At 55.2% G+C, this 57,671-nt stretch carries 49 protein-coding genes and 1 riboswitch (2 of these 50 running past the window's edge); of the genes, 19 read left to right on the forward strand and 30 right to left on the reverse strand.

Annotated features, from left to right (window positions below):
• From LH22_RS00770 to LH22_RS00785, 4 genes are all read left to right on the forward strand, one after another.
• Positions 1-113, forward strand: partial view of an ABC transporter permease gene (locus LH22_RS00770; protein ID WP_038643654.1) — the end only. The gene continues 736 nt to the left of window position 1, outside the view; 113 of the gene's 849 nt are visible here — the last part of the coding sequence; its start codon lies beyond the left edge, outside the window; its stop codon occupies positions 111-113.
• A 3-nt stretch (positions 114-116) separates the two neighbouring features.
• Positions 117-902, forward strand: coding sequence for an ABC transporter permease (locus tag LH22_RS00775; RefSeq protein WP_038643656.1), 786 nt, complete (start codon positions 117-119; stop codon positions 900-902).
• 2 nt (positions 903-904) lie between these two features.
• A complete protein-coding gene (locus tag LH22_RS00780) occupies positions 905-1,897 on the forward strand; it encodes an ABC transporter ATP-binding protein (RefSeq protein ID WP_038643658.1) in 993 nt (330 codons plus the stop codon).
• A 180-nt stretch (positions 1,898-2,077) separates the two neighbouring features.
• On the forward strand, positions 2,078-3,703 hold the full coding sequence (locus LH22_RS00785; RefSeq protein ID WP_038643660.1) for a Na/Pi cotransporter family protein: 1,626 nt from the start codon (positions 2,078-2,080) through the stop codon (positions 3,701-3,703).
• 168 nt (positions 3,704-3,871) lie between these two features.
• On the opposite strand, the gene gntU is transcribed toward LH22_RS00785, so the two are convergent.
• From gntU to LH22_RS00805, 4 genes are all read right to left on the reverse strand, one after another.
• Positions 3,872-5,212, reverse strand: coding sequence for a gluconate transporter (gene gntU / locus LH22_RS00790; RefSeq protein ID WP_038643662.1), 1,341 nt, complete (start codon positions 5,210-5,212; stop codon positions 3,872-3,874).
• Positions 5,213-5,214: 2 nt separating this feature from the next.
• Complete coding sequence (gntK, locus tag LH22_RS00795; protein ID WP_038649722.1) at positions 5,215-5,751, reverse strand: gluconokinase; 537 nt, start codon at positions 5,749-5,751, stop codon at positions 5,215-5,217.
• Positions 5,752-5,891: 140 nt separating this feature from the next.
• The gene (gene gntR / locus LH22_RS00800; protein ID WP_038643664.1) at positions 5,892-6,887 is read right to left on the reverse strand and encodes a gluconate operon transcriptional repressor GntR; all 996 of its coding nucleotides are present in this window, start codon (positions 6,885-6,887) and stop codon (positions 5,892-5,894) included.
• Positions 6,888-7,067: 180 nt separating this feature from the next.
• Positions 7,068-7,763, reverse strand: a complete 696-nt coding sequence (locus tag LH22_RS00805) for a pirin family protein (RefSeq protein ID WP_038643666.1) — start codon at positions 7,761-7,763, stop codon at positions 7,068-7,070.
• A gap of 364 nt (positions 7,764-8,127) precedes the next feature.
• Here LH22_RS00805 and LH22_RS00810 point away from each other — a divergent pair, with 364 nt between their 5' ends.
• Positions 8,128-8,619 (forward strand): GNAT family N-acetyltransferase, encoded by a 492-nt coding sequence (locus LH22_RS00810; RefSeq protein ID WP_038643668.1) that lies wholly within the window; start codon positions 8,128-8,130, stop codon positions 8,617-8,619.
• Between the two features lie 84 nt (positions 8,620-8,703).
• On the opposite strand, the gene ggt is transcribed toward LH22_RS00810, so the two are convergent.
• Positions 8,704-10,455 carry a gamma-glutamyltransferase gene (gene ggt, locus LH22_RS00815; protein WP_038643670.1) on the reverse strand — a complete coding sequence of 584 codons (1,752 nt, stop codon included), beginning with the start codon at positions 10,453-10,455 and terminating at the stop codon, positions 8,704-8,706.
• A 202-nt stretch (positions 10,456-10,657) separates the two neighbouring features.
• On the opposite strand from ggt, the gene LH22_RS00820 reads away from it, so the two are divergent.
• Positions 10,658-10,936 (forward strand): DUF2756 domain-containing protein, encoded by a 279-nt coding sequence (locus LH22_RS00820; RefSeq protein ID WP_038643672.1) that lies wholly within the window; start codon positions 10,658-10,660, stop codon positions 10,934-10,936.
• Here LH22_RS00820 and ugpQ read toward each other — a convergent pair.
• From ugpQ to LH22_RS00870, 10 genes are all read right to left on the reverse strand, one after another.
• Positions 10,933-11,676, reverse strand: coding sequence for a glycerophosphodiester phosphodiesterase (gene ugpQ, locus LH22_RS00825; RefSeq protein WP_038643674.1), 744 nt, complete (start codon positions 11,674-11,676; stop codon positions 10,933-10,935). The two genes, LH22_RS00820 and ugpQ, sit on opposite strands and share 4 nt — an antisense overlap.
• On the reverse strand, positions 11,673-12,746 hold the full coding sequence (locus tag LH22_RS00830) for a sn-glycerol-3-phosphate import ATP-binding protein UgpC (RefSeq protein ID WP_038643676.1): 1,074 nt from the start codon (positions 12,744-12,746) through the stop codon (positions 11,673-11,675). The genes ugpQ and LH22_RS00830 overlap by 4 nt, the downstream gene beginning before the upstream one ends.
• Positions 12,747-13,592, reverse strand: coding sequence for a sn-glycerol-3-phosphate ABC transporter permease UgpE (gene ugpE / locus LH22_RS00835; protein ID WP_038643678.1), 846 nt, complete (start codon positions 13,590-13,592; stop codon positions 12,747-12,749).
• Positions 13,589-14,476, reverse strand: a complete 888-nt coding sequence (gene ugpA, locus LH22_RS00840; protein ID WP_038643680.1) for a sn-glycerol-3-phosphate ABC transporter permease UgpA — start codon at positions 14,474-14,476, stop codon at positions 13,589-13,591. The genes ugpE and ugpA overlap by 4 nt, the downstream gene beginning before the upstream one ends.
• A 61-nt stretch (positions 14,477-14,537) precedes the next feature.
• Complete coding sequence (gene ugpB, locus LH22_RS00845; RefSeq protein WP_038643682.1) at positions 14,538-15,854, reverse strand: sn-glycerol-3-phosphate ABC transporter substrate-binding protein UgpB; 1,317 nt, start codon at positions 15,852-15,854, stop codon at positions 14,538-14,540.
• Positions 15,855-16,371: 517 nt separating this feature from the next.
• Entirely contained in the window at positions 16,372-17,085 is a 714-nt protein-coding gene (livF, locus tag LH22_RS00850; RefSeq protein ID WP_038643683.1) for a high-affinity branched-chain amino acid ABC transporter ATP-binding protein LivF, read from the reverse strand.
• A gap of 1 nt (position 17,086) precedes the next feature.
• On the reverse strand, positions 17,087-17,854 hold the full coding sequence (gene livG / locus LH22_RS00855; RefSeq protein WP_038643684.1) for a high-affinity branched-chain amino acid ABC transporter ATP-binding protein LivG: 768 nt from the start codon (positions 17,852-17,854) through the stop codon (positions 17,087-17,089).
• Complete coding sequence (locus tag LH22_RS00860) at positions 17,851-19,122, reverse strand: high-affinity branched-chain amino acid ABC transporter permease LivM (protein WP_038643685.1); 1,272 nt, start codon at positions 19,120-19,122, stop codon at positions 17,851-17,853. Before LH22_RS00860 ends, livG begins: the two co-directional genes overlap by 4 nt.
• Complete coding sequence (gene livH / locus LH22_RS00865) at positions 19,119-20,045, reverse strand: high-affinity branched-chain amino acid ABC transporter permease LivH (RefSeq protein ID WP_034827036.1); 927 nt, start codon at positions 20,043-20,045, stop codon at positions 19,119-19,121. Before livH ends, LH22_RS00860 begins: the two co-directional genes overlap by 4 nt.
• Positions 20,046-20,202: 157 nt before the next feature.
• Positions 20,203-21,330: a branched-chain amino acid ABC transporter substrate-binding protein gene (locus LH22_RS00870; protein ID WP_038643687.1), complete on the reverse strand. Its 1,128-nt coding sequence runs from the start codon at positions 21,328-21,330 to the stop codon at positions 20,203-20,205.
• 404 nt (positions 21,331-21,734) lie between these two features.
• Here LH22_RS00870 and panM point away from each other — a divergent pair, with 404 nt between their 5' ends.
• Entirely contained in the window at positions 21,735-22,121 is a 387-nt protein-coding gene (gene panM / locus LH22_RS00875; RefSeq protein ID WP_038643689.1) for an aspartate 1-decarboxylase autocleavage activator PanM, read from the forward strand.
• 146 nt (positions 22,122-22,267) lie between these two features.
• Here the strand turns inward: panM and rpoH are convergent, their stop codons facing one another.
• From rpoH to ftsY, 4 genes are all read right to left on the reverse strand, one after another.
• The gene (gene rpoH / locus LH22_RS00880; RefSeq protein WP_034827057.1) at positions 22,268-23,125 is read right to left on the reverse strand and encodes an RNA polymerase sigma factor RpoH; all 858 of its coding nucleotides are present in this window, start codon (positions 23,123-23,125) and stop codon (positions 22,268-22,270) included.
• Between the two features lie 238 nt (positions 23,126-23,363).
• On the reverse strand, positions 23,364-24,350 hold the full coding sequence (ftsX, locus tag LH22_RS00885) for a permease-like cell division protein FtsX (RefSeq protein ID WP_038643690.1): 987 nt from the start codon (positions 24,348-24,350) through the stop codon (positions 23,364-23,366).
• Positions 24,340-25,008, reverse strand: a complete 669-nt coding sequence (gene ftsE / locus LH22_RS00890) for a cell division ATP-binding protein FtsE (protein WP_038643692.1) — start codon at positions 25,006-25,008, stop codon at positions 24,340-24,342. Before ftsE ends, ftsX begins: the two co-directional genes overlap by 11 nt.
• A 5-nt stretch (positions 25,009-25,013) precedes the next feature.
• Positions 25,014-26,798 carry a signal recognition particle-docking protein FtsY gene (gene ftsY / locus LH22_RS00895; RefSeq protein ID WP_038643694.1) on the reverse strand — a complete coding sequence of 595 codons (1,785 nt, stop codon included), beginning with the start codon at positions 26,796-26,798 and terminating at the stop codon, positions 25,014-25,016.
• A 230-nt stretch (positions 26,799-27,028) separates the two neighbouring features.
• Between ftsY and rsmD the strand changes: the two genes are divergently transcribed.
• Together rsmD and LH22_RS00905 are read left to right on the forward strand one after the other, a co-directional pair.
• Positions 27,029-27,628: a 16S rRNA (guanine(966)-N(2))-methyltransferase gene (rsmD, locus tag LH22_RS00900; RefSeq protein ID WP_034827065.1), complete on the forward strand. Its 600-nt coding sequence runs from the start codon at positions 27,029-27,031 to the stop codon at positions 27,626-27,628.
• Entirely contained in the window at positions 27,618-27,887 is a 270-nt protein-coding gene (locus tag LH22_RS00905; protein WP_034827067.1) for a DUF1145 family protein, read from the forward strand. The genes rsmD and LH22_RS00905 overlap by 11 nt, the downstream gene beginning before the upstream one ends.
• 27 nt (positions 27,888-27,914) lie before the next feature.
• Here LH22_RS00905 and LH22_RS00910 read toward each other — a convergent pair whose 3' ends face one another.
• A complete protein-coding gene (locus LH22_RS00910) occupies positions 27,915-28,271 on the reverse strand; it encodes a DUF2500 domain-containing protein (protein ID WP_038643696.1) in 357 nt (118 codons plus the stop codon).
• 162 nt (positions 28,272-28,433) lie between these two features.
• Here LH22_RS00910 and LH22_RS00915 point away from each other — a divergent pair, with 162 nt between their 5' ends.
• Both LH22_RS00915 and LH22_RS00920 read left to right on the forward strand, forming a co-directional pair.
• Positions 28,434-29,063 (forward strand): lysoplasmalogenase, encoded by a 630-nt coding sequence (locus LH22_RS00915; protein WP_038643698.1) that lies wholly within the window; start codon positions 28,434-28,436, stop codon positions 29,061-29,063.
• 92 nt (positions 29,064-29,155) lie between these two features.
• Positions 29,156-31,432, forward strand: a complete 2,277-nt coding sequence (locus LH22_RS00920) for a zinc/cadmium/mercury/lead-transporting ATPase (protein WP_038643700.1) — start codon at positions 29,156-29,158, stop codon at positions 31,430-31,432.
• Here LH22_RS00920 and tusA read toward each other — a convergent pair.
• Positions 31,429-31,677, reverse strand: coding sequence for a sulfurtransferase TusA (gene tusA, locus LH22_RS00925; protein WP_034827082.1), 249 nt, complete (start codon positions 31,675-31,677; stop codon positions 31,429-31,431). The two genes, LH22_RS00920 and tusA, sit on opposite strands and share 4 nt — an antisense overlap.
• 308 nt (positions 31,678-31,985) lie before the next feature.
• Between tusA and LH22_RS00930 the strand changes: the two genes are divergently transcribed.
• Together LH22_RS00930 and LH22_RS00935 are read left to right on the forward strand one after the other, a co-directional pair.
• Entirely contained in the window at positions 31,986-32,651 is a 666-nt protein-coding gene (locus tag LH22_RS00930) for a 7-cyano-7-deazaguanine/7-aminomethyl-7-deazaguanine transporter (RefSeq protein ID WP_038643701.1), read from the forward strand.
• Between the two features lie 239 nt (positions 32,652-32,890).
• Positions 32,891-33,448: a DcrB family lipoprotein gene (locus LH22_RS00935; protein ID WP_038643702.1), complete on the forward strand. Its 558-nt coding sequence runs from the start codon at positions 32,891-32,893 to the stop codon at positions 33,446-33,448.
• Positions 33,449-33,767: 319 nt separating this feature from the next.
• On the opposite strand, the gene glgP is transcribed toward LH22_RS00935, so the two are convergent.
• The 6 genes from glgP to asd form a co-directional block, all read right to left on the reverse strand.
• Positions 33,768-36,215 carry a glycogen phosphorylase gene (glgP, locus tag LH22_RS00940; RefSeq protein ID WP_038643703.1) on the reverse strand — a complete coding sequence of 816 codons (2,448 nt, stop codon included), beginning with the start codon at positions 36,213-36,215 and terminating at the stop codon, positions 33,768-33,770.
• A gap of 21 nt (positions 36,216-36,236) precedes the next feature.
• Entirely contained in the window at positions 36,237-37,670 is a 1,434-nt protein-coding gene (gene glgA, locus LH22_RS00945) for a glycogen synthase GlgA (RefSeq protein WP_038643704.1), read from the reverse strand.
• A 72-nt stretch (positions 37,671-37,742) separates the two neighbouring features.
• Complete coding sequence (gene glgC, locus LH22_RS00950) at positions 37,743-39,026, reverse strand: glucose-1-phosphate adenylyltransferase (protein WP_038643705.1); 1,284 nt, start codon at positions 39,024-39,026, stop codon at positions 37,743-37,745.
• Positions 39,027-39,036: 10 nt separating this feature from the next.
• Positions 39,037-41,016, reverse strand: coding sequence for a glycogen debranching protein GlgX (gene glgX, locus LH22_RS00955; protein WP_038643706.1), 1,980 nt, complete (start codon positions 41,014-41,016; stop codon positions 39,037-39,039).
• Positions 41,016-43,202: a 1,4-alpha-glucan branching enzyme gene (gene glgB, locus LH22_RS00960; RefSeq protein WP_038643708.1), complete on the reverse strand. Its 2,187-nt coding sequence runs from the start codon at positions 43,200-43,202 to the stop codon at positions 41,016-41,018. Before glgB ends, glgX begins: the two co-directional genes overlap by 1 nt.
• A gap of 357 nt (positions 43,203-43,559) precedes the next feature.
• On the reverse strand, positions 43,560-44,669 hold the full coding sequence (gene asd / locus LH22_RS00965; protein ID WP_038643710.1) for an aspartate-semialdehyde dehydrogenase: 1,110 nt from the start codon (positions 44,667-44,669) through the stop codon (positions 43,560-43,562).
• Positions 44,670-44,991: 322 nt separating this feature from the next.
• Between asd and LH22_RS00970 the strand changes: the two genes are divergently transcribed.
• Positions 44,992-45,585, forward strand: coding sequence for a YhgN family NAAT transporter (locus LH22_RS00970; RefSeq protein WP_034827091.1), 594 nt, complete (start codon positions 44,992-44,994; stop codon positions 45,583-45,585).
• Positions 45,586-45,627: 42 nt separating this feature from the next.
• Here LH22_RS00970 and panS read toward each other — a convergent pair whose 3' ends face one another.
• Complete coding sequence (panS, locus tag LH22_RS00975) at positions 45,628-46,551, reverse strand: ketopantoate/pantoate/pantothenate transporter PanS (RefSeq protein ID WP_038643713.1); 924 nt, start codon at positions 46,549-46,551, stop codon at positions 45,628-45,630.
• A 290-nt stretch (positions 46,552-46,841) separates the two neighbouring features.
• The gene (gene lysC / locus LH22_RS00980) at positions 46,842-48,197 is read right to left on the reverse strand and encodes a lysine-sensitive aspartokinase 3 (RefSeq protein WP_038643715.1); all 1,356 of its coding nucleotides are present in this window, start codon (positions 48,195-48,197) and stop codon (positions 46,842-46,844) included.
• A gap of 109 nt (positions 48,198-48,306) precedes the next feature.
• A riboswitch (Lysine riboswitch) is annotated at positions 48,307-48,501 on the reverse strand.
• A gap of 394 nt (positions 48,502-48,895) precedes the next feature.
• Between lysC and pgi the strand changes: the two genes are divergently transcribed.
• The 5 genes from pgi to LH22_RS01005 all read left to right on the forward strand — a co-directional run bounded on the left by pgi (position 48,896) and on the right by LH22_RS01005 (position 54,865).
• Complete coding sequence (gene pgi, locus LH22_RS00985) at positions 48,896-50,542, forward strand: glucose-6-phosphate isomerase (protein WP_038649725.1); 1,647 nt, start codon at positions 48,896-48,898, stop codon at positions 50,540-50,542.
• A gap of 524 nt (positions 50,543-51,066) precedes the next feature.
• Positions 51,067-51,315, forward strand: a complete 249-nt coding sequence (gene yjbE, locus LH22_RS00990) for an exopolysaccharide production protein YjbE (RefSeq protein ID WP_034827112.1) — start codon at positions 51,067-51,069, stop codon at positions 51,313-51,315.
• Positions 51,316-51,393: 78 nt separating this feature from the next.
• Positions 51,394-52,041 carry a YjbF family lipoprotein gene (locus LH22_RS00995; RefSeq protein ID WP_038643717.1) on the forward strand — a complete coding sequence of 216 codons (648 nt, stop codon included), beginning with the start codon at positions 51,394-51,396 and terminating at the stop codon, positions 52,039-52,041.
• Positions 52,038-52,775 (forward strand): capsule biosynthesis GfcC family protein, encoded by a 738-nt coding sequence (locus LH22_RS01000; RefSeq protein ID WP_038643719.1) that lies wholly within the window; start codon positions 52,038-52,040, stop codon positions 52,773-52,775. The genes LH22_RS00995 and LH22_RS01000 overlap by 4 nt, the downstream gene beginning before the upstream one ends.
• On the forward strand, positions 52,775-54,865 hold the full coding sequence (locus LH22_RS01005) for a YjbH domain-containing protein (protein ID WP_038643721.1): 2,091 nt from the start codon (positions 52,775-52,777) through the stop codon (positions 54,863-54,865). The genes LH22_RS01000 and LH22_RS01005 overlap by 1 nt, the downstream gene beginning before the upstream one ends.
• Positions 54,866-54,984: 119 nt before the next feature.
• On the opposite strand, the gene metH is transcribed toward LH22_RS01005, so the two are convergent.
• Positions 54,985-57,671 carry the 3' portion of a methionine synthase gene (gene metH / locus LH22_RS01010; protein WP_038649728.1) on the reverse strand. 997 nt of this gene lie beyond the right edge of the window, so only the last 2,687 of its 3,684 coding nucleotides appear in the window; the start codon falls outside the window, past its right edge; it ends in the stop codon at positions 54,985-54,987.

A 57,671-nucleotide genomic window follows, 5' to 3' on the forward strand; every position in this document is an offset into this window, starting at 1 on the left:
CGAATACCGGCGGTGCGCTGGCAATGTTGCTGGTGTTCATTATGGCGCTGATTACCGTGGTGCAGCAGTATCTGGTGCGCCGCAGTTATCTCAACGCGAAATCACAGGAGTAGAACGTGTCTCGCGCGGAAAAAATTTATCATCGCCTGATTATCTGGCTGCTGCTGATCATCCTCGCCGCCCCGCTGCTGGCGACGCTGCTGTACGGCATATCCACCGACTGGAGTGACACTATTCTGCCGCAGGGCTTCACACTTAAGTGGCTTATCGCACTGTGGAGCGATCCGCGTTTCCTGACGGCGCTCGGTCATTCGCTGCTGATTTGCTTTGGTGCGCTGTTGTTCTCGCTGGTGCTGGTGCTGCCTGCGATGTTTGTAATCGCTTACTATTATCCGAAGCTGGATGCGGTGATGAACGTGCTGATTCTGATGCCGTTTGCCGTACCGCCGGTGGTGTCATCCGTTGGCCTGCTGCAGCTTTACTCGTCATCACCGCTGATGATCACCGGCACGCCGTGGATTCTGGTCGGCTGTTATTTCACCATCGCGCTGCCGTTTATCTACCGCGCCATTGCCAACAATATGCAGGCGATCAACCTGAAAGAGCTGATTGATGCGTCTCATCTGCTGGGTGCCAGCACCTGGCAGGCAGCACTGTTTGTGGTGTTGCCCAACCTGCGCAAAGGCGTGTTTATCGCGGTGTTGCTCTCTTTCTCTTTCCTGATAGGTGAGTTTGTGTTCGCTAACCTGTTAGTCGGCACTCGCTATGAAACCTTACAGGTGTATCTCTACAATATGCGTAACGGCAGCGGCCACTTTACCAGTGCGCTGGTGATCTCCTATTTTGCTGTCGTCCTGCTGGTCACCTGGCTGGCGAATGCCCTCAATCCTGAACGAGGCTGACCATGAGTTATCTGAATGTCACCCAGCTGAACAAAAGCTACGGCCCCACCAGCATCTTTGAAAATATCGATTTCAGCGCCGATGAAGGCGAGTTTGTCACCCTGCTCGGCCCGAGCGGTTGCGGCAAATCGACGCTGCTGCGCTGCATCGCCGGTTTGACCGATGTCGATAGCGGCAAAATTCTGCTGCAGGGTCAGGATATCGTGCCGCTGCCACCGCAGAAACGTACTATCGGCATGGTGTTTCAGAGCTACGCACTGTTCCCCAACATGACGGTGGAGAAGAACGTGGCGTTTGGCCTGAAAATGCAGAAACTGCCAGGCGGCGATATTCAGAAACGCGTTATGGAAGCGCTGGCACTGGTCGAACTGACCGATTTTGCCCGCCGTTATCCGCACCAGCTTTCTGGCGGACAATGCCAGCGTGTTGCCTTAGCGCGCTCCCTGGTCACGCGTCCTCGTTTGCTGTTGCTGGATGAGCCGCTCTCCGCACTGGATGCGCGTATCCGCCGCCATCTGCGCGAACAGATCCGCAACATTCAGCAGGAGTTAAAGCTCACTACGATTTTCGTTACCCACGATCAGGAAGAGGCGCTGACGCTGTCGGATCGCATCGTGCTGATGAACCGTGGCAAGATCGTGCAAAACGGCAACGCTGAAGCCCTCTACACGCAACCAGCCGACCTATTTGCCGCCGGGTTTATCGGCAACTACAACCTGCTGAGTGCGGAACAGGCAACGCAGCTCACCGGCCAGACATTCACGGGTCAGGTAGCGATTCGACCTGAGTCAATCCGCTTGAGTGCACCGCAGGATGGCATTCCGGGCACTATTCTCAGTCACAGCCTGCTGGGTAATGTCATTCGCTATCGCGTAGTGGCGAATAGCGTGGAGTTATCCGTCGATGTGCTGAACCGTAGCGTGGCGGATTTGCACCCTGCTGGCATGCAAATTGGTCTACAGTTAGAGATGTCGACGTTGCGCCAGGTTGCTTAAATTTAACGAAAAATGGGCAAGGCAACGCGGCAGTATTCAGCGTTAATGCAGCCTGTTAATCGTTGTCGAGGCGGCCTGTAGGCTGCCCGTGGTCGCGCTACGGTGCGCCCGCCACTTCGGTGCTCACCCACAGGCTTGCAGTTGGTGCAATGAAAGTCTGAGGATAAGGAACCGCCCGACGTGTTGACCCTGCTCAATCTATTATCTGCCGTGGCCCTGCTGGTGTGGGGCACGCACATTGTGCGCACCGGCATCATGCGCGTGTACGGCGCCGATTTGCGGCGGGTGCTCAGCCGCAGCGTGGAAAAGAAGCCGATGGCGTTTCTCGCCGGGATTGGCGTCACCGCGCTGGTGCAGAGCAGTAATGCCACCACCCTGCTCGTCACCTCATTCGTCGCACAGAATCTGGTGAGTCTGACGCCTGCGCTGGTGGTGGTGCTCGGTGCCGATGTCGGTACCGCCATCATGGCGCGTATCCTGACCTTCGATCTCTCCTGGCTATCGCCGCTCTTCATCTTCTTTGGTGTGGTGTTCTTCCTCAGCCGTAAGCAGACGCGGGCCGGACAAATGGGGCGCGCCGCGATTGGTCTTGGATTGATTCTGCTGGCCTTGCAACTGATTGTCGCCGCCGCCAAACCCATCACTCAAGCGGCAGGTGTGCAGGTTTTATTCTCCACGCTGACTGGCGATGTCATGTTAGATGCACTGCTGGGTGCCGTATTCGCGATCATCAGCTACTCCAGTCTTGCTGCTGTACTGATCACCGCCACGCTCACGGCCACCGGGGTCATCTCGTTCAAAGTCGCGCTGTGCCTGGTGATTGGCGCCAATCTCGGCAGTGGTTTACTGGCGATGATCAATGCCAGCGGTTCCAATGCTGCAGGTAAACGCGTGGCACTCGGCAGCTTGCTGTTCAAATTGATCGGTAGCCTGGTTATTTTGCCTTTCGTCGATTTCATCGCTGATGTGCTCGATAAGTTGCCGGTGAATGACGAGGAGTTGGTGATCTTCTTCCACGTGTTTTATAACCTGCTTCGTTGTCTGGTGATGGTGCCATTTACCGGTCCCATGGCGAGCTTGTGCCGACGCATGATTGCCGATGACCCAGAAAACCAGGTTCACTTAAAGCCCAGACATCTTGATAGCAGCGCACTGGATACGCCGGCATTGGCACTGGCGAACGCATCGCGGGAAACGCTCCGTATAGGCGATGTGGTTGAACAGATGATGGAGTCTTTCAACAAAGTGGTTCACGGTGAGCTACGAGAAGAGCGTGTGGTGCGGCGGTTGGATGATGATGTTGACGTGCTGTATACCGCTATCAAACTCTATCTTGCACGCATGCCGAAAGAAGATTTGCCAGAAGAGGATTCACGTCGCTGGGCAGAGATTATTGAGATGGCGCTCAACCTGGAGCAAGCGGGCGATATCATCGAGCGCATGTGCGCAGATGTGGCCGATAAGTCATTGCAGGCCCGGCGCGCATTCTCCGCCGAAGGATTAGGAGAGTTAAATACTTTGCAGGAGCAGGTGCTGAATAATTTACGCCTGAGTCTGTCGGTATTTTTGTCTAAAGACCTCACCAGCGCCAAACGCCTGCGCCGTTCCAAACACCGCTTCCGCATCCTGATTCGCCGCTTCTCTCATGCACACGTTGAGCGCTTACATCAACAGAACGTGCAGAGCATCGAAACCAGTTCCCTGCATTTAGGGTTGCTGGGGGATATGAAGCGTCTGAACTCGCTGTTCTGTGCAGTGGCGTATACGGTGCTGGATCAGCCGGATGATGAGCGGGATGAGGATTAACCAACAGCCTGCCATAACTACGATGATCAACGGCTGCGGGATTCAGCCACATCGTCATACAGGCGCTACCAACCGGCGGTGCTATTCGTTCAGGTCGCCATCAATGGCGACCTGCCGTGTGGAGAGATAGATTTTATAGGGTGCGCATTACGGCGCACCTGAAAAATCTTACGACAGCAAAGTGAACGCGATCATCCCGACAATGGCACCGGTGGTACCCAGAATGGTTTCCATTAGCGTCCAGGTTTTCAGCGTTTCACCTTCAGTGGCGCCGGTGAAGCGGCCAAACAGCCAGAAGCCGGCATCGTTGACGTGACTAATAATGATGGAGCCGCCCCCGATACAGATCGACAGCGCCGCCAACTGCGCGCCGCTGTAGTGCAGCGGTTCAATTACCGGCATGACCAGGCCCACAGTCGTCAGACAGGCCACGGTCGCCGAGCCCTGAATCACACGGATAGCACCAGAGAGGATAAAGCACGCCAGCGCAATCGGCATCCCGGCGCCAGTGAGCGCATGGCCCAATACCGGACCGACGCCAGAATCCACCAGCACCTGCTTGAACACACCGCCCGCACCGATCACCAGCAGAATAATGCCGGCCGGTTGCAGTGCGCTGCCGCACACTTGCATCACCTTCTCTTTGTCCATCCCCTGGCGATAGGCCAGACCGTAAATCGCCACCAGACACGCCAGCAGGATCGCCGTAAACGGATGGCCGATAAACTCCAGCCACTCGTAGAGACGTGAATCCGGGGTGGTGAAGCGCGCACCGATGGTTTTCAGGCCCACCAGCAGCAGCGGGAACAGGATCAGCGCCAGGCTGAAGCCAAATGATGGCAGTTTACCCTCTTCAATTTCAGGCTGATGGTCTTCTGGCGGCGCACTGAAGCTGACGTGACGGGCAATAAAGTTACCAAACAGCGGACCCGCAATCAGCATACCGGGAATCGCTGCACACAGGCCCAGCAGGATCATCCAGCCAAAATCAGCGTGCATCTGGGAAGCCAGCAGCATCGGAGCCGGTCCCGGCAGCAGAAACGCCGCTGAGGCCGCCACACCGGCAAACAGTGGAATGACCAACTTCACTAAGTTGCCATGGGTGCGACGCGCCACGGCAAAAGCGATGCTAATCAGCAAGACCACCGCCACTTCAAAGAACAGCGGCAGCGCGCAGATCAATCCGGCAATCCCCATCGCGTAGTGCGCCCGGTTTTCACCAAAGGCTTTCAGCATGCGGATAGCGATTTGATCGACTGCGCCGGTTTCATGCAGGATTTTGCCGAACATCGCGCCCAATGCCACCACGATGGCGAGAAATCCGAGCGTTCCGCCCATGCCTTTTTGCATGGTGTCAGCAATTTTATCCAGCGGCATGCCAGAGAACAGACCGGCACCAATTGAGACTAACATCAGGGCGACAAAGGCGTGCATACGCGCTTTCATCACCAAAAACAGCAGCAGCAGGACGGAGCCTGCTGCAGTTAACACCAGCGTTGCGGTACTCATCACTAACCCTTGTTGATTGCTTCCTCAATGGTCGCAACCGTGGCCGCAACGACTTCATCCAGTGAATGATTAATATCAACCACCAGTACATCGGGCTCGTCAGCCCCAGGCTCTTGCAAGGTCTCAAACTGCGTCACCAGCATCTGCGGCTTAAAGAAGTGACCTTTACGTGCTTTCAGACGCGATTCGATGGTTTCGAAATCGCCCTTCAGATAGATGAACTTCAGGTTTTGGTTGCCCTGACGCAGAATATCGCGGTAGGACTTTTTCAACGCCGAGCAGACGATAATCGAAATAGCCTGGGTGCGCTGCATGGCGAACGCGGCATCATTCAGCGCCTGCAGCCACGGCTGGCGATCGTTATCATCCAGCGGATGACCGTCGGCCATTTTCATGATGTTGCTGCGCGGATGGAGGAAATCGCCATCCAGAAATGCCGTGCTCAACTGATGAGAAACCTGATTAGCGACGGCAGACTTTCCGCTGCCGGAAACGCCCATCAGGATAAAGACGTGGTGCGATGGAGATGGCGTGGTCATGGTTTTGCGCTCCGGCAGTTTGCCTGCCAATGTTACCGATAACAAATTTGATTATCATTGTCGGAGCCCACTGCGGGACTGGCAACCCTTGTTAGGTGGAAAAGCACGAAAGTGTGAACTGACTCAAATAATCGCCAAAATCAGATGCTGCCACCTTCAGCAATTTCAAACCCGACATCCAGCGGCTCGATCACGCTGCGATCACCACCGATACGCGCCAGCAGCATCGCGGCTGATTCACGTCCCATGCGCTCACGCGGCGTAAGCACTGTGGCCAGACGCGGCGTGACCACTTGCGTAATGTCGTGGCCGTGAAATCCGGCAATCGCCATCTGTGCGGGGACATGTAAGCCCTGACGCTGACACTCAAACATCGCGCCGACCGCCAGGTCATCGTTGGTACAAAACAGGCTGTCGGTTTCGGGATAGCGTTTCTGCGCCTCACGCAGCAGCTGCGCGCCGGCACTGAAGGAGGAAGCATCTTCCATCATCACACTGTGCGGGGTGAGCCCGGCTTCACGCATCGCCTTTTCGTAGCCCTGCTGTTTTTGCAGGGTACGCTCATCAAGACGCGCGCCAAGGTAAACGGTGTGGCGGTGGCCTTTTTTCAGAATAGCATGCGTCATCTGGCGCGCCGCTTCGACGTTATCGAAGCCCACCGCCATATCGAGGCACGGCGTCACCGAATCCATCATCTCAATCACCGGAATACCGGCCACTTCCAGCATGCGCAGCGTGCCGGGCGTGTGGGTGCGTTCGGTGAGAATGACGCCATCGATGTTCCAGCCGAGCAGCGATCGCAGCTGTAGCTCTTCTTTGTCCGCGTTATAGCCAAAGTGCGCCACCAACGTTTGATAACCGGCCTCATCCGTCACGGTTTCAATGCCGCGTAACACATCGGCGAATACCTGGTTGGTGAGCGAGGGCAACAGTACGCCGATGGCGCGACTGGTCGCATTAGAGAGCATATCGGGGGCACGATTGGGGATATAACCGAGTTCATCCAGTGCGACGGCGATCTTATCGCGCAGCGCCGCAGAGACCTGATCGGGGTTTCGCAGGTAGCGACTGACGGTCATTTTTGTGATGCCGACGCGATCGGCAACGTCCTGTAGTACCGGCCTTTTCTTCTTCATCGTATGCGCCTGAGGTCAGAGATACGATGAGTCTATCATTTTTTTGTCAATTTCAGGCTTTGCGGAAAACCATGAATACCCGCTCTGATTTTGTGCACATCGATACGCACCCAACGAAAAGTCGGCAAAAAATGCAAGGTCGCCATAGAGGGCAACCTTGCACGATTTATTGACAGGCTGTTACACCGGCGGCAGATCAAACAGCAGAATCTCTGCATCGCTGTCAGCGTTGATGGTCAGCGCGCTTTCATCCCAGATCGCCAGCGCATCACTGGTACCGACCTGTTCGCCATTCACGCTCACCAGACCTTTTACCACCTGAATCCACACACGACGACCCGCTTCGACAGTCACCGCGTCGGCTTCGCCCTTAGCAAACACCCAGCGCGACAGGGTCATGTCCTGGAACACTTTCAGCGATCCTTCACGCTCATCCGGTGACAGGACAAACTGGCGACCTTTCACATCCCCGAAACGGCGCTGCGCATAGCGTGGCTCAATGCCTTTGCGCTCTGGAATGATCCAGATCTGATACAGATGCAGCGGATCTTTATCACTGGCGTTGTACTCTGAATGGCGCACGCCAGTACCGGCGCTCATGATCTGGAACTCACCTGCTGGGATCTGCTCTTTGTTCCCCATGCTGTCCTGATGTTCCACGGTGCCAGACAACACATAGGTCAGGATTTCCATGTCTTTATGCGGATGGGTACCAAAACCCTGGCCGCCATCAATTACGTCTTCATTGATAACGCGTAAGGCCGAGAAGCCCATAAAGTTGGCATCGTAATAATCGGCGAAAGAAAAGGTGTGCCAGCTATCGAGCCAACCGTGATTGGCGTGACCGCGTTCTTCTGCTTTGCGTACGTAGATCATGTTCAATTCTCCTCAATGTTTTTTACAGTGTGTGCCTGAGGGAGATTGATTGATAGCTGAAAAACTTCACGCCTCTGTTCAAAAATGCTGAATGTTTTAAGGAGGATTGCACAGGAGAGATGAAGGAGGTAAATCGCAGGCAAAAAAAAAGCCAGCACCCGAGCTGGCTAAGAAACACTGGAAGCAATGTGAGCAATGTCGTGCTTACCCGGTAGTCAGGAGACGTTTCCGAGCCCGCATGACAATAATAATCATTATCATTCGCGTCTGTAAACCCTTTTTGCGAATTATTTTCCATTGACGACCCGCGAGAATTCCTTGATGTTAAAGAGGATTTTATTCACTTTGCACAAGGAGTCGCTTTATGAGTCAGATCGTCATTCGCCACGTAATCCCTGAAGATGCTGCGGCACTAACACGTCTCTATAGCCAATCAGAGACGCAGGCGAACACGTTACAGCTACCACATCAATCGCCAAAGCTATGGCAGGAACGCCTTAGCAATCCGCGTCCGGGTGTGCATATGCTAGTGGCAATGATTGACGATCAACTGGCTGGGCAAATCACGCTAGAAGTGCAATCTGTCGCACGACGTCGCCACGCCGCTACCTTTGGCATGGGCGTCGATCCCGCCTTTCACCGTCGCGGCGTAGGCTCGGCGCTCATGGCCGCGATGATTGATCTGTGCGACAACTGGCTACAGGTGACGCGTATTGAGCTGACGGTGTTTGCCGATAATCATAAAGCGATTGGGCTGTATCAGAAGTTTGGCTTTGAGATTGAAGGCACCGCGAAGCGTTTTGCGATGCGCGACGGTGAGATGATTGATACGCACTACATGGCGCGACTGAAATAACCGCTAATCAGTAGAAGCGCCCTCAAGCATACTAAAGCGCCACGACGGACAATAAGACTCGTCGCGGCGCCTTTTTATTCGAACTTAATACCCAGCACTCAAATCATCCACCGAACGCGGATCCGAAGCGCCATAACGCATGCCATCCGGCCCAATCATAATGCTCTGCGTGCTGCCCATTGCGGGCATTACTTTCACATGCTGACCTTTGGCTTCCAGCAAACGCAGCGTATCCGGGCTAAAGCCTTTCTCCACACGCAGCTGATCCGGTAACCACTGATGGTGGAAACGCGGCGCATTGGTCGCTTCCGCTACGTTCATACCAAAATCGATGCTGTTCACCACCATTTGCAGCACAGTGGTGATAATACGGCTGCCACCTGGGCTGCCCGTCACCAACCAGGTTTTGCCGTCTTTGGCGATGATAGTCGGTGACATCGATGACAATGGACGTTTAGCCGGTTGCACGGCATTCGCCTCACCGCCCACTAAACCATACACGTTTGGTGTGCCCGGCTTAGCGGAGAAGTCATCCATTTCGTTGTTCATCAGGATACCGCTCTGTCCAGCCACAATACCGCTACCGAAATAGGTGTTCAGCGTGTAGGTCACGGCGACCGCATTACCGTCTTTATCCACCACCGAGAAGTGCGTAGTCTGGTTGCTTTCGTACGGCTCAAGCTTACCCGGTTTGATTTCGCTGGAAGGACGCGCTTTGTTGACGTCAATCTGCTGCGCCAGGGTTTTGGCGTAGGCTTTGCTGGTCAATGCTTGCTGCGGCACTTTGACGAAATCCGGATCGCCAAGGTATTCCGAACGATCGGCATAAGCGTACTTCTCAGCTTCCGCCATCACCTGCATTGCATCGGCGCTACCAAAGCCCCACTTCGCCAGATCGAAGTTCTCCAGGATGTTGAGGATCTGCACGATGTGAATCCCACCTGAAGACGGTGGCGGCATTGAGAACACTTCATAGCCGCGATAGGTGCCGCTGACCGGTTTGCGCTCTACCGCACGATAGGCGGCCAAATCCGGTTTGCCAATCAATCCGCCATGCTGTGCCATTTCTCCGGCGATCTCATCGGCAATCTTGCCTTTGTAGAAGGCATCCGGCCCTTGTTGAGCAATCAGTTGCAGGCTGTGCGCGAGGTTTTTCTGCACCAGACGCTCACCTTTTTGATACGGCTTGCCGTCTGCCTTGTAGAAAATCGCCCGGCTGTTGTCGTGATTGATCAACGTCTCTTTGCCGTAGGTCGCCAAATCGTCCGCCAGCGCATCGTTAACGATGATGCCCTCACGCGCCAGTTTAATCGCTGGAGCCAGCAGTTTACTCAGCGGCAGCGTACCGTATTTTTGTGCCGCCAGCGCAAAACCAGCAACTGTACCCGGCGTGCCCGAGGCTAAATGGGACGTGAGCGACAGTTTAGGGTCAGCATTGCCCTGCTTATCGAGGAACATATCGCGTGAGGCACGCGCCGGCGCCATTTCACGAAAATCGATCGCCGTGGTGCGTCCCGATGCGGTTCGCAGCATCATAAAGCCACCACCGCCGAGATTACCGGCTTGTGGATGCGTGACGGCTAATGCGAAGCCCACGGCAACGGCCGCATCCACGGCATTACCGCCCTGCTTCAGAATATCGACGCCAACCTGGGTGGCCATCGCATCCACCGACGCCACCATACCGTGCTGCGCCTTCACCGGATGAAAGGTGTCACTGTCCACGCCGTATGACACCGGTGGCGCGCTGGCGGGCGCGGCAAACGTCCCCTGTACCACGGTAAAACTCATTAATAATGCCCAGCCAACCTGGCGCACGCTGCCCTTTAGTCTCATTTGCGATCTTCCTTTGCGGTTATTTACATTTGTTATTTTTTGATGCAAGTGTTTGCAAACACGATAAAAAGCGTAGCAGTAAGCCAAATTCGGCGCACTCCTGGTTCAGGACTTTGTGACATCGCATAAACTTATGACAGCAGCCCTTGTTGCCATACTGATGGCAACAGCACACAGCAGGCTGCATTAATGGAGGAAGACCATGAAAAAATGGCTAATCGTTATCGCTGCGTTGCTACCCTTAAGCAGCATGGCAAATATGCTGAACAGCACAAATGACCCGAATAAGCCTGGCTACAACCCGAGCCAGCAGCGCATGCAAACGCAAATGCAGGTCCAGCAGCAACAGCAGCAGCAGAAACTGCGTCAGGATCAGCAGCAACAGAATCAGGAATTACAGCGGAAAATGCAGGAGCGAAGGGATAGCGCCCAGCAGCGCGTGATTCAGCAACAGCCGGGCCAGCAGCAAAACCAGAATTAACGGAAGTCGGGACCGATAATGTCGATGCGGTCAGTACAGATGGCATCGACGCCCCAATTCAGCAGCTCGCGCGCCCGCGCGGGCTGATTGACTGTGTACACCAGAATGTGCAATCCGGCGGCTTTCAGCTGCGCGGTGCGCTCGGCATCCAGCAATTTATGATTGAGATGGATAGAAACGCAGCCCAGTGCACTCGTCAGCGCCTGCCAGTCCTCGTGCCACTCATCCAGCAATAATCCGCGTGGCAATTCAGGCGCCGCCTGCATCGCTGCTTCCAAAGCTTCATAAGAGAAGGAAGAGAGCAGCGGCGCCGTTTGCCCCTGCCACAGTTCGCGCGCGGCCAACGCCACATCGCGTCCGGTCTCCACCTCTTTGCCGGTGGTCGGTTTGATCTCAATGTTCGCCATCATCTGATGCTGGCGACAGCGATCGGCCACGTCACGCAGCAGCGCCAGCGGCTCGCCTTCATACTCACGGCTGTACCAACCGCCCGCATCCAGCTGCGATAGCTTACTCCATGAGAGATCGCCCGCCACACCCCAGCCGTTGCTGGTGCGATCCAGCGTATCGTCATGCAACAGGAACACCTGTTTATCATCCGACAGCTTGGCATCAAACTCGATCATGGTATGACCGTACTGCGCGCCAACATCAATCGCCGCCAGGGTATTTTCCGGTGCCAGCTTACCGCCGCCGCGATGGGCGACGATCGGTGGGTATGGCCAATTTTCTACACTCATTCCAGACGCTTTCCATGGGTTGAATCGAAGAAGTGTAACGCATCTGGCGGCAGTTGCAGCCATAAGGTGCTGCCTGATTGCGGACGCTCGCTGTGCGGCAAACGCACCACCAGACGGGTATTGCCGATGCGGCCGTGCGCGAGGTTATCCGCACCCAGCATCTCCAGCGTATCCACCACTAAAGGAATGCCACCCGCGGCTTGCGAGCTGAGCACCAGATGCTCAGGGCGAATACCCAACGTAAGGGGACGATTCGCCCACTTCGCTTTGCTTTCACCCAATGGCAGGCTATTAAGCGCATCGAGCGTAAAGCGCGTGCCGTCGCTGTTGATTTGGCCTGGTAGCAGGTTCATTGCGGGCGCACCGATAAACGATGCCACAAACTGGCTCGCCGGACGCTCATACACTTCCACCGGCGTGCCGACTTGCTCGACCACCCCTTTGTTCATCACCATCACACGCTGGGCCAGCGTCATCGCTTCCACCTGATCGTGTGTCACATACAGACTGGTGGTTTTCAGGCGGCGGTGCAGTTGTTGCAGTTCAAGACGCATCTGCACACGCAGACGCGCATCGAGGTTCGATAATGGCTCATCAAACAGGAATACCGCCGGTTCACGTACAATCGCACGGCCCATCGCCACACGCTGACGTTGACCGCCCGACAGCTCACGTGGACGACGAGCCAGCAGGTGATCCAGTTCCAGGCTGCGCGCGGCTTCCATTACGCGTTGATCGATCTGCTCTTTGCCCATACCGCGAATTTTCAGGCCATAAGCCATGTTTTCGCCCACAGTCATGTGCGGGTAAAGCGCATAGTTCTGGAACACCATGGCGATGCCACGATCTTTCGGTTCCATGTTAGTGACACGCTTATCGTCGATATAGATATCGCCAGAAGTCACGCGCTCAAGGCCCGCTACCATGCGCAGCAGTGTCGATTTACCACAGCCCGAAGGGCCGACCATCACCATAAACTCGCCATCGTTGATGGTGATATTCAGCGGCTGAATGATCTGATTTTTGCCGTCATACGATTTGGTGACGGTCTGAAGGGTTACGCCTGCCATTTATTTATCACTCTCCACCAGGCCACGCACAAAGGCACGTTGCATCACGAGGACCACCACCACCGGTGGGATCAGGGTTAATAACATTGCCGCCATCACTTCGTTCCACTGCGTTGGCCCACCGCTGGTGTTGATCATACTTTTCACCCCGGCAACCGCCGTGCTCAGGCTCGGATCGTTAATGATCAACAGCGGCCATAAATACTGGTTCCAGCCGTAGATAAAGGTGATCACGAACAGTGCGGCAAGGTTGGTCTTTGACAGCGGTAAGACGATATCCCAGAAGAAGCGCATCGGGCTGGCACCATCAATACGCGCCGCTTCAATCAGCTCATCCGGCAGTGACATAAAGAACTGGCGGAACAGGAACGTTGCGGTTGCCGAAGCCATCAGCGGCAGGGTTAAGCCACTGTAGCTGTCGAGCATATTCAGGTTTGAAATCACTTCCACCGTGGGGAAGATACGCACTTCCACCGGCAACATCAGCGTGATGAAGATCAGCCAGAAGAACAGCGAGCGCAACGGAAAACGGAACCACACCAGTGCGAAAGCTGAGAGCATCGACACCGCGATTTTGCCCACCGTAATGCCCAGCGCCATGATCAGGCTGTTGAGCATCATCATGCCAAAGGCTGGACCGCTGCCATTGACGCCCTGCGTCCAGATGCGTGAAATGTTGTCCCACAGATGCGTGCCGGGCACTAAGGTCATTGGCACCTGATACACCGCTTCGTTATCCAACGTCGCGGCGACTATCGCCACGTACAGCGGGAACAGAATGGTCAGCACACCGAGCACCAGCAGGGTATGGCTGAAGATATCCAGCCCGCGTCGATTCTCAATCATTGGTATTGCACCTTACGCTCGACAAAGCGGAATTGCAGGATCGTCAGTCCAATCACCAGCAGCATCAGCACCACCGACTGCGCGGCAGAGGATGAGAGATCCAGACCGGTAAAGCCTTCGCGATAAATTTTGTAGATCAGCGTGGTAGTGGCCTGCACCGGGCCACCGCCGGTCGCGGCATCGATCACCGGGAAAGTATCGAAGAAGGCATACACCAGATTGACCACCAACAGGAAGAAACTCACCGGGGTGATCAGCGGCAGTGACAGATTGAAGAAGCGGCGCACCGGTCCAGCCCCGTCAATCGCCGCCGCTTCCACCAGCGATTTGGGGATCGATTGCAGCGCGGCGAAGAAGAACAGGAAGTTGTAACTCATCTGCTGCCAGATGGACGCCAGCACAATCAGGAACATCGCCTGACCGCTGTTTTGTGCGTAGTTCCAGTTGTAACCGATCTGGTTCAGCAGATGGCTAAACAGGCCGAGGCCGGGATTGAACAGGAACATCCACAGTACCGCGGCAACCACGGGCGCAACGGCATAAGGCAGCAGCAGCAAGGTTTGATACAGTTTTTTTAGCCGTATGACGTAATCGGCCAGCGCCGCCAGCAGTAGCGAAAAGGTCATGCCACACACGGTGACCAGTGCGCTGAACTCAATGGTGGTCCAGAACGAAGCGAGGTAATACTCATCGCTGAACAGACGTTTAAAGTTCTCCAATCCGACAAAGGTGCTGGAAATACCAAAAGGATCGATGCTTTGCAGCGAATACCACAGCGCTTCACCGGCAGGCCATAAAAAGAAAATGGCGGTGATCACCAGTTGCGGTGCCACCAGCAAATAGGGCAAAAATCGGGAGCGAAATACGGGGCGTGATGAGGACATAGCAGACTCGCCAAAAGAGAAATCGGGGCTGACGCCATGCGCCAGCCCCGAGACAACGGAATTACTTCACTTGCTGTTCAAAACGACGCAGCAGTTCGTTTCCGCGCTTCACAGCGTTATCCAGTGCAGCCTGTGGAGCCTGTTTGCCCGTCCACACGCCTTCCAGCTCTTCGTCCACGATGGTACGAATCTGTGGCATGTTGCCCAGACGCATGCCTTTGGTGAATGGCAGAGGATCTTTGTTCAGCATCTGACGCGTGGCAATGTCTGCGCCTGGGTTCTTGTCATAGAAGCCCTGCTGCTTGGTCAGCTCATACGCCGCGGTGGTGATGGGCAGGTAACCGGTCTTCTGGTGCCATTCCGCTGCGATTTCTGGCTGTGCCAGGAACTTCATGAACTCCGCCACGCCTTTGTAGGTGTCAGCATCTTTGCCTTTCATCACCCACAGACTTGCGCCGCCAATGATGGCGTTCTGCGGTGCGTTAGGCACCGTTGAGTCGTATGGCATCATGCCGACGCCGAAGTTGAATTTAGCGTAGTGCTTGATATCCGCCAGAGAACCGGAAGAAGCCGTGGTGATGCCGCAATCGCCGTTGTAGAACTTCGCGGTTGATTCATCTTTACGACCGAAGTAGGTGAAATCGCCCTTTTTGTTCATGTCTTCCAGCATCTGGATGTGGCGCACCTGAACCGGCTTGTTGAATTCCAATACCGCGTCGGTACCGTCAAAGCCGTTGTTTTTGGTAGCAACCGGCAGTGCATGCCAGGCGCTGAAGTTTTCGATTTGAATCCAGCCCTGCCAGCCGCTGGCGTAACCACAGGTCATGCCCGCTTTACGCAATGCGTCGGCGTCTTTTGCCAGTTCCTGCCAGGTTTTAGGCGGCTGGTCTGGGTTCAGACCGGCTTTCTTGAATGCATCTTTGTTGTAGTACAGCACTGGGGTTGAGCTGTTGAACGGCTGAGAAATTAGCTGGCCATTGCTGTCGCTGTAGTAACCTGCAACCGCTGGCACGAATTGTTTTGGATCCATCTGCACGCCCGCGTCTTTAAACACGTCATGCACAGGCACGATAGCTTTTGAAGCCACCATGGTCGCCGTACCCACTTCGTAAACCTGCAGAATCGCCGGTGCTTTACCGGTACGCACAGCAGCGATACCCGCTGCCAGGCTCTGCTCGTAGTTACCTTTGTAAGTCGGTACGATTTTGTATTCTGGGTGAGCCTGGTTAAAACGTTGTGCCAGAGAATCGACTTCTTTGCCTAACTCGCCTTCCATTGAGTGCCAGAAAGGAATGTCAGTGGCAGCCAGCGCATTACCGCTGAGCGCCAAACCAAGCAAAACACTCATCAGGCGGGGACGAAGCATAAAAGCGGACATAAGTTTTTTCCTGTGCTGTTAGGTACGCGCGATATCACGCATTTTTTTGTTCGCGAAGTAACATGACACGGGGAAATGACGGATTAATAACAAGTTTATGACGGAAATGTGACGGGGATTGCGCGTATTAGAAAGTTTAAAGTGGCACGAGTTATCTCAAACTCGTACCGATTGCTCAGGCCGTTGGTGCTGCTATCTGACCGCAGCATCTATCAGACCGTCGGCGGCGCAGTCAGATTGCGGGCGAACAGCGCACAGCCACCGGAACGTACACGTAGTACGTGAGGATGGCGAGTACTGCCCAACCGCAAGCTGGCAAGTTAGCCAGGTCAGGCGCAGAGGCAGCGCACAGCCACCGGAACGTACACGTAGTACGTGAGGATGGCGAGCACTGCCCAACCGCAAGCTGGCAAGTTAGCCAGGTCAGACGCCGAGACAGCGCGCAGCCACCGGAGCGTACTCTTAGTACGTGAGGATGGCGAGCACTGCCCAACCGCAAGCTGGCAAGTTAGCCAGATCAGGCACCGAGGTAAGCGCTGCGGACTGCTTCGTTGGATAACAGCGCTTCACCACTGTCTTCCAGCACCACATGTCCATTCTCCAGCACGTAGCCGCGATCGGCCAGCTTCAGCGCCTGGTTGGCGTTTTGCTCCACCAGGAAGATGGTCATACCCTCTTTACGCAGCTGTTCAATCGTATCGAAAATCTGCTGAATAATAATCGGCGCTAAACCTAAAGAAGGCTCGTCGAGCAACAGCAAACGCGGCTGGCTCATTAGCGCACGACCGATCGCCAGCATCTGCTGTTCACCACCGGACATGGTGCCCGCGCGCTGCACTTTACGTTCAGCCAGACGCGGGAACAGCTGATAAACCCGCTCAATGCGCTCCTGATACTGCTGGCGCGTGGCAAAGAAACCGCCCATCGCCAGGTTCTCTTCCACCGTCATGCGGGAAAACACGCGGCGGCCTTCCGGCACAATCGCAATCGCTTCACGCATGATTTTGGCGGTTTGCCAGTCGGTTATCTCTTTGCCATCGAACACGATTGTGCCACTGGTGGCACGCGGTTCTCCGCACAGGGTGCCGAGCAGCGTGGTTTTACCCGCGCCGTTAGCACCAATCAACGTGACGATTTCGCCCTGGCTGATATGCAGATTAATGTTGTGCAGTGCCTGAATCGGGCCGTAATGGGCACTCACCCCTTGCAACGTTAAAATTGGGTTTGCCATCTTACGCCTCACCTAAATAAGCACGGATCACATCCGGATTGTTACGCACTTCTTCCGGCGTACCGTTAGCCAGCGGTGTACCCTGGTTCACCACATAAATGCGGTCAGAAATGCCCATCACCAACTTCATATCGTGTTCGATCAACAGTACCGAGACCTTATGCTCACCGCGCAGTTCGGCAATCAGCTCGTCCAGTTCGTGGGTTTCGCGCGGGTTAAGTCCTGCGGCAGGCTCATCCAGCATCAGGATTTCCGGACGCGTCACCATGCAGCGTGCAATCTCCAGACGGCGCTGCTGACCATAAGCCAGGTTACCCGCCTGGCGGTTAGCCAGCTCCAGCAAGCCGATGCGCTCCAGCCAGGTGGCCGCACGATCCAGCGCTTCACTCTCACCGCGACGGAATGCCGGGGTCTTAAACAGGCCGGAGAACACGCCGCTCTTCAGGTGCTGATGCTGCGCTACCAGCAGGTTCTCAATCACTGTCATCTCACGGAACAGACGCACGTGCTGGAAAGTACGCACGATACCCATGCGCGCAATTTTCTGGCCCGGCTGCCCCTGCAACTCTTGATCGCGCAGTTTGATGGTACCGCCGGTCGGCTTGTAAAAACCGGTCAGGCAGTTGAACACCGTGGTTTTACCGGCACCGTTTGGCCCGATCAGTGACACGATTTCCTGGGGATGCAGTTCCAGCGCCACATTGTTGACGGCCAACAGCCCGCCAAAGCGCATCATCAAGCCTTCAACGGCTAACAAAGGCTGACTCATGCCTGCTCTCCTTGTTTACTGCTTTTCAACTTCAGGTGTGGACGCTTCATCGGCAGCAGCCCTTGCGGACGCCAGATCATCATCAGCACCATTAAACCACCGAGCACCAGCATGCTGTACTCGTTCAAATCACGCATCAATTCGCGCGACACCACTAACAGTATCGCCGCGAGGATCACCGCGAACTGCGATCCCATGCCGCCCAGCACCACAATCGCCAGCACAAAGGCAGACTCGACAAAGGTGAAGGATTCCGGGCTGACAAAGCCCTGACGTGCAGCGAACAACGTGCCGGCAAAACCCGCGAACACGGCACTGATAGTGAAGGCGGTCAGCTTAATACGCGTTGGGCTCAGACCCAGCGAGCGGCAGGCGATCTCGTCTTCACGCAGCGCTTCCCACGCACGGCCCAATGGCATGCGCAGCAAACGGTTGATAACGAACAGCGTCAGCACCACCAGCAGCAGCGCCACCAGATAGAGGAAAATCACACGATGATTCGGATCGTATTGCAGCCCCGTCAGCTCATGGAAAGTGGTCCAGCCGCCTTCACTGACACGACGTCCAAACTCAATGCCAAACAGGCTCGGTTTAGGAATCTGCGCGATACCGTTTGGACCGCCGGTAATAGAGGTGCTGTTCAGCAGCAGAATACGCACGATCTCACCGAAGCCGAGCGTCACAATCGCCAGATAGTCACCGCGCAGGCGCAGTACCGGGAAGCCGAGCATTAGGCCAAACGCACCCGCGACAATCCCCGCCAGCGGCAGGCTTTCCCAGAAACCAAAACCGTAATAGTGATTGAGCAACGCAAAGGTGTAAGCGCCGATGGCATAGAAACCACCGTAGCCCAGCACCAGCAAACCAGACAGGCCGACCACCACGTTGAGGCCGAGGCCGAGCATCACGTAGATCAGCGTTAATGTGGCGATATCGACACTGCCGCGCGACACCAGAAACGGCCACAGCACCGCAGCAACAATCAACAGCGCCATCACCAGCTTTTGCTTTGGCGTCGAACCATCGAAGCCAGGCAGCACAAAGCCTTTACCGCTGCGTTTGAACTTGCCATGGAACAGCGGACGCAGCAGCTGGAAGACAAAAACCACCGCACAGCCGATGAAAATCCAATTCCAGCGTGCGGCACCAGCGTTAGCCACCACCAGTTTGGTGCCATCCAGATCGAGGCGAACCCCCATAAAGAAGGTGGCGAGAATCAATAACATCACCGTAGAGATAACGGCGTTGACCAGACCGAGGCGTTTCATACTTTCTCTACCTCCGGACGGCCCAGAATCCCGGTCGGCATCACCAGCAGCACCACAATCAGCAGCGCGAATGACACCACATCTTTGTATTCGGTCGACAGATACGCCGAGGTCAGCGCTTCAGCAATACCGAGCACCAGACCACCAATCATCGCGCCCGGAATACTGCCGATGCCGCCTAATACCGCAGCGGTAAACGCCTTCATCCCAGCCATGAAGCCGATAAACGGGTTGATCGAGCCGTAGAACTGACCCAGCAGCACGCCCGCCACCGCCGCCATCGCGGCACCAATAATGAAGGTCAGTGAAATCACGCGGTCAGTGTTAATCCCCAGCAGACTGGCCATTTTCAGGTCTTCCGCACAGGCGCGGCAGGCGCGGCCCATACGTGAATAACGAATAAACAGCGTCAGGGCGAGCATCGAGAGGAAGGTCACCACCCAAATCACCAGCTGCATGGTGGAGAGCGTGGCAGCGAAACCGTTGCTCTCGCCCAGCGTCCACTGGCCGGTAATCAGGCTTGGCAACGCCAGATCACGCGAACCTTGCGTCAGACTGACGTAGTTCTGCAGGAAGATTGACATCCCGATAGCCGAGATCAGCGCGATTAAGCGCTTAGAGGAACGCACGGGTTTATACGCCACGCGCTCAATGCTCCAGCCGTAGGCGCTGGAGATGATCACCGCCATCACGAAACCGGCGGCAATCATCAGCCACGTGGTATCGATACCCATCATCATCAGGGCGGCAATCACAATAAAGGAGACATAACTGCCGATCATATACACCTCGCCATGGGCGAAGTTGATCATGCCGATGATGCCGTAAACCATGGTGTAACCAATGGCGATCAGCGCGTAAGTGCTCCCGAGGGTGACCCCGTTGAACATCTGCTGAATGAAATAGAGAAACTGCTCGGACATAGTGAGGACCTGCATGTGGACTAAAAATCCCCTCTCCCTTTTGGCAGAGGGTTAGGGTGAGGGAACAGGCGCGCGGGATCTCATCAAGACGGTACGCGCTGTCCCTCTCCCAGCCCTCTCCGGCAAAAGAGAGGGCCAATCTATTTAAGGTTGGGTATTACTTAACAGCGGTAGAAGAACCGTCTTTGTGCCATTTGAAGACACCAAATTCGAAGCCCTTCAGGTCGCCTTTCTGATCCCAGTTCAGGTTGCCCATCACCGTTGGAACCGCTGCGCCCTCTTTCAGGTTTTTAGCAATGGCATCTGGCTCAGCGCTCTTGCTACGTTCGATACCGGCCACCAGCGACTGAATGGCCGCATAGGTGGTCCAGACGAACGGACCGGTTGGATCTTTACGGTTAGACGCGGTATTGGCTTTGATGGCTTCAACAATCGCCTTGTTCTCTGGCAACTGGTCATAACGTTTCGGCAAGGTGACATACAGGCCTTCAGATGCATCACCGGCGATGTTAGACAGTGAGGCGTTGCCCACACCTTCTGGACCCATGAAGCCAGCAGTCAGACCGGCTGCTTTTGCCTGACGCAGAATCTGGCCCAGCTCTGGGTAGTAGCCACCGTAGTAGACGAAATCGACGTTTTCTTTCTTCAGACGCGCAATCAGTGTAGAGAAATCTTTGTCGCCCGCGGTGATACCTTCGAACAGCACCACATTGCCGCCTTTGGCTTTCAATGTTTTCTGCACCGATTCTGCCAGTCCCTGACCGTACTGCTGCTTGTCATGCACCACAGCGATACGTTTTGGTTTGATCTGGTCGAGGATATAGGTCGCAGCAGTTGGGCCCTGATCGGAATCCAGACCGGTAGTACGCAGCACATCCGCATAGCCACGAGCGGTCAGCTCTGGTGCGGTTGCCGCTGGGGTGATCATCAGAATGCCTTCATCGTTATAGATGTCGGAAGCAGGCTGAGTAGAAGAGGAGCACAGGTGGCCGATCACATACTTGATGCCGTCGTTAACCACTTTGTTGGCCACTGCAACCGCTTGTTTCGGGTCACAGGCGTCGTCATATTCCACGCCAACCAGTTTGTCACCGTTCACGCCACCTTTGGCGTTGATGTCCTTAATGGCTTGCGCTGCACCGGTAAACTGCATATCACCGTATTGAGCAACCGGACCGGTTGCTGCGCCAACGATGGCAATCTTGATATCTTTCGCCAGTGCTGCGTGGCTCAGCGCCAGCGCAACGCAACCCGCCAGTAATGCGCGTCCTTTACTCATTTTCATGCGAACTTCCCCATCTGTTGTGTCGTGTGTCGTTGTGTTTGGTTTATTTTCTGCCAATCAAAGAGGAAAACTGATTCAAGAATAATGAGTTAGCACTCTTTTCTGGCATTTATTGGTAATAAGGCTTTATTTTTCAGGTTATTAAACAGGAACTTTCTTCTGTAAATCAACTGACATATTCAGTATTAGTCGCGTTGAACAGCAGAATCATCTGGTTGTTATGGCCGGTTTTTATCCAATATCCCAGCGCGTTATGCTGGCTTTTTCAGCTAACATTGATGACTTCCTCCACAATCCTGGCAAACTGGCTGGCATTTGACCTATTTTCATCGCAAAAAAGTGACAGCACGCTGACTGTCTAAATTCGCTACACTATGGCCTTTCTGGCAGTACAGGTAAGGGTAATGAAGCTCACTATTCAGCGAATCACCGCACTCACGCCGCAGGATCGGTTGGATTTAGCTAAAGTCTGGCCGCAGATCGATATTTCGCAACTTGAAGCTGTATTAAGCGAGACGCAGCGCTTGTATGCGGCGAGGTTTAACGATCGCTTGCTGGGAGGGTTACAGCTGGAGATTTGTGGCACGCAGGGGAAGATTTCGCACCTCACTGTGCGCGAAGTGACGCGCCGCCGTGGTGTTGGACAATATTTGCTGGAAGAGACCATGGCGCAGAACAGCGCACTGTCGGATTGGTGGATAGCCGATGACGGCGAAGCCGATCAGAATATCCGCGCGGCGTTTATGCAGGCCTGTGGTTTTCGCGCGCAGGCCGATGGCTGGGTGCGCTAATTATTCCGGACACGTAGCGGCGCGATTAATCGCGCAGACCTGAAGCGGCACCATGGCTGGCAGATGCGCAATAAATTGCGGCGCTACAGATCTCGGGCAATAAAAAGGGCGACTGTAAAGTCGCCCCGTTTTGCACCTAATGGATATCAGGCTTCAATCGCCATACGCAGTTTCTTCATGGCGTTCTTTTCCAGCTGACGCACTCGCTCTGCAGAGACGCCATATTTGTCGGCCAACTCCTGCAGCGTGGTTTTGTTCTCATCATCCAGCCAACGGGCGCGGATGATGTGCTGGCTGCGCTCATCGAGGCTCAGCATGGCATCGCTCAGCTTGTCAGCAGCGTGCGCATCCCAGTTATCCTCTTCAATGCCGTCGGCAAAGTCTGAGGTTTTATCCTGCAGATAGAGTACCGGTGCCATCGGCTTACCTTCACCAGCTTCGTCATCCGAAGACATGTCGAAAGTCATATCCTGCGCGGCCATACGAGATTCCATCTCGAGGACATCTTTGCTGCTCACGCCTAACTCGCGCGCAACCATCTCCACTTCGTCCTGGTTGAACCAACCAAGACGCTGTTTGCTTTTACGCAGATTAAAGAACAGCTTGCGCTGAGCTTTCGTGGTCGCGACTTTCACGATACGCCAGTTACGCAACACGTATTCGTGAATTTCCGCTTTAATCCAGTGCACGGCAAATGACACCAGACGCACGCCAACTTCAGGGTTGAAGCGACGTACCGCCTTCATCAGGCCGATGTTACCTTCCTGAATCAGGTCCGCCTGTGGCAGGCCGTAACCGGAGTAGTTACGAGCAATATGAACAACAAAGCGCAGGTGAGACAGGATCAGCGTCTTCGCTGCATCCAGATCGCCCTGGTAATGCAGTTTCTCCGCTAATGCCTTCTCCTCTTCTGCCGTCAATACCGGCCAGTTGTTGGCAGCCCGGACATAAGATTCCAGGTTACCCAGAGGCGCAATCGCTAAAGTTTGCATTTCTTTGGTCATTCAAACCCTCACAAATTCAATGGACTTGCTGCACGGTGTTTTGCGCAGACGTAACATTATGTCAACGTCGCGAAAAAACCAAAAGCAATCTGTGCTACTTGGACGATAAAGTTATCCACAAGTTCAATTATAGCAGTGAATATTTTACACACAGATGACGGCGGGGGAAATAGGAAAAATCCTCTGCTCCCAGATCGTCGCAGCAGAGGAAGATTATATCAAAAAACGTTGCTGTTGGTTACTGCGGCGTAAATCGGCGTAAATGTTGTACAGTCGCTAACCACGCGGCAATCCAGCCAATAATGGCGGCGATGAGCAGCAGAAGCAGCCCTTCATCCCAGGAAAAACCTTCCAGAACAAAGGTGGTACCAAACACCGTCGCCACCTGCGCCACCACCGATTGTAGGCGCAATACCAGCACCTCGGAAAGTAGCAGTGAAAGTACTGCGCCACTGAAACCTAACAGTGCGCCACCATACAGGAACGGACGCAGGATAAAGCCATCGGTGGCACCAATCAGCTTTTGCACATTGATGGTATCACGACGGGCAAAGATGCTCAGGCGTACGCTATTGCCGATCACCAGGAACACCGCCACCACCATCAGAAGACCAATCATCGAAGCGATTTGCCCCACCAGCCCGGTCAACGCGGCTAATCGGGCAAACCAGCTGTCATCCATGCGCACTTCATCCACGCCCTGCACTTTCGACACGCGATCGCGCAGGTTAGCCATGGTGTCCGAATTCTGGAAATTGAGTTTCGGCGTGATGATAGCCACGGCGGGCAACGGGTTTTGCTCCAGCATATCCATTGAACCGCCAAAACCAGACCAGTTGCGGAACTCATTCAGCGCTTCTTCACGGGTCAGATAGTTAACGTTATCCACGCCATCTAACTTTTTCAGCTCAGCAGCGACATTCTCAGCAGCCGTATCATCCAGCGCTTTATCCAGATATACCGTCAACTGCGGTGCAGGATACCACTGCGTCGCCGCCTGGCTGACGTTTTTCCACACCATATAGCAGACGCTGGGCAGCGTCAGCGAGATGGCAATCACCATCACGGTCAGCAGCGTAGCCAGCGGCTGACGCCACATATCCGACAGCGTGCCGCGCAGCGCATAGCGCCACTGCTCCTGCCAGCCGCCTTTCAACGCCTTACTTTTTGAAGGCTGTTTCGTCGCCTTTGGCGCCGCCGGGCGCTTATTGCGTTTATTGACCATCATGGCCTCCGTGCAGGCGTCCCTGATTCAGCGTCATCAAGCGGTAATCGCGGCGGGCAATCAAACCGGTGTCGTGCGTCGCCATCAAGACGGTCACACCGACGCGGTTGAACTCTTCAAACAGACGTAGAATGTCTTCTGACAGGGCATCATCCAGGTTACCGGTGGGTTCGTCCGCCAGCAGCACCGCAGGTTTGTTCACCACCGCGCGGGCAATGCCCACACGTTGCTGTTCACCACCAGAAAGCTGGATCGGATAACTCTTCGCTTTGTCGAGCAAGCCGACTTTGTCCAACGCTGCCGATACACGGCGACGAATATCTTCACCGCTGGCGCCGGAAATGATCAGCGGAATCGCCACGTTGTCATAGACCGAACGATCCATCAGCAAGTGGTGATCCTGGAAAATCATCCCGATCTGACGTCGCAGGAAAGGCACTTCGCTGCGACGCAGGCGTGAAATATCGTGGCCGCTAAACCAGATTTGCCCGGCGCTCGGGCGCTCAATGCCACAAATCAGCTTCAGCAAGGTACTTTTCCCTGCGCCGGAGTGGCCGGTCAGGAATGCCATTTCGCCGGGGCGCAGATGGAAATCCACTCCCTGCAGCGCCTGACGTCCTCCCAGGTATGCTTTACTGACCTCTTCAAAGCGAATCATCCCAATCATTCCTCTCGGGCAAACAGTGCCTCAATAAAGTCTGCGGCCTTAAACGGCCGTAAATCCTCGATGCCTTCCCCGACACCGATATAGCGAATCGGAATGCCAAACTGATCGGCAACCGAGAAGATCACACCACCTTTGGCGGTGCCGTCGAGCTTGGTCAGCGTGATGCCTGTCAGTCCCACCGCTTCATGGAACAGTTTGGCCTGGCTAACGGCGTTTTGCCCGGTGCTGGCATCGAGGGTCAACATCACCTCATGCGGTGCATCCTCATCCAACTTTTTCATCACGCGGGTGATTTTTTTCAGCTCTTCCATCAGATGGGCTTTGTTCTGCAGGCGACCAGCGGTATCTGCAATCAATACATCGACGTTGCGCGACTTCGCGGCCTGGATGGCGTCGAAGATAACGGAAGCCGAGTCAGCACCCGTATGCTGAGCCACCACCGGAATGTTGTTACGCTGACCCCAGACCTGAAGCTGCTCCACGGCTGCTGCACGGAAGGTATCACCCGCCGCCAACATCACTGATTTGCCCTGCGCCTGATATTGACGCGCCAGCTTACCGATAGTGGTGGTTTTACCCACGCCGTTGACGCCCACCATCAGGATAACAAATGGCGCCTTGCCGCCCACATCCAGTGGCTGATCAACCTTTTCCAGAATGCCGGCCATTTCACTTTTCAGCAGGCCGTAAAGTGCTTCAGCATCACGCAACTGCTTGCGGTTAGCCTGCTGCGTCAGATTGGTGATGATGCGGCGCGTGGTCTCTACACCCACATCAGCAATCAGCAGCTGCTCTTCCAGCTCTTCAAACAGGTCATCATCGATTTTTTTGCCGCGGAACAGGCTAACAAAACCAGAACCGAGGTTTTCTCGGGTTTTGACCAGACTGCGCTTGAGGCGAGCAAAGAAGCCCTCTTTGGTCGGACGATCCTGTTCTTGCGTGACCAGCGGCGCAGCGGCCAGCGGTAAATCGCTGACGGTATCCTGCGCTTCGGCTTCAGCGTCTTCTGCATAGGTTTCGGCCAACGCCAATGCTTCAAGCTCTTCGTCGCTCAACGCGTCATCTTCAGATTCAACGGCTGCGTCTTCGAACTCTGGCTCGTGCTGCGCAATCACGGGTTCAGCAGGCGCTGCTTCGATCTCTGGCTCGTGCTGCGCAATGACTGGCTCAACGACCGCGTCTTCGATCTCTGGCTCATGCTGCGCAATGACGGGCTCAACGACCGCGTCTTCGATCTCTGGCTCATGCTGCGCAATCACTGGCTCAACGACCGCTTCTTCGATCTCTGGCTCATGCTGCGCAATCACTGGCTCAACGACCGCTTCTTCGATCTCTGGCTCGCGCTGCGCAATGACGGGCTCAACGGCCGCTGCTTCGATCTCTGGCTCATGCTGCGCACTCACTGGCTCAACGACCGCTTCTTCGATCTCTGGCTCATGCTGCGCAGCAGGCGCTTCAACAATCAGTTCTTCTGCCTGAGGCTCCTCTTCGCCAGGTGCCACATCCGAATGGACTTCCTCTTCCGGCAGCACTTCCTCTTCAATTGCCGTGATCGGCTCGGACACCACCGCTTCCGGCTGTGCCCGTTGTTCTTCGGCTACGTGCTCAGTGACGGCAACCGTCTCTTCCGCCTGCGCTTCGGCGCTTACTAACGCGCTCTCTTCAGCGATCGGCTGTTGCGCCGCTTCGGCCGGTTGCTGCTCTTCCGCAGGCTGCTGCTTCTCTTCTTCTTTGCCAAAGCCTAGCCAGGAAAAAAAGCCACGTTTTTTCTCTTTTGCCATTGTGTAACCACACTCCTCGATGGCTTATTCCCGGTAGCACGCTGTTCCCAGGGGATAAAAAATTCAATTTTTTGTTCGCGAGCGGCGTAAAAATCAGGCAATTACGCGCGCCATATCAACTCAGTAGTCTAACACTTTCCAGCCAGCGCACCACAGCACCCTTTTTTACGTTTCTTCTGCCTGCCACGCCCGTTAAACTACGCAACAAATTATGACGAGTTGTGAGCAAAATGAGTAAATCCCCCCGCAGCAGCGGCGCTGCTGGCCAGATTCGTATCATTGGCGGACAGTGGCGCGGTCGCAAATTACCGGTGCCGGATAGCGCGGGTCTGCGCCCGACCACCGATCGCGTGCGTGAAACCCTGTTTAACTGGTTGGCGCCGGATATTCAGGAAGCGCGTTGTCTTGATTGCTTCGCCGGTAGCGGTGCGCTCGGGCTGGAAGCACTGTCACGCTATGCGGCGTCTGCTACGCTGCTTGAGATGGAACGTTCCGTCGCCCAACAGCTGTCGCAGAATCTGCAAACCCTGCGTGCGACGCAAGGCAAAGTCGTGCAGACCAATACTCTTCAGTGGTTGAGCCAACCCGGAGAGCCGTTCGATGTGGTGTTTGTTGATCCACCATTCCGCAAAGGGTTACTGCTGGAGACGCTGACGCTGTTGGAAAACAACGGCTGGCTGGCGGAGAACGCGCTGATTTACGTCGAAAGTGAAGTGGAGCACGGCACGCCAGTGGCTCCCGCTAACTGGGACTTGTACCGCGAAAAAATTGCCGGTCAGGTGGCTTATCGCCTTTATCAACGCCAACAGGAGACGCACGATGTGGCTTAATCTGGGACGATTACTGATGATTTGCGTCTGGGCATTTCTGCTGCTCAATCTGGTGCATCCTTTCCCGACACCGCTGCGCTACTTTGTGCATGTGGCACTGTTCTTCATGGTGATCATGCACGGCTTGCAGCTGGTTCTGCTGCGCGCTACCCAGCCGAAAGAGGCGCCAAAACTCAGTGGCGTCACGCAGGCGAAGATTTTCTTTTTTGGTGTGTTTGAACTGCTGGCATGGCAGAAGAAGCATTACCCGAAGATGTAACGATACGGGCCGCAGCAGCGGCCCGTTTTATTGCGCAGGCGTGAAACTGACAAAGCGGCTACCCTGCATTTTCAACTCTCCCCTCGCGCCTTTATCAATATGATGATAGTCATTAGCGCTCACCACCACCTTGATATCACTCGCCCCATTGAGTGGATGAAACCAGGCTTCGTACTTCATATCTTCAGCCACAATCTCTTCACGCTGGCGCGTACGGCGATTGGGCGAAGGGAACTCACGTTTGGTTTTCACTTCAACGCTCAGTGAGCGAATCGGTGAAGCATCATTTACCGCGGTTTCACGGCGTTGCTTAATAAACTGACGGGTCGCCAATACGGCAATAATCGCCAGAACGATGAAAAAGATTAGCGGTGGTTTGCTCATGTTTTCTCTCGCACTTTGCGTTAGTGTCGGAACAGTTAAAGACGACAAAGCATACAACCAGAGTTGACCGATTGTCACATTCGTCGCCGGTAACTTACACTGAGATCGCGATTTTGGGAAAATTCATGACTCTGAACAGCACGTTCAGAAAAGGGAGAAAACATGCTTTGGTCTTTCCTTGCCGTACTTTTTTCCGGTTGGCTGTACGTTGATGCTTCATACCGCGGCCCGCAGTGGCAACGCTGGCTGTTCAAACCCGTTACCTTGCTGTTGCTGGTCGCCTGGGCATGGCAAGCACCCACACTGAATACCACCGACTATCTGATTCTGGCGGGCCTGGTTGCCACTCTGGTCGGTGATGCATTGACGTTACTGCCTCGCCAGCAAATGCTCTATGCACTGGGCGCATTCTTCTTGTCACATCTGCTCTACACCATCAGCTTTGCTGCCCACATGACCATGAGTTTCTTCTGGCCGATTCCGGTCACGCTGCTGGTGATTGGGGTGGTGGTGATTGGCATTATCTGGTCGAAGCTGGAGGATTTGCGCTGGCCGATCTGTACCCTCATTGGGATGACGCTGGTGATGAACTGGATGGCGGCAGAGAATTACTTCTTCCGCCCGACGGATTACAGCTTCTCACTATTGGTTGGCGCCGGATTGCTGCTGTTAGGCAACATTGTCTGGTTTATCACCCATTATCGCCGCCGTTTCAGTGCCGATAGCGCTATTGTTGCCGCTTGCTACTTCGCCGGCCACTTTATGATTGTGCGTTCACTGTGGCTGTATTGAAGAAAAGATGACCTTTCGCTTGACTCTGGAGTTGACTCCAGAGTGTAGCATTCGGGATGCGGGCAGTGGCCCGCATTGATCCCGGAGGCTCTATGCACGCCCATTCTCATTCATGCCGTTGTGGAAAATCCCACAGCAAAACCCAGCCGCTGTGCGCCATTCGCAGCGTTTCACCCACGACGCTGAAAATCTCAGCCGCCCTTCCCGCCACACCAGAAAGTGGTTGCGGTTGCTGCGACAACGAGAGCGGCAGTCCCGGTGGCGAAAGCGACGCCGAAAGCGACAGGCCCACGCTCAGCGCCCATCAATTCCGCTGGCAGATTGCTGGAATGGACTGCCCCAGCTGCGCGCGAAAAATTGAAAGTGCCGTGCAACAGCTGGCAGAAGTACGCACTGCTCGCGTGATTTTTGCCAGTGAAAAACTGCTAGTGGATGCCGACCAGGATATCCGCCCGGCCATCGAACAAGCGGTAAAAAATGTCGGCTTTACCCTGACCGCAAACGATCCGCAATCTCAGCCCGCACCGCAACGCCGCTGGCAGGAAAATGCCGGTTTGCTGTTACTGGCGCTGCTGATGCTTGCCAGTTGGCTGCTGAGCCAGGTTTCTTCGGTATGGGGCGATCGCCTGTTTGTGATGACCACGCTGATCGGCCTGGCTCCGATTGCATTCAGCGCGTGGAAACTGCTGCGAGGCGGTTCACCCTTCAGTATCGAAACCCTGATGACCCTTGCTGCCACTGGTGCGTTGGTGATTGGCGCACATGCCGAAGCCGCCATGGTGCTGCTGCTGTTCCAGCTGGGCGAACGGCTGGAGTCATTTGCAGCTTCTCGCGCACGTCGCGGTGTGACGGCGTTAATGGCACTGCGCCCCGATACCGCTACGCGTTTGACAGGCACGCAGCGCGAGCAGGTGGCGCTGGCTGACTTGCACCCTGGCGATACGATTGAAGTCGCGGCTGGCGGTCGTTTGCCGGCCGATGGCGAGCTGCTGAACCAGAGCGCCAGTTTTGATGAAAGTGCGCTGACAGGCGAATCCGTGCCGGTTGCCCGTCAGCCAGGCGAAACGGTGATGGCTGGCGCCACCAGCGTCGATCGTCTGGTCACGCTGAAAGTGATCTCCCAACCTGGCCAGAGCGCGATTGACCGCATCCTGCAGCTTATCGAAGAAGCTGAAAGCCACCGTGCGCCGGTTGAGCGTTTTATTGATCGCTTCAGCCGCATTTATACGCCTGCCATTATGCTGCTGGCGCTGTTAGTGATGGTGCTGCCGCCGCTGTTAGTTGGGGCCGCGTGGTTGCCGTGGATTTATAAGGGCCTGACGCTGCTGTTGATTGGCTGCCCTTGTGCGCTGGTGATTTCAACTCCCGCAGCGATCACCTCTGGCTTGGCAGCGGCAGCGCGTCAGGGCGCCCTGATCAAAGGCGGAGCCGCGCTGGAACGTCTTAGCCGTATCCAGAGCATCGCATTCGATAAAACCGGCACCCTCACCCTAGGTAAACCGCAGGTGACCGAGGTCGATTCCTTCAGTGCGATGGATGAACACGAGATGTTGCGGATGGCAGCTGCCGTGGAGCAAGGTTCCAGCCATCCATTGGCGATCGCCATCGTGCGCGAGGCAGAAAAGCGCCAGCTCAAGCTACCGCGCGCCCGGCAGCAGCAAACGCTGGCTGGCAGCGGTATCCGTGCGCAGATTGATGACGTGACGTTTCAGCTGCTGGCACCGCGCGATATCTCCACGCTCACCGTCGACCAGCAACAGGCGATCGCGCAACGGGAAGCGCAAGGTAAAACCGTTGTGGTGCTGTTGCAGGATGAGACGGTGCTCGGCACCCTGGCGTTGCAGGATCAGCTACGCGAGGAAGCCGTCACGGCGCTGGCACAGTTGCACGCGCTGGGCATTAATAGCCTGATGCTGACTGGCGATAACCCCCGTGCGGCAGCGGCGATGGCGGCGCAACTCAACATCGATTATCGCGCCGGCTTGTTGCCTGCCGATAAAGTGGAGATGGTGCGCAAACTGGAGCAGCAGCAGCCGCTGGCTATGGTGGGCGATGGTATTAACGACGCTCCGGCGATGAAAGCCGCCACCCTCGGCATTGCCATGGGCAGCGGCACCGATGTCGCGCTGGAAGCCGCCGACGCCGCGCTGACGCAAAACCGCCTGGCGATTCTGCCGCGTACCGTGGCGCTGGCCCGTCGCACGCGTGCCATTATCCGTCAAAACATCGCGATAGCGCTGGGGCTGAAAGGCATTTTCCTGATCACCACACTGCTCGGTTTCACCGGTTTGTGGCTGGCGGTGCTGGCCGATTCAGGTGCGACAGCGCTGGTCACAGCCAACGCGTTGCGATTACTGCGACAGCGTTAAGCCGTGCCTTTCTGAATCAAATACTGGTACGGCAACGTTTCCGTCTGCTGTGCCAGCAACTGATGTTCCATAAAGCGGCAAAAACCGGGAATATCACGCGTGGTGGCCGGATCGTCGGCAATGATCAGTAAGGTTTCGCCCGCCTGCATGGTGCGCACGGTTTTACGCACCATCATCACCGGCTCTGGGCAGCGCAGGCCAAGTGCATCAAGCTTGTGGTCTGGCGCAGAAAAGGGATCGCTCATGATTCTCTGTCTTCATTCAAGATGGGCGCTCATTCTAGCGCGCTAAATGCACAGCGCAAGGCGATAACGATTGCGTTAAAATTAACCATTGCATTAATTGCGCAACGCGCTAAGATCGCCGCCGTTTTTTTACCACATTGCTCAATCCTCGAAATAATTCTCGCTGTAGTAAGGCGGCAAGAGCGTGTATCCCCCAGGAACTTACACAAGTCAGTGACTGAGGTACGCGAACGCAGCCAACGCCGCAACAACGCGAAGTATGAAGAGGATTGTTGGGTTCCCTCACCCCATTACTAAAAAGGTCTTACATGATTGATTTCTCTGCACGTCAGCGCATGCATGCGCTGTTTTGGCTATCGCTATTCCATTTGCTGGTGATCACTTCCAGTAACTATCTGGTACAGCTGCCGGTTTCCATCTTCGGCTTCCACACCACCTGGGGTGCCTTTAGCTTTCCGTTTATCTTCCTTGCTACCGATCTCACCGTGCGCATCTTTGGCGCGCCGTTAGCCCGTCGTATTATTCTGGCGGTGATGATCCCGGCGCTGTTTATCTCTTACGTGGTGTCCTGCGTGTTCTATCAGGGCGAATGGCAAGGATGGGCATCGCTGGAACAGGTGAATCTGTTTGTCGCGCGTATCGCCAGTGCCAGCTTTATGGCCTATGCGCTGGGCCAAATTCTGGATGTCCACGTTTTTAACCGTTTGCGTCGTTTACCGCAGTGGTGGATCGCCCCTGCAGCGGCCATGTTCCTCGGTAATATCAGCGATACGCTGGCCTTCTTTTTCATCGCCTTCTACAAGAGCCCAGACCCGTTCATGGCCGCGCATTGGGTGGAGATCGCAATGGTGGATTACAGCTTCAAAGTGCTGATCTGCATGATTTTCTTCCTGCCCGCTTACGGTGTGTTGCTGAACAGCCTGCTGAAGCGTCTGGCTGAACGCTCTTCTCAACGCCAGGTGAATTTCGGCTAATTGCACATAGACGAAACGCGACAGCACGCTAAGATTTCCTGACAGACCGGCGGTTGCTTTTGACCGCCGATTCCGTTTTGATAGCCGTCATACTTCAAACGGCTGATCTGTTGGCCGCGCGCGGTTTTCCCACTTCCTTACTCACGTAAGCGCCGGGGAGACGCGCTGGCGACCTTTTTGACGCTTGAATTATTTAGGCTAAAAGCCTGAACGACTGGAATCATGTAAAAGGGAAAAGAATGCGTAACTTAGTGAAATATGCAGGTATTGGTTTGTTGGTATTGGGTCTCGCGGCCTGTGACCAGAAGAAAGAGGATGCTGCTGCGGGCAGCAACGGTGCCAGCGCCAGCCAGTCGGCCCAGACTGTCAACCTGATGGACGGCAAGCTGAGCTTCACTCTGCCTGCGGGCATGTCGGATAAGAGCGGCAAGCTCGGTTCTGAATCCACCAATATGCATGTGTACGCCGATGAAACCGGTCAGCGCGCCATTATCGTGATTGCTGGTGACCCAACCAACGAAGCGCTGGATGCCCTGTCACAGCGTCTGGAACAACAACAGCGCGGTCGCGATCCGCAGTTGCAGGTGGTTTCCAATAAAGCGGTGACGCTGAAAGATCAATCTGCTCAGCAGCTGGATACCGTGATTTCGGCCAACAACCAGACGTCATGGTCTTCCGTGATCCTGGCAAAAGTGGATGGCAAACTGCTGACCCTGCAAATTACCCTGCCAGCGGATAACCAGCAGCAGGCGCAGAGCGATGCCGATGCCATTGTGAAGAGCATCACTCTGAAGTAATCCCCTTCATCCTGCGAACTGCAGATGCGTTGGCTGCGTTTAAATGATGTTGGGATCATAGTTATTGTTAACTACGCGCAGGGAAGCGAAGGAGCAGGCTGGGATAGCTCAGGGGCTGGCAATCCACAGCGCTGAACAGAATGAGCCTGCCAGGAGAGCCCGCAGGACGCGGGCGAAAGGCTGGGCGGCACACGATGTGCCATCCCCGCCGGTCCGCCAGGCTGACGAATGAAGTGAAGGAACCGCGTCAGCGGCGCGAGGACGCCAGCCGCAAACCCATACCAGACTGCGTTAGCCCCCGCCCTTTAGACTGCTTGCTTTACAACCTCACCGGCGAAATATGCCAGATCTCATCCGCGTATTCCTGAATCGTTCTGTCCGCTGAGAAGTAGCCCATATTGGCGATATTCAATGCCGCACGGCGCTGCCACTCATCTGGCTGGCGATAGAGCTTATCCACCTTATCCTGCGCATCGACATAGCTGCGATAATCGGCCAGCAGCTGGTAGTGATCGCCGAAATTCACCAACGCATCAAACAGATTGCGATAGCGACCTGGCTCACCTGGACTGAATGCGCCGCTGGCAATTTGCGTCAGCGCCAGGTGCAGCTCGGCATCTTCCTCATAATATTTACGCGGGTTGTAGCCATCCTTGCGCAGCTGCTCGACCTGCGGCGTGGTGTTGCCGAAGATAAAGATATTCTCCTCACCAACATGCTCGCGCATCTCGACGTTCGCACCATCCAGCGTACCGATGGTCAACGCGCCGTTGAGGGCAAATTTCATGTTACTGGTACCCGATGCCTCGGTTCCCGCGGTAGAAATTTGCTCAGAGAGATCCGCCGCCGGAATAATGATCTGCGCCAGGCTTACGCTGTAGTTGGGAATAAACACCACCTTCAGCTTGTTCCTCACCTGGGGATCGTTGTTGATCACATTGGCCACATCGTTGATCAAATGAATGATGTGCTTCGCCACGTAATAGGCGGATGCCGCTTTACCGGCAAAGATATTCACGCGTGGCACCCAATCCGCAGTAGGATCAGCTTTGATGCGGTTGTAGCGCGTGATGACATGTAACACATTGAGCAACTGACGTTTGTATTCGTGAATGCGTTTGATCTGCACATCGAACAGCGCATGCGGATCCAGCACGATATCCATATTCTTCGCCACCCAATCCGCCAGACGCTTTTTGTTGGCGAACTTGGCATCGGCAATCTGCTCGATGAAGGCCGGATAATCAATGTGCGGCGTCAGTTCACTCAACTGACTGAGATCGGTACGCCAGGTGCGACCAATAGTCTCGTCCAATACATCGGACAGCGCCGGGTTGGCCAGCGCCAGCCAGCGACGTGGCGTCACGCCATTGGTTTTATTACAGAAACGCCCAGGGAACAAGCGCGCGAAATCAGCAAACAGCGACTGCACCATCAGATTGGAATGCAGCTCTGAAACGCCATTCACCTTGTGGCTGACCACCACCGCCAGCCACGCCATGCGCACCTTACGGCCGTTGTTTTCGTCGATGATCGAGATGCGCGACATCAAATCCCAATCGTCCGGATAATATTCCTGGATGGTTTTCAGGAAGTAATCATTGATTTCAAACACGATGCTGAGATGGCGCGGCAGAATCTTGCCGAACATGTCCACCGGCCAGGTTTCCAGCGCTTCACTCATCAACGTGTGGTTGGTGTACGAGAACACCTGGCAAGTGACCTCAAAAGCGTCATCCCAGCTGAACTTGTGCTCGTCGATCAACAAGCGCATCAATTCAGGGATGGCTAAAACCGGGTGGGTGTCATTGAGATGGATAGCAATTTTATCCGCCAGGTTGTCCCAGGTTTCATGCATTTGCCAGTGGCGACTCAAAATATCCTGCACCGTGGCGGAGACGAGGAAATACTCCTGACGTAAACGCAGTTCACGACCAGAATCGGTAGAATCATCCGGATAGAGCACGCGCGATACGTTCTCTGAGTGGTTTTTATCTTCCACCGCCGCAAAGTAATCACCCTGGTTAAACTTGCCGAGGTTGATCTCATTGCTGGCCTGCGCGCTCCACAAGCGAAGCGTGTTGGTGGCATCGGTGTCGAAACCGGGAATGATTTGATCGTAAGCCGCCGCGATAATCTCTTCGGTTTCCAGCCAACGTACGCGCGCGCCTTCATGCTGCAGACGGCCACCAAAGCGGACTTTATAGCGGGTATTGAAGCGCTGGAACTCCCACGGATTGCCGTATTCCAGCCAGTAATCCGGAGATTCACGCTGCTGACCGTCGACAATGTTCTGCTTGAACATGCCGTAGTCATAACGAATGCCATAACCGCGTCCCGGCAAGCCGAGCGTGGCGAGCGAGTCGAGGAAACAGGCCGCTAAACGACCCAGGCCGCCATTGCCAAGCCCCGGATCGTTCTCTTCGTCCATCAGTTCACTGAGATCGAGCCCCATCTCGTCCAGCGCCTGATTGAGATCGTCATAGATGCCCATCGCCAGCAGTGCATTGCCCAGCGTGCGTCCCATCAGGAACTCCATCGACAGGTAGTAAACCTGACGCACATCCTGCGACAGCTGCGCACGGCTGGAGCGCAACCAACGTTCCACCATACGATCGCGCACTGCCAGCAAGGCGGCGTTAAGCCACTCATGCTGATTGGCGATCGACGGGTCTTTACCAATAGTAAACATCAGTTTATAGGCGATTGAGTGCTTCAGTGCGTCAACCGTTAGCGTGGGTGAGGCATAGGTGAAAGGTGCATTCATATCCAGTATCCCAATCTCTGATTACAGCAAACGTTGATAAAGATCGCGGTAGGCTTGTGCGGCCACCTGCCAACTAAAATCCATCCCCATCGCCTGCCGCTGAACGTAGCGCCAGAGAGAAGGACGGGACCAGAGGACAAAAGCACGTCGAATCGCGCGGAGCAGCGACCAGGCGTTACTGTCTTCAAAACTGAAACCGCTTGCGACCCCGTCAGCGAGGTTCTCCAGCGAACTGTCCTGCACGGTATCTGCCAGCCCGCCGGTGCGGCGCACTAACGGCAATGTGCCGTATTTCAAACCGTACAACTGGGTTAAGCCGCACGGCTCAAAGCGGCTCGGCACCATAATCACATCGGCGCCACCGACAATACGGTGCGAGAAAGCTTCGTGATAACCGATCTGCACGCCGACGCTGCCTGGATGTTCCGCCGCCGCAGCGAGGAAACCTTGTTGTAACTCTGCATCGCCCTGGCCCAACAGCACCAACTGGCCGCCTTGCGCCAGTAGCCCCGGTAACGCTTCCAGCACCAGATCCAGCCCTTTCTGTTTGGTCAAACGACTGATGACACAAAATACGGGCACTTTGTCATCCACCTTCAGGCCCATGGCGATCTGCAATTGGCGCTTGTTCTCCGCCTTGCTCTCCAGCGTTTCCCGATCGTAACGCGCCGTCAGCAGCAGGTCGTGCGCCGGGTCCCAAATACCAGGGTCAACGCCATTTAGGATGCCACTTAACCGTCCCTCTTTCAGACGCTGCTCTAGCAGCGCTTCCATGCCATAACCAAATTCTGGCCGGGTGATTTCCAGAGCATACGTAGGGCTAACTGCCGTAATATGATCGGCATAAAATAATCCCGCCTTGAGATACGAAATTTGCCCGAAAAACTCTAACCCGTGCATGTCAAAAAAGGCGCGCGGTAGCTGAATCTCATCAAGGTGACGCGCATTGAATAACCCCTGGTACGCCAGGTTGTGCACGGTAAACACCGTTTTCGCCGGGCGACCTCGTGCCGCAATATAGGCGCAGGTCAGCCCTGCGTGCCAGTCATGCGCGTGCACCACATCGGGTTGCCAGTATGTATCCAACCCGCTGGCCAGCTCGGCGCCCATCCAGCCCAGCAGCGCAAAACGCAGATAGTTATCCACGTAGGCAAACTGCGATGTGTCGTGATAAGGGCTACCGGGACGCTCATACAATCCCGGCGCATCTATTAAATAAATGCCAACACCGTTAAATTGTCCAAATAATAAACGGACCGGCCCAGCAAAAGTATGTAACTCCGCCACGATTTCGGTATCAGGAATCCCTTTTCGCAGATCCGGATACGCGGGAATCAGTACCCGCGCATCCGTTCCACCGGCAATTTGAGCCTGAGGCAATGCGCCGACAACATCAGCCAACCCGCCTGTTTTTAACAGCGGGAAAAGTTCTGAACAGACATGTAAAACCTGCATCCTGGACCCCTATTGTGTTATCGCGCGTTCCCCGCGGCGATTGCCTGTATGTCTTGCTCGTAGCTTTCGTGGTCAGCCAGCCAATTTGGCCAGCATGGCGCGCGTCACCAAAACGATGCCTTCTTCTGAACGGTAAAAACGGCGGCTGTCTTCATCTGGGTTTTCACCAATCACCATGCCTTCCGGAATCACGCAGGCGCGATCGATCACGCAACGGCGCAGACGACAGGAACGATTGATCACCACATCTGGTAACAGCACCGATGAGTCGATATTGCAAAACGAGTTGATACGCACGCGTGGAAACAGCACCGAATTCACCACCACCGAACCGGAGATAATGCAGCCGCCGGAAACCAGTGAATTCATCGTCATGCCGTGGCTGCCCGAGCGATCCTGCACAAATTTGGCGGGCGGCAAGGGTTCCATATGCGTACGGATTGGCCAGTCGTGGTCGTACATATCCAGTTCTGGCGTGACCGAGGCCAGATCGAGATTCGCGCGCCAGTAGGCTTCCAGCGTTCCGACGTCACGCCAGTAAGGCTCGGCGTTTTCATCGTTCTGCACGCACGATAAGGTGAAGGAGTGCGCATACGCCTCACCGCTGGCGACAATTTTCGGCAGCAGATCTTTGCCGAAATCATGGGTCGATTCGGGGATCAGCAAATCCTCTTCCAACAGTTGGTAGAGATAATCCGCGTCGAACACGTAGATGCCCATACTGGCTAGCGCTTTGGAGTCATCACCCGGCATTGAAGGGGGTTTCGGCGGTTTTTCCACAAAATCGATCACGTTGTTGTCCGCATCCACCGCCATCACACCAAACGCCGTGGCTTCGGCGAGCGGCACGGGTAAGCAGGCGATAGTGCACTTCGCGCCGCGTTCAGCGTGATCGAGCAACATCCGCGAGTAATCCATTTTGTAGATATGATCCCCGGCGAGAATCACGATGTATTGCGCGCGATAGCGGCGAATGATGTCGAGGTTCTGCGAAACCGCATCGGCAGTACCGCGATACCAATGCTCGGTGGATGCACGCTGCTGCGCCGGCAGCAAATCAACAAATTCATTCATCTCTTCGTTGAATAACGACCAGCCGCGCTGGATGTGCTGCGTTAATGTATGCGACTGATATTGGGTGATCACGCCAATGCGCCGAATACCCGAATTGATACAATTCGACAGCGCAAAGTCGATGATGCGGAACTTGCCGCCGAAATGAACGGCAGGTTTGGCGCGTTTCGCGGTGAGATCTTTCAGACGCGTACCGCGCCCGCCAGCAAGGATCAAGGCCACCGTTTGTGTAGGGAGCTGGCGCGCCAGCATCAGTGGATCTGTTCTATCTAACTTAACCATGTCTGACTCCTTATGATTGCTTTAGGAACACACACACGCCGTGTGCGGGCCCGTGCCAGACAGTTGTCAGGATGGGGTTATCTTCCCCGGCGAAAGGAGGAATGGCACGCCACTCTCCGTCTGGTAAGGCAAGGTCACTCACCGATTCCGTGGCGTTGATTGTTATTAACCAGCGGCTGGAGAGCAGGATCTGCATTCTGTGCGCCCCCTGTTCCCACTCCTCATTTCCCAGTGGTTTGCCGCTGGCATTGAACCACTGCACATTGCCATCGCCCTCCTGCCACCAGCGGTCTGCCGTCAACGCGGGAATACGCTGACGCAGCCGGATTAACGCGGCAGTGAAGTCGACCAGTCCAAAATCATCCTGATGCCAGTGCAACCAGGTAAGCGGGTTGTCCTGGCAGTAAGCGTTATTGTTACCGTGCTGGCTGTGACCGCGCTCATCCCCGGCCAGCAGCATCGGTGTACCTTGCGCCAGCAGTAGCGTCGTGAGTAAGGCGTGCACGCTACGCCGACGACGTTCGACAATATCGAAATTGACCTGTAGCCCCTCTTTGCCATGGTTATGGCTGAAGTTGCTGCTGCTGCCGTCACGATTGTCCTCGCCGTTGGCCTGATTGTGTTTGTTGTTGAAGCTCACTACGTCACGCAGCGTAAAGCCGTCATGCGCGGTGATCAGATTGATACTGGCGTGCGGTAAGCGCCCTTCACGCTGGAATACGTCACTGGAAGCCGCAAAGCGCCGGGCAAACTCGCCATTATTGAGCTGGCCGTGCAGCCAGTAACGGCGCGCGGCATCGCGGAAATGGTCGTTCCATTCCGCGAATCCTGCGGGAAAATTGCCCACCTGATAGCCGCCGGGGCCGATATCCCACGGTTCAGCAATCAATTTGACCTGTGACAGTACCGGACAGGCTTTAATAGCGGTGAACAACGGCGCATCCTGGCGATAGTCAGGCGTACGGCCTAGCACGCTGGCAAGGTCAAAACGGAAGCCATCGATATGGCAGTCCCGCACCCAATAGCGCAGCGCTTCTAATGCCCATTCCATCACCTGCGGATCGCTGAGATTGAGCGTGTTGCCGCAGCCGGTCCAGTTTTGATAATCGCCCTGCGCGTCGAGCCAGTAATAGCTGGCGTTATCCACGCCGCGCAGTGAAATATTGGGGCCAATCTCTTCCAGTTCGGCGGTGTGGTTGAACACCACATCGAGGATCACTTCGATACCCGCCGCATGCAGCGCTTTGACCGCCTGCTGAAACTCCTGCAAGGGCGTTAAACCCTGCTCGCCAGACGCGTAGCGAGGATCCACCGCCCACAGCGCGAACGGGTTGTAACCCCAGTAATTGCTCAGCCCGAGTCGTAGCAAACGCGGCTCGCTGGCGAAGTGCGCAATCGGCAGCAGCTCCAGCGCGGTAATGCCAAGATGTTGTAAGTACTTCACCATAGCAGGATGGCCCAGTGCCGCATAAGTCCCGCGCAGCCTTTCCGGAATTTCCGGATGTTGCTGAGTTAGGCCGCGCACGTGAGCTTCATAAATCACGGTCTTGCCCCACGGCGTACGCAGCGGCTTATCCGTCTCCCAATCGAAGTCTTCACTGATGACCAAGGATTTTGGCGCGATCGCGGCGTTATCCTGACTGTCTGGCTGCTGATCGCCACTGTTGAAACGCGGATCGTCCGGCACATCCCCCACCACAGCTTTGGCACAGGGATCCACCAGCAGTTTGGCGGGGTTAAAGCGATGCCCTTGTTGAGGCGACCACGGCCCATACACACGATAGCCATAACGCTGGCCGGGCTTTAATGCCGGAAAATAGCCGTGCCAGATATCCCCACTGCGAGCGGGCAGCGGAAAGCGCCGTTCAACGCCGTGAGCATCAAACAGGCATAGCTCCACCTGCTCAGCGTGACGAGAAAACAGCGTAAAGTTAACGCCGCGCCCATCGTAATGAGCGCCCAACGGCGTCGGTTGCCCGGTCTCCAGCATCAGTCTCCCTCCCGCACCAGCCAAATCGTGGCCAGCGGCGGCAAAGTCAGGCTGATCGATTGCGCACGACCGTGGCTCTCAATCGCATCGGTATGCACCACACCATGATTGCGCACATCACTGCCGTGATAATCCTGTTGATCGGTGTTCAACACTTCACGCCAGCCCCCCTGCTGATTAACGCCAAAACGGTAGTGGTGGCGCGTCACCGGCGTGAAGTTACTGGCAACGATGATTTCATTGCCCTCACGGTCACGGCGTGCAAACACAAACACCGAGTTTTCGTGGTCATCAACCACCAGCCATTCAAAGCCCTGCGCATCGAAATCCAGTTGATGTAATGGCGTGAAGTGTTTGTAACTGTGGTTGAGATCGCGCACCAGACGCTGTACGCCGTTGTGCCAGTTATCCTCACCCTCCAGCAGATGCCAGTCGAGGCTCGAATCGTGATTCCACTCGCGGCCTTGAGCAAACTCGTTGCCCATAAACTGCAGCTTTTTGCCCGGGAAGCCCCACATCCAGCCGTAATAAGCACGCAGGTTGGCGAACTTCTGCCACGCATCGCCGGGCATGCGATCGAGTATCGAACGTTTGCCGTGCACCACTTCATCGTGCGACAGCGGCAGCACGAAGTTTTCGGTGTAGTTGTAGAGCATGCCGAAGGTCATCAGATTGTGATGATAACGACGGTGCACTGGATCGAGCTTCATGTAGTCGAGCGTGTCGTGCATCCAGCCGAGGTTCCATTTGAACCAGAAGCCGAGACCGCCATCTTCAGAGGGGCGTGTCACGCCTGGATAATCGGTGGACTCTTCCGCCACGCTGATGGTGCCCGGTGCCGCACGACCTAGCGTGCGATTGGTGTGGCGCAGGAAGGAAATCGCTTCAAGATTTTCACGCCCGCCAAAGTGGTTAGGGATCCACTCGCCCTCTTTGCGGCTGTAATCGCGATAGATCATGGAAGCCACCGCATCCACACGTAAACCGTCAATGCCGAATCGCTCCATCCAGTAAAGTGCATTACCGGAGAGGTAATTACTGACTTCACGGCGACCAAAGTTGTAGATCAGCGTGTTCCAGTCCTGATGGAAGCCTTCTCGCGGATCGCTGTGCTCATACAGTTCGGTGCCGTCGAATTTCGCCAACCCGAAGTCATCACTCGGGAAATGGCCTGGCACCCAGTCGAGCAGCACGTTGATGCCCGCATCATGCGCCGCCGCGATAAAGTGACGAAACTCATCGCGCGTGCCGAAGCGACGCGTCGGCGCATACATGCCAAGAGGCTGATAGCCCCAGCTACCATCAAACGGGTGTTCGTTGATCGGCAACAGCTCAATGTGGGTGAAGCCCATCTCTTTCACATAAGGAATGAGCTGTTCCGCCAGCTCTTTGTAGCTCAGCCAGAAATTGTTGTCGGTGTGGCGGCGCCACGAACCCAAGTGCACTTCGTAAATCGAGATCGGCTGATCAAAGGCATTGGCAGCTTTGCGCTGCGGCTGCATCTCTATTTTTGGCGGCAGGCCACAAATCATCGACGCCGTTTGTGGTCGCATCTGCGCTTCAAAGGCAAAGGGATCGGCCTTGATACGCATCTGTCCTGACGCATCAATGATTTCATATTTGTAGAGCTGGCCGTTCACGGCACCCGGCACAAACAGTTCCCAGACACCCAGTTCACGGCGGAAGCGCATGGGATGGCGGCGACCGTCCCAGAAGTTGAACTCACCGACGACGGAAACCCGGCGTGCATTGGGTGCCCACACCGAGAATCGCGTGCCACTGACACCATCAATGGTCACGCCGTGCGCTCCCAGGGTTTCGTAGGGCCGCAAATGCGTGCCCTCGCCCAGCAGCCAGGCGTCCATTTCCGCCAGCAGCGGGCCGAAGCGATAGGCATCGTCGATCAGGTTTTGCTGGCCGTGCCAGGTGACCGCCAGTTGATAGCGAAACAGGTTTTTACGACGGGGGATCACCCCGCTGAAGAAGCCGCGCGAATCGAGGCATTTAAGCTGCGCGCATTTGCGTCCGGTGTTGGTTTCAATCACCCAGACTTCGGAGGCATCAGGCAGCAGTGCACGCACTTCGAGGCCTTCGACAGTTTGGTGCATCCCCAGAAATGAGAAGGGATCGGCATAATTCCCGGCAAAAAGGGCATTGATCGCATGGCGATCGGGAAGCTCTGACATGACTTTCTTCCTATGATTTCGCGCAGGCGACCGGAGTGGACAACAATGCCGCCTCTGGTGCGCTGCTTTTCATTGAGCCATACATACACCAGCAAGAGAGGACACCGTCCATGGGAGAAGATCTTAGCCGTGTACAACAACCATTCAGTTCGGAAAGCAAAAACAGTTAACAACCGGCACATCACTGTTAAATCATAGCTTGGGGCTGGCAGAAGCCAGGGGGGAAAGCAAAAAAATCTTGTTAGACGAGCAAAAAGGGGAAGCGGATCACTTGTCAGGCGCAATTTGCGTTAAGTTTTGCAGCCTGGATTACAAAAAAGGCCGGGAAACCCCGGCCTGTCTGATTTGTCGCTGCGCTTAGTCGATCAGCAAACGCAACATGCGGCGCAGCGGTTCAGCCGCGCCCCACAGCAACTGGTCACCCACGGTGAAGGCAGAAAGGTATTCCGGCCCCATGTTCAGCTTGCGCAGTCGGCCAACTGGCGTGGTCAGCGTGCCGGTGACGGCCGCAGGCGTCAGCTCACGCATAGTGATTTCGCGGTCGTTTGGCACCACTTTCACCCACTCGTTGTGAGAAGCCAGCAGCTGTTCGATTTCGTTGAGCGGAATATCTTTTTTCAGCTTCAGGGTGAACGCCTGGCTGTGGCAGCGCAGTGCGCCGACACGCACGCACAGACCATCAACCGGGATGGGGCTGCTGGTACGCAGGATTTTGTTGGTTTCTGCCTGGCCTTTCCACTCTTCGCGCGTCTGGCCATTATCCAACTGCTTGTCGATCCACGGGATCAGGCTGCCGGCTAACGGCACGCCGAAATTGTCGGTCGGCAAAGTGCCAGAACGGGTGAAATCGGTGACGCTGCGTTCAATTTCCAAAATCGCCGAGGCCGGATCTTGCAACGATTTTGCCACGTGGTTGTGCAGCATGCCCATTTGCGTCAGCAGTTCACGCATATGGCGTGCGCCGCCGCCGGAGGCCGCCTGGTAAGTGGCGACAGACGCCCACTCCACCAGATCGTTAGCGAACAGGCCGCCGAGTGACATCAGCATCAGGCTGACGGTGCAGTTACCGCCGACGAAGGTTTTGATACCGTTGTCGAGGCCCTGACGAATCACGTTGTGGTTTACCGGATCGAGAATGATGATGGCGTCATCTTTCATGCGCAGCGTGGAGGCTGCATCAATCCAGTAACCCTGCCAGCCGCTTTCACGCAGCTTCGGATAGACTTCACTGGTGTAGTCACCGCCCTGGCAGGTGATAATAATATCCAGCGCCTTCAGCGCCTCGATATCAAAAGCATCCTGCAGCGCACCGGTCGACTTGCCGCCGAATGTCGGTGCCGCCTGACCAAGCTGAGACGTGGAGAAGAAGACCGGATTGATCACATCAAAATCACGTTCTTCACTCATGCGTGACATCAGCACAGAGCCGACCATGCCACGCCAACCAATAAAGCCTACATTCTTCATTTTCTGTCCGTCCGGGGCGTTTTCACTGTGCCCTTCGTGGTGCGAGGAAAAGACCAAGCGGAATATCCAGTTGATCTGCGTAATAATCAGGTTTACCTGCGACCTCCAACTCTACAAAATGCAGGCTTTCTGGCAAGTGAATTAATTCGATTGCGCCAACTTTTTCAGCAGTACAACTAATACTCCCCTCAGTGACTCGAGGTACGGAAAGGCGGAAATTCGGAGTCTCTCGATCGGCTACGCGAGTCAGCGTTTCGGAAGCCTGTCGTCGCCAACGCACCTCAGTTTAAAAAATGACGGGAAAAAGGGATGGCTTTTACCTATGACTGAAATGATATCTGCGACCATATTGCTGCTGTTAATTATGGACCCGCTGGGCAACCTGCCGATTTTTATGTCGGTGCTCAAGCATCTCGAACCCAAGCGCCGACGTGCGGTGCTGATACGTGAAATGCTGATCGCACTGATCATCATGCTGCTGTTCCTGTTTACCGGCGAACGTATTCTGGCGTTCCTCAATCTGCGCACCGAAACCGTCTCGATCTCTGGTGGTATCATCCTGTTCCTCATCGCCATTCGCATGATTTTCCCCTCTGGCGAAACCAGCACCAGCGGATTACCGGCGGGTGAAGAGCCGTTTCTGGTGCCGCTGGCGATTCCGCTGGTCGCAGGTCCTTCGCTGTTAGCCACGCTGATGCTGCTGTCACATCAATATCCTAATCAGATGTCACATTTGGTTGGCGCATTGCTGATTGCCTGGGGCGTTACCGTGGTCATTCTGCTGATGTCAGGACTGTTTTTACGCCTGTTGGGTGACAAAGGCGTTAACGCGCTGGAGCGGTTAATGGGATTGATTTTGATTATGCTGGCAACACAGATGTTTCTGGATGGGATTCGCGCTTATCTGAAACTGTAGCGAATAGACAGCGGGCGGCTCATTGGTCGCCCGCTCGCATTATTATTTCTGCTTCTTCTCTATCGGTTTGCCCGACCAGTAACCCGCCAGCAGTGAACCTGACAGATTGTGCCACACCGAGAACAGCGCGCCCGGCAACGCGGCCAGCGGTGAGAAGTAAAGTTTGCCCAGTGTGGCTGCCAGACCTGAGTTCTGCATACCCACTTCCAGCGCCAGCGTGCGGCAGGTAGATTCGTCAAAGCCAAACAGCTTGCCGCCCCAGTAACCGCCCAGCAGGCCGATGGCGTTATGCAGGATCACCGCCGCAATCACTACCAGGCCGACAGAACCGATAAAGCCCTGAGAACCCGCTACCACTGCGCTGATAATCAGCAGAATACAGACCATGGAAAATGCCGGCAGATAAGGCTCAACACGGCGCACCACGCTGTTCATCGAGTGGTGGATGATCAGACCCAGACCAATCGGGATAACCACGATTTTAACGATGCTGAGCAGCATGCCGATCACATCAACTTGAATGTGGGTATCGACATAGAAGCGCGTCAGTAGCGGCGTCGCGAAAACACCCACCAGCGCAGACACTGAAGAGATGGTCACGGACAGGGCCACATCGCCCTTTGCCAGATAGATCATCACGTTGGACGCGGTGCCGCTGGCCACGCTGCCTACCAAAATCATCCCAGCCGAGAGATCCGGCGGCATATGGAACAGTTTTGCCAGGCCCCAGGCGGCGAGTGGCATCACCAGATAGTGCAAAAAGGTGCCGGCGATAACCGGTGCCGGACGCGTCAGCACACGTTTGAAATCATCAATATTCAGAGTGACGCCCATGCCGAACATGATCAGCATCAGCAGATAAGTCACCCACGGCCCAATGCCGAGGAACGTCGAGGGTGAGTAATACGCCGCTACCGAGAGCAGCACGGCCCAGAGCGGGAACAGGCGGGTTAATTTGGCGAGCATGGAGAGACTTCCTTAGATATTTTTTAATTTATTTCATATGCCACAGATGAAGTGCCGCGCGGGGAACGACCACAGCGACGGACGCGGGATCATAACATTTCATTATCGTGACGTAAGGCGGGAAGTCGCTGGCAGGATAAAATGCGGATCGTCTGCGGCAAATCCGGGTAAACAGCGAAGATATCCGCTACATTTAGGGCAGTGAACGAGATATCACACGCCTGTTGCCTGTCGCAAAAATAAAAAAGCCGGACCAGGTCCGGCTTGATGGATTGCGCTAAAAAGTTGCCTTAAGAACCAAAAAGATTCTTATGCAGCGCGCGCACCACTTCTTCTGCGTCTGGCGTTGGTACCAGGAAGCACAGGTTATAGCTACTGGCTCCGTAACAGATCATGCGCAGGTTAAACGGCTCAAGGGCACCAAACACCTCTTTGCCGACGCCGCAGGCTTTCGACAGGTTATTGCCGATAATGGCCACCAGCGCCAGGTTCTCTTCCACTTCCACGCGGCACAGTGAAGAGAGCTCAGTCAGCAGTGCTTGCGTCAACAGGCTTTCACCGGTGGTCGAAGAACCGGTGGTGTCCAGCGTCAGCGCCACGCTCACTTCTGAAGTGGTGACCAGATCGACGGAGATGTTATGGCGGGCCAGAATCGCAAACACTTCGGCCAGGAAGCCGTGCGCGTGCAGCATGTTCAGGCTATGCAGCGTCATTAGCGTCTGTTTACGACGCAGCGCCAGCGCACGGAACAGCGGCGGATTCTGGGTTTCATTGCACACGCGCGTGCCACCCGCAGCCGGATCTTTGCTTGAACCCACGAACACCGGAATGTCACTGCGCACCGCAGGCAGTAAGGTCGCCGGATGCAACACTTTCGCCCCGAAAATCGCCATTTCAGCCGCTTCCTCGAAGGTGATCTCTTCGATGCGTTTCGCGGTGGGCACTACGCGTGGGTCGGTGGTGTAGATACCGGCCACGTCGGTCCAGACATCCACACGCGACGCCTGCAGGGCTTCCCCCAACAGTGCTGCGGTATAGTCGCTGCCGCCACGTCCCAGCGTGGTGGTGCGCCCTTTGCCTTCGCTACCAATAAAGCCCTGAGTAATGACCAGCGCTTCTGCAACACGTGGAGCCAGTTGCGCGGTGGACAGCTCTTTCAGCGTGGCAACATCAGGCTCAGCACGACCGAAACGGTCGCTGGTGCGCATCACTTTACGCACGTCAAACCATTCGGCATTGACCTGACGCTCACGCAGGACCTCCACAAACAGCAGGGTCGACATCAGCTCACCGTGGCTCACCAGCTCATCGGTCAGCGCATGTGATGTCGCCAGCGCAGTGGCTTCCGCCAGCATCAGGATATTTTCCAGCATGCGATCAATCTCCTGGCGAATCACTTCAGGGGATTGCAGGCGATCAATGATGGCGTATTGAATATTGCGAATTTCGTCCAGCAGGTGCGCGCGCTGCTCCAGTTCCCGGCCTTCAGCCAGAGAAACCAGCAGATTAGTCACGCCAGCAGACGCAGAGAGCACCACTAAACGGGTATTGGCATCGGAGAGCACAACATCCGCGCTGCGGTTCATGGCATCAAAATCGGCAACGCTGGTGCCGCCAAATTTCGCCACGATCAGATTTTGAGACATGTAACGAACCTCGTGTCAGATTAGCTTTCTCCCGTTGTTAAACGGAAGCGGTGATTTCAGCCTTGGCACAAGAGAAGAGCAGAATTGGACAGACAAGATCAGGAGATGAGTCACCAAAAGCACTTCACCTTGCGAAACGTCCGACTGCGGACGCTTCTGGTGACAACCCAGAGGATTCAGCCCCTGCAGCCGACAGGACAACACTCCGCGTGTTGTTCCATCTCGGCGTCGCACCCCATGATGTGTTGTCGTTGGATACGGATCCTCAAACACACTGCCTGGGCGACGCGCCTCTTCTGGCTTGCACCCAAAGGTGCAAGTCGCGGGCACAAAATACTGATTAATTCTTCCGCTGTCCAGCCTTGCAACACGTTGAAAATTCTTTTTTAGCATTACGCCAGCGCATCGCAGAACAAACGCTGGTGCTCGCACCCGCCTAAAGTAGTCAACGGCGCGCAAAAACGCGGCTTTTTGCTGATGCGGCACAGGGAATTTGTTTGCCAGAACATCGACAATCGCCGCCGGATTAACCTGAAACCTTGCGGCCACGGTCACAAATTTTTTCCCTTCGTTTGCAACTGTGGTCATACTGAAACCCGTTCGCGGTAGCGTATCAGCCACAAGAAATGCTTAGCACGCTGGGCCAGCAGGACGCGCCCGGCTGGAATGACGGTTCTTATTTCAACAAGAGTGTTGCCATGAAAAATATCAATCCGAAACAAACCGCAGCCTGGAAAGCGCTGCAGCAGCATTTTGACCAGATGAAATCGGTGCAGATCGCCGACCTGTTTAAAGATGATGCCGATCGTTTTGCGAAATTCTCTGCCACTTTCGACGATCAGATGCTGGTGGATTTCTCAAAAAACCGCATCACCCAGGAAACCCTCGATAAGTTACAGGCGCTGGCAAAAGAGACCGATCTGGCGGGCGCCATCAAATCCATGTTCTCTGGTGAGAAGATCAACCGCACCGAAGAGCGTGCCGTGCTGCACGTTGCTTTGCGTAATCGCAGCAACACGCCAATCATTGTTGATGGCAAAGATGTGATGCCAGAAGTGAACGCGGTGCTGGCGAAGATGAAAGGCTTCTCTGAGCGCATCATCAGCGGCGAGTGGAAAGGTTATACCGGCAAAGCGATCACCGACGTGGTGAACATCGGTATCGGCGGTTCGGATCTCGGTCCATTCATGGTGACGGAGGCGCTGCGCCCGTATAAAAATCACCTGAACATGCACTTTGTTTCAAACGTGGATGGCACGCACATTGCCGAAACGCTGAAAGATCTCAGCCCGGAAACTACCCTGTTCCTCGTGGCGTCTAAAACCTTCACCACGCAGGAGACCATGACCAACGCCCACAGCGCGCGCGACTGGTTCCTGAAAACCGCGGGCGATCAGCAGCATGTCGCCAAACACTTTGCTGCGCTGTCGACCAACGGTAAAGCGGTGGGCGAGTTCGGTATCGATACCGACAACATGTTTGAGTTCTGGGACTGGGTCGGCGGTCGCTATTCACTGTGGTCAGCGATTGGCTTGTCGATCATCCTGTCAGTGGGCTTCGAGAACTTCGAACAGCTGCTGAGCGGCGCGCATGCTATGGACAACCACTTTGCCAACACACCAGCCGAACAGAACCTGCCAGTGCTGCTGGCACTGATTGGTATCTGGTACAACAACTTCTTTGGTGCCGAAACCGAAGCCATCTTGCCTTACGACCAGTACATGCACCGCTTCGCGGCGTACTTCCAGCAGGGCAACATGGAGTCCAACGGTAAGTACGTGGATCGCGAAGGCAATCCGGTGGATTACCAGACCGGCCCAATTATTTGGGGCGAGCCAGGCACCAACGGCCAGCATGCGTTTTATCAGCTGATTCATCAGGGCACCAAACTGATCCCTTGCGACTTTATCGCCCCGGCGCAGACCCACAACGCACTGACCGATCACCATCCGAAACTGCTGTCGAACTTCTTCGCGCAGACCGAAGCACTGGCGTTTGGTAAATCTCGTGATGTGGTTGAGAAAGAGTTTACCGATGCCGGTAAATCCGTTGAGTCTGTTGCTCACATCGTGCCGTTCAAGGTGTTCGAAGGTAACCGCCCAACCAACTCCATCCTGCTGCGTGAAATCACCCCGTTCAGCCTGGGTGCACTGATTGCGCTGTACGAACACAAGATCTTCACTCAGGGCGCGATTCTTAACATCTTCACCTTTGACCAATGGGGTGTTGAATTGGGCAAACAGCTGGCAAACCGTATTCTGCCAGAGCTGGAAAATGCAGCGCAGATTAACAGCCATGACAGTTCCACTAATGGCTTAATTAACCGCTACAAATCCTGGCGTTAATTTTCCTGCCGATACGAATAAGGCGGCTTCATTGCCGCCTTATTTTTGTCAAACATGCGGTTATCCTCCTAAATTTGATACTGAGTGGCCCCATCGCGGTTAGATAATTCTTAAAATGGTCTAAGGAAAATCGGAAGTTGCCGTTCAACAACGACAGTTCATTGATCAAAAAATGGATCTAAATAAGCCGCTTATAATATGTATCTGATTGATTAAACAGTTATTAAAATTAAACCCTGTTCAGGAAATTCTGATTATTCCTATTCCGTACCATTTTTTTAATGAAAAAGTGAAAAATCCTGCCGCATCAATCTCAGCCACTCAAATATTCCACCCTCGTAAAAATCTTCATTAAAAAAAAGCAGCTATCGCCAATTCGCCGTATTTATCACCAGAATAACCTCTGATTTTCACCCTCTTTTACTGGCGATGAACTCTGGTAATTTGTTGCCCTATACTGAACGCGCCCGAAATTAGGGTACATCCTTCATTCATTTGTTTCTAAAAATGCAGGAAACGTTGTTATGAAAAAACTGATGGTTGCCGGCGCAGCCTTACTTTACGTTGCCGTTTCTTCCGCTGCGATTGCCGCACCGGAAGAAGCTGGTGCTGCAGCAGGTGCGCAGGCGGGAGCAATCTCGACCGGTGCCACTACCGCTGTAGGTATCGGCGCACTGGGCGCGTTAGTCGGTCTCGGCATCGCTGCTGCTGGCGGTGGCGACGGCGCAAATACCGGCACAACAACGACCACCACAACGAGCACCACGCGTTGATGTAGCACCTTTAAACATAACCACACAGCCGTGTGGTTATTTTTTGCCTGGTTTTATTTTTTGACAGGGATATACACAGTGCACCGACTCTCCTTGCTGCTTTTCTGCCTGCTGCTGCAGGCCTGCACACAAACGCAAAAAGGCCTGGAACAAACCGTGATGCTGGCCGTGAACGGTCCGGATGATGTCACCGTCACCGATGAGCAGGTCGCCAGTCTCCCTTACGCCAGCCTGTATGCGCGAATCAATGAAGGACCACGCATTTTTGTGGTGCTCGGTTACGACGAAAACGGCCAACAGAAATGGATCACTCAGGATAAGGCGATGCTGGTGATGCAGCATGGCAGGCTGGTCAAAACGCTGGGGCTGACCAGCAATCTTGATGAGGTCAGCAATCTGGCGCAGGATCCGCTCGCCGATGCGCTGCATCTGCAAAACAATGCCAGCTGGACCCGCGTGGTGCAGTGGCGTGAGAAAGAGAAAGTGCGCGCTGCCACCGCCATTTCCACCTTTCAGCGCGGCGATGACACCGTGCTGAACATCGCTGGTGAGCGCGTGCCCTGCCGTGTCTGGATCGAGACCGTGCGAATGGATGATGTCGGCGCAGAATGGCAAAACACCTTCTGGATCGATAACCGTGATGGCAGCGTTTTGCAGGCAAATCAAATGCTCGCCGCAGATGCCTTCCCTGTTGAAACCACTATTCTGAAGCCGGCGAAATCATGAAAATAATCTCCCCTCTGTTAACGGCCATCGCGCTGCTGACGGCCGGTTATGCGCTGGCAGATAGTCAGGTCACGGTGCATGACCTGCACAGCCAAAACAGCCTGCAGATCGATCATGCACAGAATCTGGCGCAGCTGGTCACCAACCCGGCAATACACACCTGGTGGCCCGGCACGGTGATCGCTGAACGTGGCGCTACGGCGGTGGCACAGCAACAACAGAAACAGCTGCTGGCTGATTTACGCACCTGGCAGGCTGACAGCGGCGATACGCTGGCAGCGACCATTGGCGCGGTGATCCACCAGCTCAGCGCGATACAGGTCACCGGGCGCCAGTTCACTGCGCTCGATCCTGATTGGGTGCGCCTGCGTCCAGAAGCCAATCGCACGCTGCAGGGCAGCTACGACCTCTACACGCTGCCGCAACCGAATCAGGTGCTGATACTCGGCGCGCTGGAACATCCCGGCAAAGCAAGCTGGCAACCCGGTCGTACCGTGCGTGATTACCTTGATACGCACGATCGCCTGTCAGGAGCCGAGCGCAGTTTCGCAACGGTGATCTCGCCTTCCGGTCAGATGCAGCAGGTGCCGGTCGCCTACTGGAATCAACGTCACGTGGAAGTGGCACCCGGCAGCATCATCTGGCTGGGCTTTACCTCGTGGAGCCTGCCCTGGGGCAAAGCTGATTTGAATGCGCGCATGCTTTCTGTTCTGACACACCGGATTCCAGACTGATGAAAAAACAATTACTTCTCAGCCTGTTGGCTGCTTCTGTCTCTGCGGCATGCCAGGTGCACGCGGAAACCTGGCCGGAACCCATCGGGCCATCACAATCGGATTTCGGCGGCGTGGGTTTGATGCAGACCCCCACGGCACGTATGGCGAAAGAGGGCGAATTCAGCCTGAACTTCCGCGATAACGATCAATATCGCTACTACTCTGCTTCGCTGCAGCTGTTCCCATGGCTGGAAACCACCGTGCGTTACACTGACGTGCGCACGCGTCGCTATAGCGCAGTTGAAGGCTTCAGTGGCGATCAAAGTTATAAAGACAAAGCCTTCGATGTGAAACTGCGTCTGTGGCAGGAGAGCTACTGGCTGCCTGAAGTGGCAGTCGGATCGCGTGATTTGGGCGGTACCGGCCTGTTTGACAGTGAATATCTGGTGGCAACCAAAGCCTGGGGACCGTTTGATTTCACCATGGGCATCGGCTGGGGCTATCTCGGTAACAGCGGCAGCATCAAAAACCCGTTCTGCTCCTATAGCGACAGCTTCTGTAGCCGCACCGGCGGTGGCTCAGCGGGTTCTATCAATGGTTCCCAGATGTTCCACGGCCCGGCAGCGTTGTTTGGCGGCGTGGAGTATCAAACCCCCTGGCAGCCGCTACGCCTGAAGCTGGAATATGAAGGTAATGACTATCAGGATGACTTTGCCGGACGTCTGGAACAGCGCAGCAAGGTCAACGTTGGAGCGATTTATCGCCTGACGGATTGGGCCGATATCAACGCCAGCTATGAGCGTGGCAACACCTTTATGTTTGGCGTGACCGTGCGCACTAACTTCAACGATCTGCGCCAGTCGCACATTGATAGTGCCAAACCGGCTTACCATCCGCAGCCGCAGGGCGATCTGTTGCAACCGACGGTGGTAGCCAACCAGCTGACCGATCTGAAGTACAACGCCGGATTAAGCGGTCCGCGCATCCAGACCAAAGGCAGTACGCTGTATGTCTCTGGCGAACAGACGAAATATCGCGATACGCGCGAAGGCGTCGATCGTGCCAATCGCATCATCATGAACAACCTGCCGGCCGGCATTGATACCATAGATGTCACCGAGTCGCGTCTCAATATGCCGCAGGTGACCACTCGCACCGACGTTGCCAGCCTGCATAACGAACTCAGCGGTTACCCGCTGGGTCATGAGCAGCCGCTGCAGCAGACGCGTGAGAATCCGGTCGATCCAGGCGAGACTGAACAAGGCTTCTTTATCCGCAAAGATCGCCTTCACTACAATCTGGCACCGGTGCTCAATCAGTCGGTTGGTGGGCCTGAAAGCTTCTACATGTACCAACTGGGCGTGATGGGCAGCGTTGATTACGCACTGACTGATCACCTGCTGGTTAGCGGCAGCCTGTTTGGTAACCTCGCCAATAACTACGACAAATTTAACTACAATGGCGCGCCGGCTGACTCCACCCTGCCGCGCGTGCGAACCCATATTCGCGACTACGTCGAGAACAATGTTTACGTTAATGACCTGCAAGCCAACTACATGGGGTATCTCGGCAATGGCTTCTATGGCCAGGTGTACGGCGGTTATCTCGAAACCATGTACGGCGGCGTGGGTGGTGAAGTGTTGTATCGTCCGATAGACAGCAACTGGGCTTTTGGTGTTGATGCCAACTACGTGAAACAACGTGACTGGGACAACATGATGCAGTTCACCGACTACAAAGCCCCAACCGGACACTTCACCGCGTACTGGCGCCCATGGTTCATGCAGGATGTGCTGGTGAAAGCCAGCGTCGGTGAATATCTGGCGAAAGATAAAGGTGTGACGGTTGATGTGTCGAAGCGCTTCGACAGCGGTGTGATGGTCGGCTTCTACGCCACCAAAACCAACGTGTCCGCCGAGGCCTATGGCGAAGGCGACTTCACCAAAGGCTTCTATATCTCGATTCCAATGGATCTGTTTACCGTGACGCCAACTCGTGGGCGTGCGCAGGTGAATTGGGTGCCGCTAACGCGTGATGGCGGACAGATGCTGGGGCGTAAATATCAGCTGTATGACATGACCTCAGATCGTGATGCGCGGTTTAATTAACGACAAGTGTGGTAGGTTGAAAAGGCGTTGACCTCCAGGTGCTCACCTGGAGGTCTCGGGGCCTTGCCTGATTGGGCCCCGACTGCATGCTCTGCGTGTCCTTTTACGCCATCAGCCCATCAATCCGCGTCATAACCCAGATTCGGTGCCAGCCAGCGCTCAACCTCGCTGACACTCATCCCTTTACGCGCCGCATAATCTTCCACCTGATCGCGCTGTATCTGCGCCACAGCGAAGTATTTGCTGTCCGGATGGCTGAAATACCAGCCGGATACTGCCGCGCCCGGCCACATAGCAAAGGACTCCGTGAGCTTCATGCCAGTGTGCGTCTCCACATCCAGCAACTGCCAGATTTGCGCTTTCTCCGTGTGTTCCGGACAGGCCGGATAGCCCGGAGCAGGACGAATGCCCTGATAATTTTCGCGAATCAACTCTTCGTTGCTCAGGTTCTCATGGGCGGCAAAGCCCCAAATCACCTTACGTACCCGCTCATGCAGATATTCGGCAAAAGCTTCTGCCAGACGGTCTGCCAGCGCCTTAACCATGATCTTATTGTAATCATCATGCTGCTGCTCATACGCTTCGGCCAGCGCATCCTCTTCCAGCCCACCGGTCACCGCAAAAGCGCCGAGATAATCGGCTTTACCGCTGGATTTCGGTGCAACAAAGTCAGCTAAGCAGTAGTTGGCGAAATCAGTCTTCTCGGTCTGCTGACGTAAGTGATGGCTCACACCTATCACCTGATCGCGGTTTTCATCACGGTAGACTTCGATATCGTCTCCGACGCGGTTTGCCGGGAAAATCCCTACTACGCCACGCGGATTGAGGGTGCCGGTTTCACTGAGCCTGTCCAATATAGCGTTGGCATCGGCAAACAGGCGTTTAGCCTCTTCACCCACCACTTCATCTTCGAGAATGCGTGGGTATTTCCCCGCCAGCGACCAGGTCATAAAGAACGGCGTCCAGTCGATGTAGTGACGCAGCGTGTCGATACTGGCTTCAACCGCGCTGACCCCAAGGCGATGCGCGACTGGCGGCGTGTAGCTTTCCCAGTCGATGGCATAATCGTTGTCGCGTGCGGTTTGCAGGCTGACCGGCGGCGTACGTGGCTTTTTACGTGCGTGCTGAATGCGCACCGTGTCGTATTCTTTGCGCGTGCGTGCCACAAACTCCTCTTTGAGGCTTTCGGAGAGCAGTGAAGAGACAACACCCACGGTACGCGAGGCGTTTTGCACATACACCGTTGGACCACTGTAGTTCTGCTCGATCTTCACCGCCGTATGCGCTTTCGACGTGGTCGCACCGCCAATCAGTAACGGGATGGTGAAGCCCTGACGCTCCATCTCTTTCGCCACGTTGACCATTTCATCCAGTGATGGCGTAATCAGCCCAGAAAGCCCAATGATATCGGCATTTTCAGCCATGGCGGTTTTCAGGATTTTGTCACCTGGCACCATCACGCCAAGATCGATAATTTCGTAGTTATTACACTGCAAAACCACGCCGACGATGTTTTTGCCGATGTCATGCACATCGCCCTTCACCGTCGCCAGCACGATTTTACCGTTGCTGCGCCCGGCTTCTTTGCTGGCTTCAATATAAGGTTCGAGATAGGCCACCGCTTGCTTCATCACGCGCGCCGATTTCACCACCTGCGGCAGGAACATTTTGCCCTCGCCGAACAAATCGCCGACCACGTTCATGCCGGACATCAGCGGCCCTTCAATCACCTCAATGGGCCGTGCGGCAGCCTGACGCGCCTCCTCGGTGTCCAGCTCGATAAATTCAGTGATGCCTTTTACCAGCGAGTATTCCAGACGCTTGACCACGTCCCAGCTACGCCATTCGGCCTGCTGCTTCTCCTGCTCACCGTCGCTCTTGCTAACGCGATATTTCTCCGCCAGCTCCAGCAAACGCTCAGTGCCATCGTCGCGGCGGTTCAGCACCACATCTTCCACCGCTTCGCGCAGTTCTGCGGGCAAATCATCATAAATCGCCAGCTGCCCGGCGTTGACGATGCCCATATCCATCCCGTTGCGAATCGCGTAATAGAGGAACACCGCATGAATCGCCTCACGCACCGGATCGTTACCGCGGAAAGAGAACGACACGTTAGAGACGCCGCCGGAGATCATCGCATGCGGCAGTTCGCGTTTGATGTCTTCACAGGCACCAATAAAGTCCATCGCATAGTTATTATGCTCTTCAATACCGGTGGCGACTGCGAAGATATTTGGGTCGAAAATAATGTCTTCTGGCGGGAAACCGACCTCTTCCGTCAGGATCTTGTAGGCGCGATGACAGATTTCGATTTTGCGTGCGCGGGTATCCGCCTGGCCGACTTCGTCAAACGCCATCACCACCATAGCGGCACCGTAGCGTCGCACTTTGCGCGCGTGTTCGATAAACGGCTCAACGCCCTCTTTCATCGAAATGGAGTTAACGATGCCTTTGCCCTGAATGCACTGCAGCCCTTTCTCGATCACCTCCCACTTGGAGGAGTCGATCATAATCGGTACGCGTGCGATATCGGGTTCACCGGCAATCAGGTTGAGGAAGCGCACCATCGCAGCTTCCGCATCCAGCATGCCTTCGTCCATGTTGATATCGATAATTTGCGCGCCACTTTCCACCTGCTGACGCGCCACATCCAGCGCTTCGTTATATTTCTCTTCTTTAATCAGACGCTTAAATTTGGCCGAACCGGTGACGTTGGTGCGTTCGCCGACGTTCACAAACAGTGAATCAGCGTGAATATTCAGGGGTTCCAGACCGGACAGACGGCAGGCAACGGGGATCTCAGGCA

It is taken from the genome of Pantoea rwandensis, assembly GCF_000759475.1.
Taxonomy (GTDB): Bacteria; Pseudomonadota; Gammaproteobacteria; order Enterobacterales; family Enterobacteriaceae; genus Pantoea; species Pantoea rwandensis_B.

Bases quoted from the DNA above. Each gene is read 5' to 3' on its own strand.
- gntU (WP_038643662.1), bottom strand. From the start codon at position 5,212: ATGAGTACCGCAACGCTGGTGTTAACTGCAGCAGGCTCCGTCCTGCTG.
- livG (WP_038643684.1), bottom strand. From the start codon at position 17,854: ATGAGTCAGCCTTTGTTAGCCGTTGAAGGCTTGATGATGCGCTTTGGC.
- gntR (WP_038643664.1), bottom strand. From the start codon at position 6,887: ATGAAGAAGAAAAGGCCGGTACTACAGGACGTTGCCGATCGCGTCGGC.
- glgA (WP_038643704.1), bottom strand. From the start codon at position 37,670: ATGCAGGTTTTACATGTCTGTTCAGAACTTTTCCCGCTGTTAAAAACA.
- LH22_RS00910 (WP_038643696.1), bottom strand. From the start codon at position 28,271: ATGAGCAAACCACCGCTAATCTTTTTCATCGTTCTGGCGATTATTGCC.
- ugpQ (WP_038643674.1), bottom strand. From the start codon at position 11,676: ATGAGTGTAGAAAATTGGCCATACCCACCGATCGTCGCCCATCGCGGC.
- ugpA (WP_038643680.1), bottom strand. From the start codon at position 14,476: ATGTCCTCATCACGCCCCGTATTTCGCTCCCGATTTTTGCCCTATTTG.
- panM (WP_038643689.1), top strand. From the start codon at position 21,735: ATGAAGCTCACTATTCAGCGAATCACCGCACTCACGCCGCAGGATCGG.
- ugpE (WP_038643678.1), bottom strand. From the start codon at position 13,592: ATGATTGAGAATCGACGCGGGCTGGATATCTTCAGCCATACCCTGCTG.
- glgX (WP_038643706.1), bottom strand. From the start codon at position 41,016: ATGCTGGAGACCGGGCAACCGACGCCGTTGGGCGCTCATTACGATGGG.
- panS (WP_038643713.1), bottom strand. From the start codon at position 46,551: ATGCTCGCCAAATTAACCCGCCTGTTCCCGCTCTGGGCCGTGCTGCTC.
- rpoH (WP_034827057.1), bottom strand. From the start codon at position 23,125: ATGACCAAAGAAATGCAAACTTTAGCGATTGCGCCTCTGGGTAACCTG.
- ftsX (WP_038643690.1), bottom strand. From the start codon at position 24,350: ATGGTCAATAAACGCAATAAGCGCCCGGCGGCGCCAAAGGCGACGAAA.
- asd (WP_038643710.1), bottom strand. From the start codon at position 44,669: ATGAAGAATGTAGGCTTTATTGGTTGGCGTGGCATGGTCGGCTCTGTG.
- ftsY (WP_038643694.1), bottom strand. From the start codon at position 26,798: ATGGCAAAAGAGAAAAAACGTGGCTTTTTTTCCTGGCTAGGCTTTGGC.
- ugpB (WP_038643682.1), bottom strand. From the start codon at position 15,854: ATGTCCGCTTTTATGCTTCGTCCCCGCCTGATGAGTGTTTTGCTTGGT.
- LH22_RS00830 (WP_038643676.1), bottom strand. From the start codon at position 12,746: ATGGCAGGCGTAACCCTTCAGACCGTCACCAAATCGTATGACGGCAAA.
- glgB (WP_038643708.1), bottom strand. From the start codon at position 43,202: ATGTCAGAGCTTCCCGATCGCCATGCGATCAATGCCCTTTTTGCCGGG.
- LH22_RS00870 (WP_038643687.1), bottom strand. From the start codon at position 21,330: ATGAAAATGAGTAAAGGACGCGCATTACTGGCGGGTTGCGTTGCGCTG.
- livH (WP_034827036.1), bottom strand. From the start codon at position 20,045: ATGTCCGAGCAGTTTCTCTATTTCATTCAGCAGATGTTCAACGGGGTC.
- glgC (WP_038643705.1), bottom strand. From the start codon at position 39,026: ATGGTTAAGTTAGATAGAACAGATCCACTGATGCTGGCGCGCCAGCTC.
- LH22_RS00820 (WP_038643672.1), top strand. From the start codon at position 10,658: ATGAAAAAATGGCTAATCGTTATCGCTGCGTTGCTACCCTTAAGCAGC.
- lysC (WP_038643715.1), bottom strand. From the start codon at position 48,197: ATGTCTCAAAATCTGATCGTGGCGAAATTTGGCGGCACCAGCGTTGCC.
- LH22_RS00920 (WP_038643700.1), top strand. From the start codon at position 29,156: ATGCACGCCCATTCTCATTCATGCCGTTGTGGAAAATCCCACAGCAAA.
- LH22_RS01005 (WP_038643721.1), top strand. From the start codon at position 52,775: ATGAAAAAACAATTACTTCTCAGCCTGTTGGCTGCTTCTGTCTCTGCG.
- LH22_RS00915 (WP_038643698.1), top strand. From the start codon at position 28,434: ATGCTTTGGTCTTTCCTTGCCGTACTTTTTTCCGGTTGGCTGTACGTT.
- glgP (WP_038643703.1), bottom strand. From the start codon at position 36,215: ATGAATGCACCTTTCACCTATGCCTCACCCACGCTAACGGTTGACGCA.
- yjbE (WP_034827112.1), top strand. From the start codon at position 51,067: ATGAAAAAACTGATGGTTGCCGGCGCAGCCTTACTTTACGTTGCCGTT.
- LH22_RS00780 (WP_038643658.1), top strand. From the start codon at position 905: ATGAGTTATCTGAATGTCACCCAGCTGAACAAAAGCTACGGCCCCACC.
- ggt (WP_038643670.1), bottom strand. From the start codon at position 10,455: ATGAGACTAAAGGGCAGCGTGCGCCAGGTTGGCTGGGCATTATTAATG.
- livF (WP_038643683.1), bottom strand. From the start codon at position 17,085: ATGGCAAACCCAATTTTAACGTTGCAAGGGGTGAGTGCCCATTACGGC.
- LH22_RS00860 (WP_038643685.1), bottom strand. From the start codon at position 19,122: ATGAAACGCCTCGGTCTGGTCAACGCCGTTATCTCTACGGTGATGTTA.
- LH22_RS00930 (WP_038643701.1), top strand. From the start codon at position 31,986: ATGATTGATTTCTCTGCACGTCAGCGCATGCATGCGCTGTTTTGGCTA.
- LH22_RS00935 (WP_038643702.1), top strand. From the start codon at position 32,891: ATGCGTAACTTAGTGAAATATGCAGGTATTGGTTTGTTGGTATTGGGT.
- LH22_RS00805 (WP_038643666.1), bottom strand. From the start codon at position 7,763: ATGATCTACGTACGCAAAGCAGAAGAACGCGGTCACGCCAATCACGGT.
- LH22_RS00970 (WP_034827091.1), top strand. From the start codon at position 44,992: ATGACTGAAATGATATCTGCGACCATATTGCTGCTGTTAATTATGGAC.
- LH22_RS01000 (WP_038643719.1), top strand. From the start codon at position 52,038: ATGAAAATAATCTCCCCTCTGTTAACGGCCATCGCGCTGCTGACGGCC.
- gntK (WP_038649722.1), bottom strand. From the start codon at position 5,751: ATGACCACGCCATCTCCATCGCACCACGTCTTTATCCTGATGGGCGTT.
- rsmD (WP_034827065.1), top strand. From the start codon at position 27,029: ATGAGTAAATCCCCCCGCAGCAGCGGCGCTGCTGGCCAGATTCGTATC.
- pgi (WP_038649725.1), top strand. From the start codon at position 48,896: ATGAAAAATATCAATCCGAAACAAACCGCAGCCTGGAAAGCGCTGCAG.
- ftsE (WP_038643692.1), bottom strand. From the start codon at position 25,008: ATGATTCGCTTTGAAGAGGTCAGTAAAGCATACCTGGGAGGACGTCAG.
- tusA (WP_034827082.1), bottom strand. From the start codon at position 31,677: ATGAGCGATCCCTTTTCTGCGCCAGACCACAAGCTTGATGCACTTGGC.
- LH22_RS00905 (WP_034827067.1), top strand. From the start codon at position 27,618: ATGTGGCTTAATCTGGGACGATTACTGATGATTTGCGTCTGGGCATTT.
- LH22_RS00810 (WP_038643668.1), top strand. From the start codon at position 8,128: ATGAGTCAGATCGTCATTCGCCACGTAATCCCTGAAGATGCTGCGGCA.